General features: G+C 63.4%; 55 protein-coding genes, 1 tRNA gene and 2 pseudogenes (2 of these 58 running past the window's edge). 29 read left to right on the top strand and 29 right to left on the bottom strand.

Translation table 11 applies throughout. From position 1 onward, the window contains the following. A protein-coding gene (gene holA / locus NKJ17_RS20455) for a DNA polymerase III subunit delta (RefSeq protein ID WP_352508593.1) crosses the window boundary here: on the top strand, positions 1-391 show its 3' portion. 656 nt of this gene lie to the left of the window's left edge; the window shows 391 of its 1,047 coding nt (coding positions 657-1,047); its start codon lies beyond the left edge, outside the window; it ends in the stop codon at positions 389-391. 153 nt (positions 392-544) lie between these two features. On the opposite strand, the gene NKJ17_RS20450 is transcribed toward holA, so the two are convergent. The 5 genes from NKJ17_RS20450 to mnmE form a co-directional block, all read right to left on the bottom strand. After that, positions 545-1,426 (bottom strand): ParB/RepB/Spo0J family partition protein, encoded by an 882-nt coding sequence (locus tag NKJ17_RS20450; protein WP_352508594.1) that lies wholly within the window; start codon positions 1,424-1,426, stop codon positions 545-547. Between the two features lie 40 nt (positions 1,427-1,466). Then, on the bottom strand, positions 1,467-2,267 hold the full coding sequence (locus NKJ17_RS20445) for a ParA family protein (RefSeq protein WP_352689820.1): 801 nt from the start codon (positions 2,265-2,267) through the stop codon (positions 1,467-1,469). Positions 2,268-2,314: 47 nt separating this feature from the next. Beyond that, positions 2,315-2,956 carry a 16S rRNA (guanine(527)-N(7))-methyltransferase RsmG gene (rsmG, locus tag NKJ17_RS20440; RefSeq protein WP_352508595.1) on the bottom strand — a complete coding sequence of 214 codons (642 nt, stop codon included), beginning with the start codon at positions 2,954-2,956 and terminating at the stop codon, positions 2,315-2,317. Next, entirely contained in the window at positions 2,953-4,827 is a 1,875-nt protein-coding gene (gene mnmG / locus NKJ17_RS20435) for a tRNA uridine-5-carboxymethylaminomethyl(34) synthesis enzyme MnmG (protein WP_352508596.1), read from the bottom strand. The genes rsmG and mnmG overlap by 4 nt, the downstream gene beginning before the upstream one ends. A gap of 218 nt (positions 4,828-5,045) precedes the next feature. Next, complete coding sequence (mnmE, locus tag NKJ17_RS20430) at positions 5,046-6,374, bottom strand: tRNA uridine-5-carboxymethylaminomethyl(34) synthesis GTPase MnmE (protein WP_352689819.1); 1,329 nt, start codon at positions 6,372-6,374, stop codon at positions 5,046-5,048. Between the two features lie 59 nt (positions 6,375-6,433). Here mnmE and NKJ17_RS20425 point away from each other — a divergent pair, with 59 nt between their 5' ends. Continuing rightward, positions 6,434-8,449, top strand: a complete 2,016-nt coding sequence (locus NKJ17_RS20425; protein ID WP_352508598.1) for a thioredoxin domain-containing protein — start codon at positions 6,434-6,436, stop codon at positions 8,447-8,449. 178 nt (positions 8,450-8,627) lie between these two features. On the opposite strand, the gene rho is transcribed toward NKJ17_RS20425, so the two are convergent. The 3 genes from rho to hemE all read right to left on the bottom strand — a co-directional run bounded on the left by rho (position 8,628) and on the right by hemE (position 11,627). Next, a complete protein-coding gene (gene rho, locus NKJ17_RS20420; protein WP_023675925.1) occupies positions 8,628-9,893 on the bottom strand; it encodes a transcription termination factor Rho in 1,266 nt (421 codons plus the stop codon). A gap of 166 nt (positions 9,894-10,059) precedes the next feature. Continuing rightward, a complete protein-coding gene (gene hemJ, locus NKJ17_RS20415) occupies positions 10,060-10,596 on the bottom strand; it encodes a protoporphyrinogen oxidase HemJ (protein ID WP_352508626.1) in 537 nt (178 codons plus the stop codon). 2 nt (positions 10,597-10,598) lie between these two features. Next, on the bottom strand, positions 10,599-11,627 hold the full coding sequence (gene hemE / locus NKJ17_RS20410) for a uroporphyrinogen decarboxylase (RefSeq protein ID WP_352508599.1): 1,029 nt from the start codon (positions 11,625-11,627) through the stop codon (positions 10,599-10,601). A gap of 401 nt (positions 11,628-12,028) precedes the next feature. Between hemE and NKJ17_RS20405 the strand changes: the two genes are divergently transcribed. From NKJ17_RS20405 to dnaQ, 5 genes are all read left to right on the top strand, one after another. Further along, positions 12,029-12,847 (top strand): pyruvate, water dikinase regulatory protein, encoded by an 819-nt coding sequence (locus NKJ17_RS20405; RefSeq protein WP_254817949.1) that lies wholly within the window; start codon positions 12,029-12,031, stop codon positions 12,845-12,847. 171 nt (positions 12,848-13,018) lie between these two features. After that, on the top strand, positions 13,019-13,618 hold the full coding sequence (locus tag NKJ17_RS20400; RefSeq protein WP_352508600.1) for a Maf-like protein: 600 nt from the start codon (positions 13,019-13,021) through the stop codon (positions 13,616-13,618). Continuing rightward, positions 13,611-14,453, top strand: coding sequence for a shikimate dehydrogenase (locus NKJ17_RS20395; RefSeq protein ID WP_352689818.1), 843 nt, complete (start codon positions 13,611-13,613; stop codon positions 14,451-14,453). The genes NKJ17_RS20400 and NKJ17_RS20395 overlap by 8 nt, the downstream gene beginning before the upstream one ends. Further along, entirely contained in the window at positions 14,450-15,052 is a 603-nt protein-coding gene (coaE, locus tag NKJ17_RS20390) for a dephospho-CoA kinase (protein WP_352508602.1), read from the top strand. The genes NKJ17_RS20395 and coaE overlap by 4 nt, the downstream gene beginning before the upstream one ends. Positions 15,053-15,138: 86 nt before the next feature. Further along, entirely contained in the window at positions 15,139-15,858 is a 720-nt protein-coding gene (dnaQ, locus tag NKJ17_RS20385; RefSeq protein WP_352508603.1) for a DNA polymerase III subunit epsilon, read from the top strand. Positions 15,859-16,186: 328 nt separating this feature from the next. Here dnaQ and secB read toward each other — a convergent pair whose 3' ends face one another. Beyond that, positions 16,187-16,687 (bottom strand): protein-export chaperone SecB, encoded by a 501-nt coding sequence (gene secB, locus NKJ17_RS20380; protein WP_254817954.1) that lies wholly within the window; start codon positions 16,685-16,687, stop codon positions 16,187-16,189. Positions 16,688-16,800: 113 nt separating this feature from the next. Further along, positions 16,801-17,292: an FxsA family protein gene (locus NKJ17_RS20375; protein WP_254817955.1), complete on the bottom strand. Its 492-nt coding sequence runs from the start codon at positions 17,290-17,292 to the stop codon at positions 16,801-16,803. A gap of 198 nt (positions 17,293-17,490) precedes the next feature. Here NKJ17_RS20375 and NKJ17_RS20370 point away from each other — a divergent pair, with 198 nt between their 5' ends. From NKJ17_RS20370 to NKJ17_RS20355, 4 genes and pseudogenes are all read left to right on the top strand, one after another. Then, complete coding sequence (locus tag NKJ17_RS20370; protein WP_254817956.1) at positions 17,491-18,198, top strand: Tim44/TimA family putative adaptor protein; 708 nt, start codon at positions 17,491-17,493, stop codon at positions 18,196-18,198. A gap of 23 nt (positions 18,199-18,221) precedes the next feature. After that, positions 18,222-19,311: pseudogene (gene mltA / locus NKJ17_RS20365) on the top strand (murein transglycosylase A). 12 nt (positions 19,312-19,323) lie between these two features. After that, positions 19,324-19,860, top strand: coding sequence for a Smr/MutS family protein (locus NKJ17_RS20360; protein ID WP_352508605.1), 537 nt, complete (start codon positions 19,324-19,326; stop codon positions 19,858-19,860). Between the two features lie 53 nt (positions 19,861-19,913). Beyond that, positions 19,914-20,282: pseudogene (locus NKJ17_RS20355) on the top strand (helix-turn-helix domain-containing protein). 9 nt (positions 20,283-20,291) lie between these two features. Here the strand turns inward: NKJ17_RS20355 and NKJ17_RS20350 are convergent. The 3 genes from NKJ17_RS20350 to NKJ17_RS20340 all read right to left on the bottom strand — a co-directional run bounded on the left by NKJ17_RS20350 (position 20,292) and on the right by NKJ17_RS20340 (position 23,016). Then, a complete protein-coding gene (locus NKJ17_RS20350) occupies positions 20,292-20,909 on the bottom strand; it encodes a transglutaminase-like cysteine peptidase (protein WP_254817960.1) in 618 nt (205 codons plus the stop codon). Between the two features lie 211 nt (positions 20,910-21,120). Then, a complete protein-coding gene (locus NKJ17_RS20345; RefSeq protein ID WP_352508607.1) occupies positions 21,121-22,398 on the bottom strand; it encodes a polyhydroxyalkanoate depolymerase in 1,278 nt (425 codons plus the stop codon). A 258-nt stretch (positions 22,399-22,656) separates the two neighbouring features. Further along, entirely contained in the window at positions 22,657-23,016 is a 360-nt protein-coding gene (locus tag NKJ17_RS20340; protein WP_254817962.1) for a septal ring lytic transglycosylase RlpA family protein, read from the bottom strand. 303 nt (positions 23,017-23,319) lie between these two features. Here NKJ17_RS20340 and NKJ17_RS20335 point away from each other — a divergent pair, with 303 nt between their 5' ends. Further along, entirely contained in the window at positions 23,320-23,505 is a 186-nt protein-coding gene (locus NKJ17_RS20335) for a hypothetical protein (protein WP_352476807.1), read from the top strand. A gap of 58 nt (positions 23,506-23,563) precedes the next feature. On the opposite strand, the gene NKJ17_RS20330 is transcribed toward NKJ17_RS20335, so the two are convergent. The 4 genes from NKJ17_RS20330 to tauA form a co-directional block, all read right to left on the bottom strand. Beyond that, positions 23,564-23,746, bottom strand: coding sequence for a hypothetical protein (locus tag NKJ17_RS20330; protein WP_254817964.1), 183 nt, complete (start codon positions 23,744-23,746; stop codon positions 23,564-23,566). A 6-nt stretch (positions 23,747-23,752) separates the two neighbouring features. Next, positions 23,753-24,619, bottom strand: coding sequence for an ABC transporter permease subunit (locus NKJ17_RS20325; RefSeq protein WP_352508608.1), 867 nt, complete (start codon positions 24,617-24,619; stop codon positions 23,753-23,755). After that, positions 24,616-25,389 (bottom strand): taurine ABC transporter ATP-binding protein, encoded by a 774-nt coding sequence (locus NKJ17_RS20320; RefSeq protein ID WP_352508609.1) that lies wholly within the window; start codon positions 25,387-25,389, stop codon positions 24,616-24,618. Before NKJ17_RS20320 ends, NKJ17_RS20325 begins: the two co-directional genes overlap by 4 nt. A gap of 111 nt (positions 25,390-25,500) precedes the next feature. Beyond that, positions 25,501-26,514: a taurine ABC transporter substrate-binding protein gene (gene tauA / locus NKJ17_RS20315; protein WP_352508610.1), complete on the bottom strand. Its 1,014-nt coding sequence runs from the start codon at positions 26,512-26,514 to the stop codon at positions 25,501-25,503. Between the two features lie 312 nt (positions 26,515-26,826). On the opposite strand from tauA, the gene NKJ17_RS20310 reads away from it, so the two are divergent. From NKJ17_RS20310 to NKJ17_RS20280, 7 genes are all read left to right on the top strand, one after another. Further along, a complete protein-coding gene (locus NKJ17_RS20310; RefSeq protein ID WP_352689817.1) occupies positions 26,827-27,051 on the top strand; it encodes a hypothetical protein in 225 nt (74 codons plus the stop codon). Between the two features lie 147 nt (positions 27,052-27,198). Further along, a complete protein-coding gene (locus NKJ17_RS20305; protein WP_352476864.1) occupies positions 27,199-27,651 on the top strand; it encodes an RrF2 family transcriptional regulator in 453 nt (150 codons plus the stop codon). Between the two features lie 49 nt (positions 27,652-27,700). Next, the gene (locus tag NKJ17_RS20300; protein ID WP_352508612.1) at positions 27,701-29,047 is read left to right on the top strand and encodes an FAD/NAD(P)-binding protein; all 1,347 of its coding nucleotides are present in this window, start codon (positions 27,701-27,703) and stop codon (positions 29,045-29,047) included. A 437-nt stretch (positions 29,048-29,484) separates the two neighbouring features. After that, entirely contained in the window at positions 29,485-29,586 is a 102-nt protein-coding gene (locus tag NKJ17_RS20295) for a hypothetical protein (RefSeq protein ID WP_352689816.1), read from the top strand. A gap of 319 nt (positions 29,587-29,905) precedes the next feature. After that, positions 29,906-31,330: a pyridoxal-phosphate dependent enzyme gene (locus NKJ17_RS20290; RefSeq protein WP_352689815.1), complete on the top strand. Its 1,425-nt coding sequence runs from the start codon at positions 29,906-29,908 to the stop codon at positions 31,328-31,330. Then, on the top strand, positions 31,327-32,508 hold the full coding sequence (locus tag NKJ17_RS20285) for a cystathionine gamma-synthase (protein ID WP_352689814.1): 1,182 nt from the start codon (positions 31,327-31,329) through the stop codon (positions 32,506-32,508). Before NKJ17_RS20290 ends, NKJ17_RS20285 begins: the two co-directional genes overlap by 4 nt. A 322-nt stretch (positions 32,509-32,830) precedes the next feature. Further along, positions 32,831-33,808 (top strand): GlxA family transcriptional regulator, encoded by a 978-nt coding sequence (locus tag NKJ17_RS20280; RefSeq protein WP_352689813.1) that lies wholly within the window; start codon positions 32,831-32,833, stop codon positions 33,806-33,808. A gap of 142 nt (positions 33,809-33,950) precedes the next feature. On the opposite strand, the gene NKJ17_RS20275 is transcribed toward NKJ17_RS20280, so the two are convergent. Continuing rightward, on the bottom strand, positions 33,951-34,238 hold the full coding sequence (locus tag NKJ17_RS20275) for a GIY-YIG nuclease family protein (protein ID WP_352689812.1): 288 nt from the start codon (positions 34,236-34,238) through the stop codon (positions 33,951-33,953). Positions 34,239-34,505: 267 nt separating this feature from the next. Between NKJ17_RS20275 and NKJ17_RS20270 the strand changes: the two genes are divergently transcribed. From NKJ17_RS20270 to NKJ17_RS20255, 4 genes are all read left to right on the top strand, one after another. Continuing rightward, the gene (locus NKJ17_RS20270; protein ID WP_352689811.1) at positions 34,506-35,810 is read left to right on the top strand and encodes a M24 family metallopeptidase; all 1,305 of its coding nucleotides are present in this window, start codon (positions 34,506-34,508) and stop codon (positions 35,808-35,810) included. Positions 35,811-35,830: 20 nt separating this feature from the next. Beyond that, the gene (locus tag NKJ17_RS20265; protein ID WP_352689810.1) at positions 35,831-36,508 is read left to right on the top strand and encodes an isochorismatase family protein; all 678 of its coding nucleotides are present in this window, start codon (positions 35,831-35,833) and stop codon (positions 36,506-36,508) included. 16 nt (positions 36,509-36,524) lie between these two features. Next, positions 36,525-37,526: an alpha/beta hydrolase gene (locus NKJ17_RS20260; RefSeq protein WP_352689809.1), complete on the top strand. Its 1,002-nt coding sequence runs from the start codon at positions 36,525-36,527 to the stop codon at positions 37,524-37,526. A gap of 212 nt (positions 37,527-37,738) precedes the next feature. After that, complete coding sequence (locus NKJ17_RS20255) at positions 37,739-39,379, top strand: ABC transporter substrate-binding protein (RefSeq protein WP_352689808.1); 1,641 nt, start codon at positions 37,739-37,741, stop codon at positions 39,377-39,379. A 49-nt stretch (positions 39,380-39,428) separates the two neighbouring features. On the opposite strand, the gene NKJ17_RS20250 is transcribed toward NKJ17_RS20255, so the two are convergent. Further along, positions 39,429-40,916: a pyridoxal phosphate-dependent decarboxylase family protein gene (locus tag NKJ17_RS20250; RefSeq protein WP_352689807.1), complete on the bottom strand. Its 1,488-nt coding sequence runs from the start codon at positions 40,914-40,916 to the stop codon at positions 39,429-39,431. Between the two features lie 25 nt (positions 40,917-40,941). Then, positions 40,942-42,027, bottom strand: a complete 1,086-nt coding sequence (locus tag NKJ17_RS20245; RefSeq protein ID WP_352508625.1) for a PLP-dependent cysteine synthase family protein — start codon at positions 42,025-42,027, stop codon at positions 40,942-40,944. 247 nt (positions 42,028-42,274) lie between these two features. Here NKJ17_RS20245 and NKJ17_RS20240 point away from each other — a divergent pair, with 247 nt between their 5' ends. The 6 genes from NKJ17_RS20240 (at position 42,275) to NKJ17_RS20215 (ending at position 46,892) form a co-directional block, all read left to right on the top strand. Then, positions 42,275-44,272: a transcriptional regulator gene (locus NKJ17_RS20240; protein WP_352689823.1), complete on the top strand. Its 1,998-nt coding sequence runs from the start codon at positions 42,275-42,277 to the stop codon at positions 44,270-44,272. 786 nt (positions 44,273-45,058) lie between these two features. Then, positions 45,059-45,448 (top strand): hypothetical protein, encoded by a 390-nt coding sequence (locus NKJ17_RS20235; protein ID WP_352476851.1) that lies wholly within the window; start codon positions 45,059-45,061, stop codon positions 45,446-45,448. Between the two features lie 33 nt (positions 45,449-45,481). Next, positions 45,482-45,916: a hypothetical protein gene (locus tag NKJ17_RS20230; protein WP_352689806.1), complete on the top strand. Its 435-nt coding sequence runs from the start codon at positions 45,482-45,484 to the stop codon at positions 45,914-45,916. Continuing rightward, a complete protein-coding gene (locus NKJ17_RS20225) occupies positions 45,913-46,116 on the top strand; it encodes a hypothetical protein (protein ID WP_352689805.1) in 204 nt (67 codons plus the stop codon). The genes NKJ17_RS20230 and NKJ17_RS20225 overlap by 4 nt, the downstream gene beginning before the upstream one ends. 22 nt (positions 46,117-46,138) lie before the next feature. Continuing rightward, complete coding sequence (locus NKJ17_RS20220; RefSeq protein ID WP_352689804.1) at positions 46,139-46,546, top strand: lysozyme inhibitor LprI family protein; 408 nt, start codon at positions 46,139-46,141, stop codon at positions 46,544-46,546. A gap of 118 nt (positions 46,547-46,664) precedes the next feature. After that, complete coding sequence (locus tag NKJ17_RS20215; RefSeq protein ID WP_352689803.1) at positions 46,665-46,892, top strand: DUF4087 domain-containing protein; 228 nt, start codon at positions 46,665-46,667, stop codon at positions 46,890-46,892. Between the two features lie 82 nt (positions 46,893-46,974). Here NKJ17_RS20215 and NKJ17_RS20210 read toward each other — a convergent pair. The 9 genes from NKJ17_RS20210 to NKJ17_RS20170 form a co-directional block, all read right to left on the bottom strand. Then, positions 46,975-47,059: transfer RNA gene (locus NKJ17_RS20210), tRNA-Leu, on the bottom strand. Positions 47,060-47,132: 73 nt separating this feature from the next. Beyond that, positions 47,133-47,753, bottom strand: coding sequence for a 2,3-bisphosphoglycerate-dependent phosphoglycerate mutase (locus NKJ17_RS20205; RefSeq protein WP_254817988.1), 621 nt, complete (start codon positions 47,751-47,753; stop codon positions 47,133-47,135). Between the two features lie 74 nt (positions 47,754-47,827). Then, the gene (dapB, locus tag NKJ17_RS20200; protein ID WP_352689822.1) at positions 47,828-48,652 is read right to left on the bottom strand and encodes a 4-hydroxy-tetrahydrodipicolinate reductase; all 825 of its coding nucleotides are present in this window, start codon (positions 48,650-48,652) and stop codon (positions 47,828-47,830) included. A 20-nt stretch (positions 48,653-48,672) separates the two neighbouring features. Further along, entirely contained in the window at positions 48,673-50,532 is a 1,860-nt protein-coding gene (locus tag NKJ17_RS20195; RefSeq protein ID WP_352689802.1) for an ABC transporter ATP-binding protein, read from the bottom strand. Positions 50,533-50,651: 119 nt separating this feature from the next. Next, positions 50,652-51,677, bottom strand: a complete 1,026-nt coding sequence (locus NKJ17_RS20190) for a glucokinase (protein ID WP_352509719.1) — start codon at positions 51,675-51,677, stop codon at positions 50,652-50,654. Positions 51,678-51,798: 121 nt separating this feature from the next. Then, a complete protein-coding gene (gene mepA / locus NKJ17_RS20185; RefSeq protein WP_352509731.1) occupies positions 51,799-52,884 on the bottom strand; it encodes a penicillin-insensitive murein endopeptidase in 1,086 nt (361 codons plus the stop codon). A 65-nt stretch (positions 52,885-52,949) separates the two neighbouring features. Beyond that, on the bottom strand, positions 52,950-53,858 hold the full coding sequence (locus tag NKJ17_RS20180; protein WP_352509718.1) for an SDR family oxidoreductase: 909 nt from the start codon (positions 53,856-53,858) through the stop codon (positions 52,950-52,952). After that, a complete protein-coding gene (queG, locus tag NKJ17_RS20175; RefSeq protein WP_352689801.1) occupies positions 53,855-55,015 on the bottom strand; it encodes a tRNA epoxyqueuosine(34) reductase QueG in 1,161 nt (386 codons plus the stop codon). The genes NKJ17_RS20180 and queG overlap by 4 nt, the downstream gene beginning before the upstream one ends. After that, on the bottom strand, positions 54,996-55,425 hold the 3' portion of the coding sequence (locus NKJ17_RS20170) for a glutathione S-transferase family protein (RefSeq protein ID WP_254817994.1). 263 nt of this gene lie beyond the right edge of the window; the window shows 430 of its 693 coding nt (coding positions 264-693); the start codon falls outside the window, past its right edge; the stop codon is at positions 54,996-54,998. Before NKJ17_RS20170 ends, queG begins: the two co-directional genes overlap by 20 nt.

Below are 55,425 nucleotides of genomic sequence, written 5' to 3'. Positions count from 1 at the left end.
GGCGGTCGACGCCCTGCTCGAAGGCAGGATCGCCGACTTCGACACCGCCTTTACCCGCCATTGCCAGTCCGGCGGCCAGCCCTTCCTGGTGCTTTCATCGGCGATGCGGCAGCTGCAGACGATCCAGGCCATGCGCGGCCAGATGGACGCCGGCGGCCGCAATGCCGCTTCGGTCGTTGCCGCGGCGCGCCCGCCGGTTTTTTTCTCCCGGCGCAAGCTGGTGGAGAAAGCCCTCGAACGGTGGAGCAGCGAAGCGCTCGGCCGCGCACTCAACCGCCTGCAGACGGCGGTCCTGCAGACACGCCGGCGGCCGGATCTGTCGATCGCGCTGGCACGACAGGCCCTGCTCGGCATTGCCGTGGAGAGCGCAAGGCTGGCGCAGCGAGCCTGATCTCCCTCCTCGAGGGGGAGATTGACGGCTTCAGCGATTTCGCCAACCGCCAATGTCTCAAAGAGAAAACGGCCGACGCAATGGCTGGCCTTTATTGACTCACTTAGTCTACTTCATTTGCCGGCTAAATATCGCGATCTTTCAGCAGCCTACCTACTCCCGCTTCAGCCTTCGGCAAAGCTCGTCAAGCTGCTCCAGCGTCCGGTAAGCGACGCTGATCACGCCGCCGCGCTGGTTGTGCTCGATCGTGACGATCATGCCGATCGTATTGGTCATCAATTTTTCCAGCGCTAGCGTGTCGGCATCCTTTTGCGGCGGCGCTGCGGGCTGGCGCTTTGCCGCCGGCGCGCCGACCGGCATCTGCGCCAGCGCCTCGGCCTGGCGCACCGAAAGCCCCTCGTCGATGATCCGCTTGGCAAGCCCGGCCGGGTCCTCGGCGGTCACCAGGGTGCGGGCGTGGCCGGCCGAGAGCGCGCCGTCGACCAGCATGTCGCGAATGACGTCGGGCAGCTTGAGCAGCCTCAGCGTATTGGCGACATGGCTGCGGCTCTTGCCGATCACCTGGCCGAGATCGGCTTGTGTATAGCCGTGGTCGTCGATCAGCTGCTGGTAGCCCAGCGCCTCTTCGACCGGGTTGAGGTCGGTGCGCTGGACGTTTTCGATGATCGCCAGTTCGAGCGCCGTGCGATCGTTGACGTCGCGTACGATGATCGGGATTTCGGTCAGCCCGGCGCGTTGCGCCGCGCGCCAACGACGCTCGCCTGCGATGATCTCGTAACGGCCCGTTTGGGTTTTCGACGGCCGCGCCACCACCGGCTGCACCACGCCATGTTCGCGGATCGACTGGGCGAGGTCGGTCAGGTCGGCGTCGCCAAAATGCCGGCGCGGGTTTTTGGGATTGGGGCTGAGGAACTCGATCGGCACCTTGCCGTCGGCCGCCAGGCCCGGCTTTTCCGGTGCCGCCGGACGATCGATTTCGCCGATCAGGGCCGCCAGTCCCCGTCCCAGTCTTTTCCTCGAAGGGTCTTCGTTCATCATCCGTCCAGATCGTTTCGGTGTCGAATCGGCTTATTGTTTAGGCAGCACGCAATTTGCGCTCGCGGCGGATGACTTCCGAAGCAAGCTGCAGATAGGCCTGGCTGCCCGAGCATTTGAGGTCGTAGAGAATCGCCGGCTTGCCATAGGACGGCGCCTCGGAAACGCGGACATTGCGCGGGATGACGGTTTCATAGACCTTGTCGCCCATATGCGCCCGCACATCCTGCACCACCTGGTTGGCGAGATTGTTGCGCCCGTCGAACATGGTCAGCACGATGCCCTGGATCGTCAGGTCGGGGTTGATCGAGCGGCGCACCTGCTCGACCGTCTCCAAAAGCTGGCTCAGGCCCTCCAGCGCGAAAAACTCGCACTGCAGCGGCACCAGCACCGAATCGGCTGCAGCCATCGAATTCAGTGTCAGCAGGTTGAGCGACGGCGGGCAGTCGATCAGCACATAGCCGAAGTTGGCCGCGCGCTCGGCCGAAGCCCGTAGCGCGTTGCGCAGCCGCAGCACCCGATCCGGCGCCGAGGCGATTTCCATCTCGATGCCGAGCAGGTCGAGCGTCGACGGGACGATCGACAGGCCAGGCACCGCCGTCGGGATCGCCGCCGCTTCGAGATCGAGTTCGCCGGTCAGCACGTCATAGGACGAGACGGTGCGGTCGCGCCGGTCGATGCCAAGCCCGGTGCTGGCATTGCCCTGCGGGTCGAGATCGACGATCAGCACCTGTTCGCCTATGGCCGCCAGCGCGGTGGCCAGATTGATGGCAGTCGTCGTCTTGCCGACGCCGCCCTTCTGGTTGGCGACGGTGATGATTCGGGGGCCGTTCTTCATCATGGGTCTATGCCAGAAATTCATGCCAGAAATTCATTTGGGGTCGCCGGTCACAAGCCAGGATGCGGTCGCAAGTCGGATACTTCAAGAATGACGCCCTGCGCGTCGGTTGCACTGGCATGTTCTACCAGATCGAAAGACCATCGTTGAGCGCTTTCTGCCACTTCGGCGCGGTAATCCCGGCCTTTGTGAAACAGGCCATGCGACCCCTTGGTCAGCCACGGCGCCGTCAGGTCGAGCAAGTCGGGCAGCGAGGCGAGCGCCCTGGCTGTGACGATTTGCGGTGCAGGAACAAGAGGATAGCTATCGTCGATGCGGCGCGCGATGACCTTGGCGGGCAGATTGAACTGTCCGACGACCGTTTGCAGGAACGATGCTTTCTTCCGGTTGCTTTCAACAAGATCGATGCTGGCGCCTTCCCGCTCGGCGAGCAAAAATGCCAGCACGAGGCCGGGAAACCCGCCGCCCGAGCCGAGATCGACCCAGCGCTTCGCCTCTGGTTTGATTCGCGCCAGCTGCGCGCTGTCGAGGATGTGGCGGCGCCAGACATCGTCCTGCGTCGATTGCGCGGCGAGATTGATCCGGCGGTTCCATTTCTGGAAGACGGCCTCGAACGCGACCAGACGATCGAATGTTTCACGTGAAACCGGGCCTGCTGCCTCTTGCAGGTTTGCCCAGGACGCAGTGCTCACGCGACCTGCTTTCGCGCAGCCGCCTCGGCATTGCGCACATGCGCGACGATGATTGCCAGCGCCGCCGGCGTCATGCCCTCCATACGCTGCGCATCGGCAATGGAGCGCGGCTGGCGTGCCAGCATCTTCTGCTTCAACTCATTGGACAGGCCGGGAACAGAGGCAAAGTCGAGCGATTCGGGAATCAGCCTGCTCTCCTCATGCCTGATCTGCGAGACGTCAGCCTGCTGGCGGTCGAGATAGACAGAATATCTGGCTTCCGTTTCAAGACGTTCGGCCGTTTTGCTGTCGATCACCGCGAAAGCCGGCTCGATCCGCGCCAGCCAGGCGATGTCGACGCCAGGATAGGCCAGCAACTCATAGGCTGAGCGGCGGACGCCGTCCCGGTTGATTTCGAGCCCATGGCGCGCCGCCTCATTGGGGGTCATGGTGGTGCCGAGGGCGAGCTGTCGCGCTTTCTCAAGGTCTTGCACGACATTGTTGAACCGCTGCATCCGCTCCGGCGAGGCGATCCCCAGTCTCATAGCCAGCGGCGTCAGCCGCTCATCGGCGTTGTCGGCTCGCAAAGACAGCCGGAACTCGGCCCGCGAGGTGAACATGCGGTACGGTTCGGTGATGCCGCGGCTGGTCAAATCGTCGACCATCACCCCGATATAGGCTTCGGTGCGGCTGAGCACGATTTCATCGCTCGCCGAGGCCTTGCGCGCCGCGTTGAGGCCGGCGAGCAGTCCTTGCGCGCCGGCCTCCTCGTAGCCGGTGGTGCCGTTGATCTGGCCGGCGAGGAAAAGCCCGCCGATCCGCTTTGTCTCCAGCGTTGGCTTGAGCTCGCGCGGGTCGACATGGTCATACTCGATGGCATAGCCCGGCTGCAGCATGGTTGCCCGCTCCAGCCCCGGAATGGTCTTCAGCATGTCGAGCTGCACGTCCTCGGGCAGCGAGGTCGAAATGCCGTTCGGATACACCGTGTCGTCGTCCAGCCCTTCCGGCTCCAGAAAGATCTGGTGGCCTTCGCGGTCGCCGAACTTGACGATCTTGTCTTCGATCGACGGGCAATAACGCGGCCCGACGCCTTCGATTGACCCCGAATACATGGCCGACCGGCCGAGATTGGCGCGAATCAGCTCATGCGTGGCGTGGGTCGTTCGGGTGATGCCGCAGTGGATCTGCGGGTTTTCGATGCGCTCGGTGAGCAGCGAGAACGGCACGGGATCTTCGTCCGCCGCCTGGCTCTCCAGCGACGCCCAATCGATCGTCCTGCCGTCCAGCCGCGGCGGCGTGCCGGTCTTCAGCCGCCCGAGCTTGAAGCCGGCGCGGCTCATCGTCGCCGAGAGGCCGACGCTCGCCTGCTCGTTCATGCGGCCGGCGACAATCTTCTTCTCGCCAATATGGATCAGCCCGCGCAAGAAAGTGCCGGTCGTCAGCACCACGGCGCCGCAGGCGAGCCGGCGTCCATCCGCCAGCAGCACCGCCGCGATGCGCCCATTGTCGATTTCAAAATCGAGAACCTCGCCCTCGACCACATCGAGACCGGCCTGCTCGCGAATCGCCGCTTGCATGGCGAGGCGATAGAGCTTTCTGTCGGCTTGCGTTCGCGGACCACGCACCGCCGGCCCTTTGCGGCGGTTGAGCAGCCGGAACTGGATGCCGGCCGCATCGGCAACGCGCCCCATCAGCCCGTCCATGGCGTCGATCTCGCGAACCAGATGGCCCTTGCCGAGGCCGCCGATCGCCGGATTGCAGGACATCACGCCGATCGTGTCGAAGCGCAGCGTCACCAGCGCCGTTCTGGCGCCAGCCCGCGCAGCGGCGCTTGCAGCCTCGCACCCAGCATGGCCGCCGCCCACCACAACCACATCGTAGCGATTGGTCATTTGTATATTCCGATTCAAATCTGCCGACACATGTGCCCACAGCCACATGCTGTCAAGAACACTGCTCGTTTCACGTGAAACAATGTAGCGGTATCAGCGCCTGGTGTTTCACGTGAGTCACGGCGTTGGTGCCTTCGGTGGCGCAGAACATCGGCGGGACGGGGAAGGAGCGCCGTCGCTCGCCTTCCGTCACGGATGCTTGCAATGTTTCACGTGAGTCATTTGCCGATACAGAACTGCGAAAAGATAACGTCCAGCATATCCTCGACATCGACCGCCCCGACGATCCGTCCAAGCCGATCCGCTGCCAGGCGCAGTTCCTCGGCCCGTAGCTCCTGCCCGCGATGACAACTGACCACTGCTGCGACCAGGAAGCGTTTCGTCTCGTTGAGCAACTCGACGTGCCGCAGCCGCGACGGCAGGATATCGCCGGCCTTGCCGATCTGCGCTGCGGCACGACGCCCGATCTCGTCCAGCAATTCGGCCAGACCCGTGCCGTCCCGCGTCGAGATGGCGAAATCATAGTGCGCCGTGGGCGAGGGTGACTTGCCCCCCAACAGGTCAATTTTTGTTCCGACCCTCAGCGCCGGCATGTCGCCCGGCCGCATACCGATCGCGACTGGCTCCGCCAGATCCTCCAGCAGCAGCAGCAGATCAGCGCTGTGCGCCTTGGTCCTGGCCTTCTCTATGCCAATCGCCTCGATCTTGCCGGGCGCCTCGCGCAGACCGGCGGTGTCGGTTACCCTGACCCGCACCCCTTCCAGGTCCAGCACCACTTCTAGCAGGTCGCGGGTCGTGCCGGGCTCGTCGGTGACGATGGCCGCTTCGCGCCGCGCCAAAGCGTTGAACAGGCTGGACTTGCCGGCATTCGGCGCGCCAAGGATCACGACTTCGAATCCGTCGCGGATGATTTCGGCGGCACGAAAGCCGGCGACATGGCGCTCGATTTCGTCGATCATGGCCTGAACATCGGACCAGACCGTATCGGCGACCGAACCCGGCACGTCGTCCTCGTCGGCAAAATCGATCTCGGCCTCGATCATCGCCCGAGCGTGGATCAGCCGTCGGCGCCAGCCCAGATAGAGTTCGCTCTGCACGCCCTGAGCGTTGTGAACGGCAAAGCGCCGCTGCGCTTCGGTCTCGGCGTTGATGAGATCGGCCAGCGCCTCGGTCTCGACCAGATCGAGCTTGCCGCTGAGAAAGGCACGGCGGGTGAATTCACCAGGCTCGGCGTGCCTGACGCCGTCGAAGGAGGCGATGGTTTCCAGCATCCTCGCCACGACGGCGCGTCCGCCATGCACATGGAACTCGGCGACGTCCTCGCCGGTGAAACTGTCGGGCCCGGCAAAGAAGACGACCAGGCCGCTGTCCAGCACCGATCCGTCGGGCGCCCGGAGCTTGCGATAGGCGGCCACGCGGTTCGGCACGGTCGATCCGGAAATCGTTTCGACAACGAATCGACTCTGCGGCCCGGAAATCCGAATCACCGCAATGCCGGCCGGCAGGCGCCCGCTCGACAGCGCTACAATGGAGTCTTTCAAAATCATTTGCCCGCTCTGCCGAAGCGCCCTAGCTATGCCTGTTCAATCCGCCTTCGAGTAGCGCCGTGACCTTGCCTGCACAAAACTTGCTTGCCGAAGAGGCCAGCCCCTATCTGCAGCAGCACAGCGGCAATCCGGTGCACTGGCGGCCATGGTCGCCCGCCGCTCTGGCCGAAGCAAAGGCGCTGCAGCGCCCGATCCTGCTCTCTGTCGGCTACGCCGCGTGCCATTGGTGCCACGTCATGGCGCATGAGAGCTTCGAGAACGACGACGTCGCCGCCGTCATGAACCGTCTCTTCGTCAATATCAAGGTCGACCGCGAGGAGCGCCCCGACATCGACCAGATCTATATGGCGGCATTGTCCTCGATGGGCGAGCAAGGCGGCTGGCCGCTGACCATGTTCCTGACCCCGGATGGCAAGCCGTTCTGGGGCGGCACTTACTTTCCGCGCGAGGCCCGCTACGGCCGGCCGGGCTTTGTCCAGGTGCTGGAGGCGGTTGACAAGGCTTGGCGGGAGAAGAAAGAAAGCGTTAACCAAAGTGCCGACGGCTTGAGCACGCATGTCGAGACGCGGCTGGCGGGCAGCCATGCCAAGGCCGTGCTCGACCGCGGCATGCTGGCAAAGTTCGCCAACGGCATTGACGGCATGATCGACCGCGAGCTGGGCGGCCTGCGCGGCGCGCCGAAATTCCCCAACGCGCCGTTCATGCAGAGCCTCTGGTTGTGCTGGCTGCGCGACGGCACCGCATCCCACCGCGACGCCGTTCTCCTCAGCCTCGAAAAGATGCTGGCCGGCGGCATCTACGACCATATTGGCGGCGGCCTCAGCCGCTACTCGACCGACGCCGAATGGCTGGTGCCGCATTTCGAAAAGATGCTCTACGACAATGCCCAGCTCATCCGCTTGTGCAACTGGGCCTATGCGTCAACCGGCAAGGAATTATTCCGGCTGCGAATCGAAGAGACGATTGCCTGGCTGTTGCGCGAAATGCGGGTCGAGGACGGTGCCTTTGCCGCCAGCCTCGATGCCGATAGCGAGGGCGAGGAGGGGTTGTTCTACACCTGGAGCAGGGATGAAATCGAGACCGTCCTTGGCTACGAATCAGCCTTGTTTTTCAAATACTTCACACTTGCCGATCCGCATGGCTGGGAAGGCAAGCCGATCATCCACCAAACCGAAGCCCAGCAAATACAAAGCGTCGTCGATCGTGACCTCCTGGTTCCGCTCAAGCAAAGGCTGCTGGCAGCGAGGGAACAGCGCGTTCGGCCCGGGCGTGACGGCAAGGCCCTGACCGACTGGAACGGCTTGACGATCGCAGCCCTTGCCGAGGCCGGACGATCGCTTGGCCGATCCGACTGGATCGAAGCGGCGGAAGCGGCCTTTGCCGCCATTGCGGGCGCCGCCCGCGACGCCCGTCTGCCGCATTCCATGCTCGGGGAGAAGAAATTGTTTCCCGCGCTGTCGAGCGACTATGCCGCCATGGCCAATGCCGCCATCTCACTGCTCGAGGCGACCGGCAATCCCGACTATATCGATCGCGCCGGGAACTTCATTGAGCAACTCGATCTCTGGCACCGGGACAGCGACAAGACCGGCTACTATCTGACCGCGTCGGACAGCGCGGATGTGCCGATCCGCATCCGCGGCGATGTCGACGAAGCCATTCCTTCCGCTACCGGCCAGATCATAGAAGCCCTGGTCCGATTGTCGTCGCTTTTGGGCGATCTCGATCTCTGGGAAAAAGCCTGGACGGTCGCCGAGCATGCGGCCGGGCGGGCTGAGCACCAGGGCTATGGCCAAGCGGGTACAGTCAATGCCTGTACCTTGGCGTTCGAGCCGTTGAAGTTGGTGATCGTGGAGAGATCTGAGAATCCAAGGCTTGTTCCGGTTGCGAATCGAAATCCGGACCCGCGCCGGGTGGACATCGTGGTGCCTGTCGGCTCGGCGACAAACCTGCCGACGCTGCCAGGCGGCGTCCTGCCACCAACCGAAAAGCCCGGCGCCTGGCTGTGCACCGGGCAGGTCTGCCTGCCGGTGATAACGGAAGCTGAGGAGCTGGAACGGATGCTGCGGCGGTGATGGACCTGGCGCTCCGTCCCTTCTCCCTTGTGGGAGAAGGTGGATTGGCGCGCAGCGCCGAGACGGATGAGGGGTGTTGGACGGAGTGCCGTCGTTGCCAAGCTGGAGCACCCGTCATCCGACCGAGCTTCGCTCGCCACCTGCTGCTCCCACACGGGAGAAGGGAAGGCCCGCAACCCTACGTATTCATCGAATCGAAGAAATCCGCATTGGTCTTGGTCTGCTTGAGCTTGTCGATCAGGAACTCGATAGCGTCGGTTGTTCCCATCGGCGCCAGGATGCGGCGCAGCACGAAGATCTTCTGCAGGTCCTGGCGCGGAACCAGAAGGTCCTCCTTGCGGGTGCCGGACTTGAGGATGTCCATGGCCGGGTAGATACGCTTGTCCGCGACCTTGCGGTCGAGCACGATTTCCGAATTGCCGGTGCCCTTGAACTCTTCGAAGATGACTTCGTCCATGCGGCTGCCGGTGTCTATCAGCGCGGTGGCGATGATGGTCAGCGAACCGCCTTCCTCGATATTGCGGGCAGCACCGAAGAAGCGCTTCGGCCGCTGCAGCGCGTTGGCGTCGACACCGCCGGTCAGCACCTTGCCGGATGACGGCACGACGGTGTTGTAGGCGCGGCCGAGGCGGGTGATCGAATCCAGCAGGATGACGACGTCGCGGCCGTGCTCGACGAGGCGCTTGGCCTTCTCGATGACCATTTCGGCAACCTGGACGTGGCGAACCGCCGGCTCGTCGAAGGTCGAGGAGACGACCTCGCCCTTCACCGAGCGCTGCATGTCGGTGACTTCCTCCGGCCGCTCGTCGATCAGAAGCACGATCAGGTAGCATTCCGGGTGGTTGGTAGTGATCGAATGGGCGATGTTCTGCAACAGCACCGTCTTGCCGGTGCGCGGCTGCGCCACGATCAGGGCGCGCTGGCCCTTGCCGAGCGGCGCCACCAGGTCGATGACGCGCGCCGAAATATCCTTGGAGGTCGGAACCTCCATCTCCATCTTCAGCCGCGAGGTCGGATAAAGCGGCGTCAGATTGTCGAAATGGATCTTGTGGCGGATTTTTTCAGGGTCGTCGAAATTGATCGTGTTGACCTTGAGCAGCGCAAAATAGCGCTCGCCCTCTTTCGGGCTGCGGATCGGCCCTTCGACCGTATCGCCGGTCTTCAGTGAGAATCGCCGGATCTGCGAGGGTGAAATATAGATGTCGTCGGGACCTGGCAAATAGTTGGCGTTGGCGGAGCGCAGGAAGCCAAAACCGTCCTGCAGCACTTCGACGACGCCGTCGCCGATGATCTCGATATCCTGGGTCGCCAGTCTCTTCAGGATCGCGAACATCAGCTCCTGCTTGCGCATGACGCTGGCGTTCTCGACCTCGAGCGATTCCGCATAAGCGATCAGCTCTGGTGGTTTCTTGTTCTTGAACTCTGTGAGCTTCATTTCTTGCATCATTAGACGGACTCTGAGTAAGCTTTGGGAAAAATATCGGCGGGATGCGACAAATGCCGGGCGCGGCCGAAGCGATAAATGGGCGGCGCATGACGGGAAGGAAGACCCGTCTTTTATCGTCGGTCGGTTGAAAGAGCAAGCCGCCTTTTGCGGGCAACCGAGGACGTCAGAACGGTTTTACGATAACCAGGACGACGATGACGATCATCAGCAATGTAGGGATCTCATTGACGATCCGCCAGTGCCTTGCCGATTTTTCATTGCGGTCTTCGGCAAATTTGCGGACGGCGCCGGCGAGATAGCCATGCGCGGCCGACAGACCAACCACCGCAGCGATCTTGGCATGCAGCCAGCCGCCCTGAAAACCAAAGCCTTTCCAGGCGAGCCACAGGCCGAATGCCCAGGTAATCACCATTGCCGGATTGATGATGCCGCGCAGCAGGCGGCGCTCCATCACCTTGAAGGTCTCCGACTGGACGGAGCCTTTTTCGGCATCGGCATGATAGACCAGCAAGCGCGGCAGATAGAGGATGCCCGCCATCCAGGAGATGACGGCAATCACATGGATCGCCTTCGCCCACGGATAGAAATCATCGGGCCCGAAGAAAAACAGCAGCCCGGCCAGCACCAGGAAGATGGCGATCGCAATTGCCGCGCGGTGCATCGCCCCTCGACCGCTGTTCGCGTTGTCTGCGCCCATCATCGTCACGATGCGCTCCGCACCAGTTTCACCATCTGCTCGACATGCGCCAGCGGCGTCTCCGGCGTGATGCCGTGGCCGAGGTTGAAGATCAGTGGTCCGTCGCCCAGCGCCTTCAGGATCGCCGCTACGCCGTCGGCAAGCGCCTTGCCGCCGGCTACAAGCCTCAGCGGATCGAGATTGCCCTGCACGGCGCCGTCGCGCTGCAATTCCTTCGCCGTCGACAAGGGCACAGTCCAGTCGAGGCCCAACCCGGTCACGCCGGTCTGCTGGCGATAGCTTCGATAGTGGTCTCCCGCGCCCTTGGGAAAGCCGATGATCGGAACGTTGGGATGGACAGCATTCACTTGCCGGACGATCTCGGCCACCGGCTCGACGCAGAACAATCCGAAAGACGCTTCGTCGAGCACGCCTGACCACGAATCGAAGATCTGCACGACATCGGCGCCGGCTTCGATCTGGCGGATCAGATAGGCAGCCGAATGATCGGCGAGCACCTTCAGCAACCGAAGAAAGGCCGCCGGCTCGCGATAGGCGAACAGCCTGGCCGGCGCCTGGTCGGGCGTTCCGTGGCCGGCAATCATGTAGGTCGCCACTGTCCAGGGCGCACCGCAGAAGCCGATCAGCGTCGTTTCATCGGGCAGTCTGGCGCGCAATCGCCGCACCGTCTCGTAGACCGGCTCGAGATTCACGTGAAACGTTTCGCCGTCGAGAGCCTCGATCTCCACAGCCGTGATCGGCGTCAGCAGCGGGCCGCGTCCTTCCTCGAAGCGCACGTCGCGGCCGAGCGCATGCGGAACGACAAGGATGTCGGAAAACAGGATCGATGCATCGAAGCCGAAGCGTTCGATCGGCTGCAGCGTCACTTCAACGGCGAGATCCGGGTCGTAGCAAAGATCGAGGAAGGATCCGGCCCGCCTCCTCGTCTCCCGGTATTCCGGCAGATAGCGGCCGGCCTGGCGCATCATCCAGACCGGTGGCGGAAACGCCGTCTTGCCTCTCAACACGTCCAGCACGATCCGGTCTTGAGGCATTGAGCGCTAGCCTTTCCAGGCTTCCCTATAATTAAATATTCTATGTTTAGGAATCTTATGATTCTAAGAGTCTGTTGGTTGTGGTGGTTGTCTCCTGTCCCGCTTTGCCCTGGAAAAGACCAGCCAGCATATTGTCGCGCGCATCTCCAGCGGGATTGCAGGACTTTGTGGAAAACCGCGAATTTACGACTGGAGTCAATGCGTTGCCGCCACGCCAGGGAAATTGCCCCTGTGGATGAAGCGAAGGCAAAAAGCTCCGTCCCCGGACTTGTCCCCAACCGCGCGGAGAAGCCGACAGCAGATCGAATTGTGGACAAACCGGCATCTGATACAGTCGCTTTGCGGTGGCCGAGTTTTCCGCCCGGCTTATCCACATCGGCCCACAGCCTGGAATGTATCCTGTGAACAAACCGCAAAGCTTCTTTCATCTTCACCTGATTTCCGACGCGACCGGCGAAACGCTGCTGGCTGCCGGCCGCGCGGCTTCTGCGCAATACAAGGATGCGCGCGCCATCGAACATATCTATCCGCTCATTCGCACCGAAAAGCAGGTGACGAAGGTGTTCGAGGACATCGAAGAGGAGCCAGGCATCATCCTCTACACGGTGGTCGACCAGAAGCTTGCCCGCGGCATTGACGAACGCTGCGCGGCGATGGGCCTGCCTTGCGTCTCGGTGCTGGAACCGGTGCTGACGGTGTTCCAGTCCTATCTCGGCACGCCTGCCGGCCGACGCGTCGGTGCCCAGCATGTGCTGGACGCCGAATATTTCCGCCGCATCGACGCGCTCAACTTCACCATGGAGCATGACGATGGCCAGCTGCCGGCCAATATGGATGATGCCGACATCGTGCTCGTCGGCATCTCCCGCACCTCGAAGACGCCGACCAGCATCTATCTCGCCAATCGCGGCATCAAGACCGCCAACATCCCGATCGTGCTCGGCGTGCCGGTGCCCGAAAGCCTGGTCAATGCCACGCGGCCGCTGATCGTCGGCCTGGTCGCCACCGCCGAACGGATCTCGCAGGTCCGGCAGAACCGCATTCTCGGCACCAGCGCCTACGAACCGACCGACTATGTCGACCGTGCCGCGATCGCCGAAGAGCTCGCCTATGCCCGCCAGATATGCACGCGGCATGGCTGGCCGATGATCGACGTCAGCCGCCGTTCAATCGAGGAGACGGCGGCGGCCATCGTTGCCCTGCGCGGCAAGACGCGGTAGGGCATGTCGATATTCAGGTGATGCCGGCCTGTGAACGGCGGTTTCCTGCGCTTCCGGTACTCACGGACCCAAATGTCCGCTCCGTTCCGGTTCTCGGAACCCACCATTCTCGACGCGGCCTGGCCTGAATCTCGACACACCCTAGTGAGCGCCAGGAAACGGGCGAAAAAAATGGCGGAAAAAATCATCCTTGCCTCGGGCAGCCCGTTCCGCAAGGCGCTGCTCGTCAATGCCGGCATCACTGTCGAAGCGGTTCCGGCTTCTGTCGATGAGCGCGCGCTGGAGGCGCCGCTGCAGAATAGTGGCGTGTCGCCGGAGGACGTCGCCCTGGTGCTCGCCGAAGCCAAGGCCACCGAAGTCAGCGAGCGCAGGCCCGGCGCCCTGGTGCTCGGCTGCGACCAGACGCTGTCGCTCGGCGACGAGCTGTTCCACAAGCCCGCCGACATGGAAGGGGCGCGCCGTCATCTGCTGGCGCTGTCGGGCAAGACGCATCATCTCAACAGCGCCGTCGTGCTCGCCCGTGACGGCCAGGTTCTGTGGCGGCATGTCGGCATCGCCAGTCTGACCATGCGCAAACTCGATCCGGCCTTCATCGGCCGCCATCTGGCGCGAGTCGGCGCCAAGGCGTTGTCCAGCGTCGGCGCCTACCAGATCGAAGGCGAAGGCATCCAGCTATTCGAAAAAATCGAAGGCGACTATTTTACCATTGTCGGTCTGCCACTTTTGCCGGTGCTGGCCCAGCTGCGTGAGTTCGGGGCGATCGATGGCTGAAGCCTCGAAAAAAGCCTTCGTCACCGGCCACCCGATCGCCCATTCCAGGTCTCCGAAGATCCACGGCCACTGGCTGGCGAAATACGGCATAGACGGCGTCTACGAGGCCATTGACGTTGCACCGGAGGCCTTTGCCAAATTCCTGCAGACGCTGCGGGCACAAGGCTATCGCGGCGGCAACGTCACCATCCCGCACAAGGAAGCCGCCTTCGCTTTGGCCAAGCGGCGTGACGCCGACGCCGAACAGATCGGTGCGGTCAATACGCTGTGGTTCGAGAATGGCGAATTGTGGGGCGGCAACACCGATGCCCATGGCTTTGCCGCCAATCTGGACGAATATGCACCGGGCTGGGCGGCCAACGGCCCCGCCGTGGTGCTCGGTGCCGGCGGCGCCGCTCGCGCGGTCATCCATGCGCTGAAGCAGCGCGGCATCAACGATATCCGCATCGTCAACCGGACGCTTGCAAGGGCGCAGGAACTGCGCGACCGCTTCGGTGCCGGCGTCTCGGCCTATGGCATGGTGGCGACCGGCGAATTCCTCGAAGATGCCGGCCTGCTGGTCAACACGACAGCGCTCGGCATGCATGGCAATGAAGGCCTGTCCGCGGATCCGGGCAGACTGCCGGACCGCGCCATCGTCACCGACATCGTCTACGTGCCGCTGGAGACGCCGCTGCTTGCCACCGCCAAAGCGCGCGGCCTGAGAACCGTCGATGGGCTCGGCATGCTGCTGCACCAGGCGGTGCCCGGCTTCGAACGCTGGTTCGGCATCAGGCCACAAGTCACCGCCGAACTGCGGCAAATGATTATTGCCGATATCGGCGCGATAAAATGATCGTGCTCGGCCTCACCGGATCGATCGGCATGGGCAAATCGACGACGGCCAAGATGTTTGCCGAAGCCGGCGTGCCGGTCCATGATTCCGACGAGGCTGTGCATCGCCTCTATGCCGGCAAGGCCGCGCCCTTGGTCGAGGCAGCCTTTCCCGGCACCACCAGATCCGGTGCGGTCGACCGCGCGGCACTGGCGGAGCGGGTGCTCGGCGACGCCCCCGCGCTGAAACGGCTGGAAGCGATCATCCATCCGCTGGTCCGTGCCGATGCCGATACGTTCCTGGCTGAAAATCGTGCCGCCGGCGCGCCGCTTGCCGTGCTCGATATACCGCTGCTGTTCGAGACCGGCGGCGGGAACCGCGTCGACAAGGTCGTGGTCGTCACCGCGCCGCCTGAAGTTCAGCGCGCCCGCGTGCTGGCGCGGCCGGGCATGAACGAGGAGAAACTGGCGTCGATCCTGGCCAGGCAGGTTCCCGACACCGAAAAGCGCCGGCGCGCCGACTTTGTCATCGACACTGGTCAGGGCTTTGACGCCGCTCGCGCGGCCGTCAAGGCCATCATCGCCGAACTAGTCGTGGATAAGGCAGCCAGGCCTGGTTAAGAGGCTTGCAGACCCACATTACTTGTTGCCATTTTGTTCCTGGTGTGATTCGGCTAGAATGATGCCGGCACCAGTGGACTGATTCGATGCGTGAGATCATCTTCGATACGGAAACCACCGGCCTCGACACGCGCGAGGACCGCGTCATCGAGCTTGGCGGCGTCGAGTTGGTCAACCGTTTCCCGACCGGCCGAACCTTCCACAAATATATCAACCCGCAAGGCCGCCAGATCCATCACGAGGCGCAGGCCGTGCACGGCATCAGCGCCGCCGATCTCGTCGGCAAGCCGACTTTCATGGAGATCGCCGAGGAGTTTCTGGCCTTCATCGACGGCGCCAAACTGGTCGCGCACAATGCCGGCTTCGACATCGGCTTCCTCAATCTCGAATTCGGCCGGCTTGGTCATCCGGCCATCGATCCGGGACGGATCGTCGACACGCTGGCGCTGGCGCGCCGCAAGCATCCGATGGGCCCCAATTCGCTCGACGCGCTCTGCCGCCGCTACGGCATCGACAACGGCCGCCGCACCAAGCACGGCGCGCTGCTCGATTCGGAATTGCTGGCCGAGGTCTATATCGAGCTCATCGGCGGCAAGCAGGCAAGCCTTATCCTCGACAGCATCCTGACTCCGGCGGGCGGCAGGCAGAATGTCGAAGACATCGATATTTCGATCGGCGTCAGGCCGATCGCCTTGCCGTCGCGCCTGACCGACGCCGAGCGCACCGCGCACGCGGGCATGGTTGGCACATTGGGCGAAAAGGCGCTCTGGCTGCGCGTCGCCCAGGAAGCGAGTTCCGCGGCATAGTTGGGGCCGATCGGCAGCGAACGTCGATAGTTCTGTTCAGTGGCAAATCGCAAAGTTTCGAGATTAGCTGAAACACCCTCCTTCGTGATCCCAGGGCGGAGCAAGGAGCGCAGCGACGCGGCGCAGACCCTAGGATGACGAAGGCATAGTGGCTAAGGCCAATCGCAGATGTCGCAGATTGGCAGTTGTCTTCCAGACATAGCGGATTGTGGCTGATGGGAACCATCGACGCTTGCGTCCGATCGGCCTTCAGCCTGTCGGGCGGGACATCGTTATAAAAAACCCGGCGCAAGGCCGGGTTTGTCAAACACTGGCGAGACAGCCGCGCTCAGCTCACCTTGACCTTGGCGGCAGCCTGGTCCTCTGCCAGCTTCTGCTGGAACATCTGCGCGAAATCGATCGGGTCCAGCATCAGCGGCGGGAAGCCGCCGTTGCGTGTTGCCTCGGCAATGATCTGCCGCGCGAACGGGAACAGCAGCCGCGGGCATTCGATGAACAGGATCGGCAGCATGTGCTCCTGCGGGAAGCCGCTGATGGCGAAGACGCCGCCATAGACCAGTTCGACATTGAACAGCACTTCCTGGTCGAACGACGCTTTGGCGTTCAGCGTCAAATTGACGTCGAACTGCTTGTCCGAAAGCGGATTGGCGTTGACGTTGACGTTGATGGCGATGCCGGGTGCCTTGTCGCGACCGCGCAGCGAGTTCGGTGCACCGGGGCTTTCGAAGGACAGGTCCTTCACATATTGCGCAAGCACGTTGAGCGAAGGCTGCGCCGCATTTCCATTACCGTTGGCTGCGCCGGTCGGCGCGTCGTCGTTGCTGGCCATAAGCTGTGGTCCTTTTGCCTGGGCAGCGTTGCTGACCGGATTGAAATTCGGGCGTTCGCTATCATGGCCGGCCCGACAAGACAAGTTTGCAAAAGACGCTGGTTGCTTTGCGGCTACTCGTCCTTGAGGCGGCGCCAGGGAGAATCCGGTCCGCGCGTATGGTCGTCGGCACGCGAATAGTCGCCGTCGTCGAGATCGATGATCTTGCCGCGTTGCCTTGCCCGCAAACCACTGCTGAAATCGGTGGCCAGCACGATGCGGCCTTTCAGCATCCGCCAGGCAAGATCGCGCACTGGCGGCAGGAACAGCAGAATGCCGAAAATATCCGAGATGAAGCCGGGGATAATCAAAAGGATCGCGGCCAGCACGATCATGGCGCCATGCGCAAGCTGGCCGCTCGGATCACGCCCGGCGTCCATTTCGGCACGTACCCTGGCCATGACGCCAAAACCCTGGTGTCGAAGGAGCAAGGCGCCGGCGACGCTCGAGGCCAGCACCAGCCCGACCGTCGCCAGCGCGCCGATCTGGCGGCCGACAATGACGAAACCGGCTATCTCCAGCAGCGGAAGCGCGAGAATGAACAGGGGAAACAGCGAGATACGCAAATCTTGACCGATCGTTTCGATGTTTTGCCGGCCGGCGAGCAATCGCCGCTGGCACCAGAGCTGTTAGATAGGTATGGCTGCCTTTGATTTGAATGATTGCGCCATGCGTTCTATATGCTTTGGATACCGAACGCTATGTGATCGCGGCCCCTGCTTGGCCGCTGGTCCGGCCAAAGCAGGGATTGATTGGCGCAAGATATGGGCTTCTTCGACTTCGGCACGATTTTCTTTCTGATTGCGGCGGTGGTGATCTTCTTCCAGCTGCGCAACGTGCTTGGCCGACGCACGGGCAACGAGCGCCCGCCCTTCGATCCATATACGGCAGCGCGCAAAAACGACAAGGATGCCGCCCAGAAACCCGAGAACGTGGTTTCGCTGCCGCGCAAGCGCCTGACAGGAGAGCCGGCGGCCGACACCTATGCGGCGATCGATGCCTTTGCCAAGCCCGACACCGATCTCAACCGGGGCCTGCGGGCGATCAAGGACAATGATCCGACGTTCGACCCGAAGACCTTCGTCGACGGCGCAAAGATGGCTTATGAGATGATCGTCATGGCCTACGCGGATGGCGACCGCAAAACCTTGAAGAACCTTTTGTCGCGCGAGGTCTATGACGGCTTCGTCGCGGCCATCGGCGACCGTGAGGCGAAAGCCGAAAAGATCCAGTCCTCCTTCGTCGGCATCGACAAGGCCGACATCGTTTCGGCCGAGATGAAGGGCAGCGAGGCGCACATCACGCTGCGCATTGTCAGCGAGCTGATTTCGGCGACCCGCGACAAGGCCGGCGCTGTCATCGACGGCGATCCCGAGACCGTCGCCGAGGTCAAGGATGTCTGGACCTTCGCCCGCGACACGCGCTCGCGCGATCCGAACTGGAAGCTCGTCGCCACCGAAGAAGAAGACTGAACTGGACGGCGGCGGAGGCTGTCGTGTCGCTTTCTCGAGCCTTCAGCGAAAAATCCTTTGGCCAATTGCCGGGCTGGGGCGAGGACGACCATCTCCCTGCCTTTGACGCCTTTCGCCGCTCGGCCTTTCATATCCTGACCAAACCCTACCGCTCCGGCGCTCGGCGTCGACTACAATGGCTTTGCCGATGCCTATGCCGAAGCGCGTACCGTTTCGTCGGCGAATCGGTTGCAGGCCCGAAGCTTTTTCGAGCGCCATTTCGTTCCGACCCGTATCGATGCCGAAGATGGTGGTCCCGGCCTGGTAACCGGCTTTTATGAGCCGGAGGTCGAAGCCTCGCCGGTGCGCACGGAACGATTTTCGGTACCGTTGCTGGCGCGCCCTGCCGACCTGGTCGACATCGACGACGGCAATCGTCCTTCCGGCTTGGATCCTTATCTCGCCTTCGCTCGTGCGGCGCCGAACGGCCCGGTCGAATATTTCGACCGCGGCGAGATCGAACGCGGCGCGCTTGCCGGAAAAGGGCTGGAAATCGCCTGGCTCGCCGACAAGGTCGACGCCTTCTTCATTCACGTGCAGGGCGCGGCACGGCTCAACATGACCGATGGCAGGCTTCGCCGCATCACCTATGCCGCCAAATCCGGCCAGCGCTTTACCGGACCGGGCAAGATCCTGAGCGAGCAAGGCGAGATCCCGCTGGAGAAGGTGACGATGCAGTCGATCCGTGCCTGGTTCAAGGCGCATCCGGAGCGCGTCGACGAGACCCTGTGGCGCAACCGCTCCTATATCTTCTTCCGCGAGATGGGCGTCGACGACCGGGAGCTCGGCCCGATTGCTGCCGCCAAGGTGCCGCTGACACCCGGCCGCTCGATCGCCGTCGACCGGCTGCTGCACACGTTCGGCACGCCCTTCCATATCGACGCGCCGTCCCTGACCGCCTTCGACGGAAAACCGTTCCGGCGGTTGATGATCGCGCAGGACACCGGTTCGGCGATCACCGGCCCGGCCCGCGGTGATTTGTTTGCCGGGTCGGGCGAAGCGGCCGGCGAGATCGCCGGCGTTATCCGCAACGCCGCCGATTTTTATGCGCTGATCCCCCGGTCGCTGGTTTAGAGGAGCAGGCCGATGACCCGGCGCATCGACAGGCTGAGCGAGGACGACCGGGTGCTGTGGAACCTGGTGGCGCGCACGGCAAAACCGCTGAAGGGCAGAACCGCCGTCGAAATTCCACACGTTGGGCCGGAGATCGACGAGACCAGGCAGGCGCCGCCCCCGGAACAGGTCGCGGGCAATCCTGCCGCGGCCGCAAAGCCGAAGGCGCAGCATGTCTCCCATGCACTCGACGAACCGACGCTGGACAAGCTGTCGAACGGCCGGCTGCCGATCGAGGGCCGCGTCGACCTGCATGGCCTGACCCAGGACCAAGCCTATTCACTGCTGTTTTCCTTCCTGTGCCGGGCGCATGCCGGCGGCATCCGCTACGTCCTGGTGATCACCGGCAAGGGCTCTTCGTCGGGCGGTGATGGCGTCTTGCGGCGCGCCGTGCCGTCATGGCTGTCGACACCCGCCTTCCGGCCCCTCGTCTCCAGCCACGACCATGCCGCCCGCAAACATGGCGGCTCGGGTGCGCTCTATGTCCGCTTGCGGCGGGCACGCTCATGAGGGCATGCCGATGAGGGACGCACCTATGAGGATGCATCCATGAAGGTGCGCTTGTGACCCCGTTCGGCGAAAAGCTTCGCGTGCTGCGAAACGAGCGCGGCGTCAGCCAGAAGGACATGGCCAAGGCGATCGGCGTCAGCGCAGCCTATCTCTCGGCGCTGGAACACGGCCGCCGCGGTGCGCCGAGCTGGACGCTGATCTAGAAGATCATCGGCTATTTCAACATCATTTGGGACGACGCCGAGGAACTGGCGCGGCTGGCCGAAACCTCGCATCCGCGCGTCAAGCTCGACACGTCGGGCCTTAGCCCGGCGGCGACCGAACTTGCCAATCTCCTGGCCGGCAATATTGAAAAGCTCGACGAAGCCGAGCTTCGCCGCATCACGGCGTCGATCCGCGCCGCGCTGGCACGGCCGAAATGAGTTGCCTTGTTACTGGACCGAGCCGACCAGAACCTGCTGGCCGCCGCGGATGGAGACCCACCGGCCGGTATTGTCGATCGCCTGCCGCTTGAGGAAACGATAGCCGGTCTGGTCCCAGGAACGGACCTGGTCGGTCAGATTGTCAAGGATGTAGTCGCCCTTGTCGGTGCGCACCGTCAGCACCGCGTGGCCTTCGCCATCCGGCTTGCGCACGACGGTCATCAGCAGATCGGCAAACGAGACGCCCAGCCGGTTCAGCTCACGGCGCTTTTCCAGGACATAGTCCTCGCAATCGCCAACGCCCTTGTCGGGATAGGCCCAGACCTCATCCTTGCCGTAGATGTCGAAGTCGCTCTCCGGCTTGACGGCGGCGTTGACCTTTGCCGTGACGCTGAGCAGCTTGCGCCACAGCGAGCCGGTCAGGCTGGCGGGCGACAGATCCTTCGGGCGGATCGAGCATTCGGAGGCGTAGCTCTTGCAGAAATCATAATGGCCGATCGGCTGTGAGGTCGGGCCACCTGTTATCATCGGGCCGGCCGCCGAGGCCGAACTGGCCCAACCTGCCGCCACAGTAAGTCCGGCCAGCGCGCACAGGCGCAGCGTTCTCGCCATTGGTGAGGAAATCATTGTCCCCGCTTGTCCCTTGTTATTAACGAAACGTTAAGGGGTATTTACAGTCCGTGTCAATTATGAGGATGGATTGATTTTGCGGCATGGTTACCCGCGTGGCGCCAACGCGACTATTGTGCAACAGGTCGACCCGCCGCACGGCCGCGCCAACCGATGATTTTGGCATAGACCGACCTGATGCGGATTGACGGGCATCATCACTGGTCGCCTATTTCTTGCCGGTCCTGACCAGCTTGGGCTTCACCGCAACACGGTTCTGACGGCCGTAGCTGGTGATGAAGTCGACGATGCGCGGCACGATTTCGGAACGGAAGCGCGAGCCGTTGAACACACCATAATGGCCGACCGCAGGCTGCATGTAATGGGCGTGCCTGTCGGCCGGGATGTTGATGCACAGGTCGTGCGCGGCCTTGGTCTGGCCGAGTCCGGAGATGTCGTCGTTCTCGCCCTCGACCGTGAACAGGGCGACATTGCGGATCGCCGAAGGGTCGACCGCGATACCGCGATGCGTCATTTTGCCCTTGGGCAGGGCCTGGCGGACAAACACGGTGTCGACGGTCTGCAGGTAGAATTCCGCCGTCAGATCCATCACCGCCAGATATTCGTCGTAGAACTCGCGGTGCTTCTCGGCATTGTCACCGTCATGCTTCACCAGATGCATGAAGAAGTCCTTGTGGGCGGTGATGTGGCGGTCGAGGTTCATGCTCATGAAACCCGAAAGCTGCAGGAAGCCGGGATAGACCTCGCGGCCGAAGCCCGGCACAGGCCAGGGCGCGCGCATGATGACATTGTCGCGGAACCAGTCGATCCCCTTTTCCTGCGCCAGCAGATTGACCGCTGTCGGATTGCGGCGCGTGTCGATCGGCCCGCCCATCAGCGTCATCGTCGAGGGCACGAACGGATCACCCTTGGCTTCCATCAGTGCCGCCGCCGCCAGCACCGGCACCGAAGGCTGGCACACCGCCATCACATGGGTGTCGGGGCCTAGCGCATGCAGCATGTCGACGATGTAGTCGATATAGTCGTCAAGATCGAAGCTGCCGTCGGCCAGCGGCACCATGCGGGCGTCGACCCAGTCGGTGATATGCACGTCGGCATAGGGCAGCATCGCCTCCACCGTGCCGCGCAGCAGCGTCGCGTAGTGGCCCGACATCGGCGCGACGATCAACAGCTTCGGATCCGGCCGGCGCCCTGCAGGAACCGCCCGCTCGAAACGAACCAGGTTGCAGAACGGCCGCGACCAGACGGTGCGTTCGCTGACCTCGACGTTTTTCCAGTCGACCACGGTCTTGGTCAGGCCGAATTGCGGCTTGCCGTAGCGGCGCGTCGTGCGCTCGAACAGTTCGGCCGTTGCCGCAACCGAGCGGCCCCAGGACGTGTGTGAGACCGGATTGAGCGGATTGGAGTAGAACAGGCGCACCGCATCGGCATAGAGGCGCGCCGGCTGCAAGGCGGCGTGGTTCAGTTCGTAGAGCTGGTAGAACATCGAGAACCCCGCTGCCGACTGCGATTGAAGGGCCGACGAGCAGCGCCGAGCCTTGAATGCTTTGCGGGGAAGTTAGCAACAATCTGCTGCGATGCAATACGTCAATCTGCGTGATTTATGCTCGTTCTTTCGTCCAAGGCATTGAGAATCCGCCTGGAAGGGCAACAGCCGGCTCAATGTGCACCTGCGAAGGCCAGGCAAGGGCACGGCTATTGGGACAATCGTTGGAGGCGGCGTCCGGCCGTGGCGGCCGGACCGTTAGACCCGTGCCATGCAGACAGCGGTATGGCCCGAACTGATGAAGCCGAGCTGACTGGCTGCGCCCTTCGACAGATCGAGCATCCGGCCCCTGATAAAGGGGCCGCGGTCGTTGATGCGCACGACGACGCTGCGGCCATTGTTGCGATTGGTCACCTTCAGCTTGGTGCCGAACGGCAGGCTGCGATGCGCGGCGGTCAGCGCCGACGGGTTCATGCGCTCGCCGGAAGCGGTTCTGGAATGCAGTGAGTACCAGGAGGCACGACCGCACTGAGCGGCGGCGTTGGTGGCGGATGCGCCGACCGTCAGGCCGGCCGCGATCGTGGCCGCGACGAGCGCGGCCTGATAGCTTTTCTTCATGCTTGGGGTTAGCTCCGTTGACAGACCCAAGCCGTTAGGTGCCGAACAAGGCAGCAAATGCGGCAATGATCTGTCGGTTCCATGGCAATGTTACACGTTTGGAGTCGGCGCGAAACAATTTGTCAGAGACTTTCTGCAGCGAGGCGCAGCTTCTTTGATGATGTCTGCGCCGATCTCCGGGCGTCTTGCACAAGATCAGAGATTAGCATCCAAGTAGAAGTTGGTGTAATCGAGCAGCGTCTTCTCGCTGTTTCATTCCGGCCGGAACGCGGTTTATGATCGACTTGGAACGGAGTTCTAGCGATGAGATTGATCAAAAATCTGCTGGCCTTGATTGTGCTCGCCATCGGCGTGCTGTGGACGTTGCAAGGCATCGGCGTTATCGGCGGCAGCTTCATGACCGGCCAGTCGCAATGGCTCTATGTCGGCATCGTCACCGCGCTGGTCGGCCTGGCCGGCCTGGCCTGGGCGAACCGTTCGCGCGTTTGAACGGGCGTCCATGCTCAAGCTCCCTTGAGAGCAGCGCACAGCGGACCCTGGCGGCCGGTCACCGCGACCAGTACTGCCAGCCCCAGTAGAAACTTTCGTCGCGCGGCGGTAAGCGGTTGCGCTCCGCGTCCAGATGCACCGGCGTTTTGCGTTCGCCGTCAGGCGGCTGTTTGTCCCCGGCCTTGATCAGGCGGAGCCAATGGCCGAAATGCGCGAACAATACAGCGATGGAATGGGGCATTGTCGGTCATTCCCGCCCTGCCCACGGGACGAGCACCCGCTCGATCCTGCGGATGATGAATTCGAGCACGAAGGCAATGGCCGCGATCACCAGTATGCCCATCACCACCACGTCGGTGACGAGGAACTGGGCAGCGGACTGGATCATGAAACCGAGCCCGCGCGTCGCGGCCACCAGCTCGGCGGCGACCAGCGTCGACCAACCGGCGCCAAGCGCGATGCGCAGACCGGTCAGGATCGAGGGCAGCGCGCTGGGCAGGGTGACGTGCCTGATCACTTGGCGCTGCGTGGCGCCAAGCGAGCGCGCTGCATTGATGCGTTCCTGCGAGACGCCGCGAACACCCGATGCCGTCGACAGCGCAACCGGAGCCAGCATGGCAATGGCAATCACCAGGATCTTGGACGGCTCGCCAATGCCGAACCAGATAATGATCAGCGGCAGATAGGCCAGCGGCGGGATCGGCCGCAGGAATTCGAGCAGCGGATCGAAGATGCCGCGCCCGATCGTGCTGATGCCGATAGCCAGCCCGATGGGAACGCCGATGACAAGGGCCACGATCAGCGCTGCAAACACCCGCCACAGACTGGCGGCGATATGCTGGAGCAGCGTCGCGTCGACAAAGCCGTCACCGGCGACGACGACAAATTTGTTCCAGACTGCCACAGGCGACGGCAGGAAAACCGGCGACACCAATTGCAGGCGGGCCGATGCCGTCCACACCGCCACCACCATCAGAATGGTGATCGCGCTGACCACGCGGGCCGAAACGCGGCTGCGTCTCGGCCGCGGCCGCGACCATGGCACCGACAGCGCGTCGGCTCCGTCGTCGACTTTGGAGCGCTGCGGCCGCGCGGTATAGGAGGTAACGGTCATGCTGCCTCCCCTTCGAAGATCGCGTCGGTCAGCTCGCCGCGCGCCGCGGCGAAGGCGGGATCGGCCTTGATGCTACGAATGGCCTCGCCGGCTGCATAGCGCCGGCTGAAACCGGCCTCGAAACTCCGCACCACCCGGCCAGGGCCGGGAGCGAGCACAATGATGCGAGTGGCGAGCACCAGCGCTTCGTCGATGCCGTGCGTGACCATCAGCACGCCGACCTGGCTTGCCGTCCACAGATGGAGCAGCGTTGTCTGCATGCGTTCCCGTGTCAGCGCATCGAGTGCGCCCAGCGGTTCGTCGAGCAGCAGGAATTGCGGCTCGGCTGCCAGCGCCCTGGCCAGGCCGACGCGCTGGCGCATGCCGCCGGAAAGCTCCCAGATGCGCTTGTCGCCGTCGCCGTCGAGCTTCACCAGCGCCAGAAGGTCGTCGGCAGTCCGCGCCCGTTCGGCGGCCCTGACACCGCGCAGCCTGAGAGCAAAGGCGACATTTTCCCGCGCGGTCAGCCACGGAAACAATGCGTCGTTCTGGAACACGACGGCGCGGTCCGAGCCTGGCGCCGTGATCGGCCTGCCGCCAATCGTGGCGCGTCCGCGCACAGGCTCGACCAGGCCCGCGGCGACGTTGAGCAACGAGGTCTTGCCGCAGCCGGAACGGCCGACCAGGACAACGAAGTCGTCCTTAGCGATGTCAATCGACACGCGTTCGACGGCCGGCGCCGGCTGGCCGTCATAGTGAACCGAGACTTGGTCGAGCACGAGATGCGTCATGTGGGGTCGCCGATATTCTGAACCTGCCTGCCCCGAAGCCGTTCCTCGTCAGCGGCTCCGGGGCAGGCAACGCGCGTCAGGGAAGGGAGGACGCGCGGTATTGAGCCGCCGCTAATTCGAGGCCAGCGCCTCGCCGACATATTTCGACGACACGTATTTCGAATAATCCGGCAACACGGCGTCGATCTTGCCCTGCTCCTTGAGGAAGGCCGATGTCGCCTCGACCGCCTTGACAGTGCCGCCACCGAGGAACTTTTCCGAGGCTTGCTCCTCGAGCGTCGGGAAGACATAGCCCCTCAGCAGTTGCGGCACGTCTTCGAGCTTGGCCCCGGTGATCCTGGCGATCTTGGCCGCTTGCGGCGAGGACACCGACCATTGATCCGGCTTGGCCAGGAAGTCGGCATAGGCAGCGCCCGTTACTTTGACGAAGTCGCGCACCGCTTCCGGGTTCCTTTCGGCGAAGTCGGTGCGCACGATCCAGGCGTCGAAGGTTGGCGCGCCCCAGGCGGCGACCTGCGAGGAATCCAGCACGACCTTGCCCGTCGTCTTGATCTGGCCGAGTGCCGGATCCCAGACATAGGCGGCGTCGATGTCGCCGCGCGCCCATGCCGCCGCGATCTCCGGTGGCCGCAGATTGAGAATATCGACCGACTTCGGGTCGATACCCTCATGCTTCAGCGCGGCAAGCAGGCTGTAATGCGTCGTCGAAACGAAGGGCACCGCCACCTTCTTGCCGGCAAGGTCGGCGGCCTTCTCGATGCCGGCGCCGTTGCGGGCGACAAGGGCCTCGGATTCGCCGATCAGCCCGACAATGAAGATTGTCTGGATGGGAAGCTCGCGGCTCGCCGCCGCCGCCAGCGGGCTCGAGCCGACATAACCGATGTCGACCGAACCGGAAGCGATGGCGGCGATCACGTCGGCGCCGGAATCGAATTTCCGCCAGTCGATTGCCGCCTTGGTCGCGCTCTCATAGGCGCCGTCGGCCTGCGGCACCTTCGAGGGTTCGACGACTGTCTGGTAGCCGATAGTGATCTTGAGGTCCTGCGCATCGGCTGGGCCGAGAAAGACGGCACCTGCCAGAGCCGCCGAGGACAAGAGAACGATACGTCGCGAAATGGTGGACATGAAAGGCTCCTTGGAAACGAGAAAAACCCGGATTGCGTTTCATAGTCATCTAACTCTATCGTTCTTGTAGAGTTAAATCCTTCCAATCGGCTCGGCCTTGTTAGAAAAAGTCGTCTGGCTAGGGCAGTTGCCCATTCGCACGCTTCTGGGTGATGGCCCGGGTGAAAACCATCGTCCTTGCCCGGGAACCCCTTCCACGCCGTCCATGCCCACAACAAGGATTTTCCCGTTTTCGCCCTGCATCGGCAAACCCGTGCTGTGAATAGGCAAGAAATTGGAAACAAGTTCCCTGTGTTCGCGGTTAAGTCTAGTATGCTTATCGACATTGAAGGATTGGAGAGGACGATGATTGACGCTACCCTCCTTATTGCCGTGCGCGGCATGCTTTGGCCTTCAAATTCAGGGGCAGAAGCTGCCGTCGGTATTCTCGCCGATCGGGACATTCCTGCCACCGGCCAGTTTGCCGGTGTGCCATTCGCGGCGGCTCCTGTGCTCGCAAGGGCACAAGCCCCGGCCAAAATGGCCATTGCGGCTTGAAAACGAAGCAAAATCAACGTTTCTGAGCTTGTATATCATGTCGCTAGAATTTATCTGTAGTGACAGCTTGGACGCGGCGGGGAGGCACGCCAGGCGTTTCGCAACCGGTGGCCTTGCGCCATCGCATGACAGAGAAACGTTCGGGTTATGCTCACGAAAAAAGGTAAATATGGCCTCAAGGCGCTCGTCCATCTGGCGCGCCTGCCGGTTGGACAGCTCGCCTTCGTCAACGACATCGCCACAGGAAACAATATTCCGAAGAAGTTCCTTGATGCCATTCTTGGCGAATTGCGCAATGCCGGGTTCGTCCAGAGCCGCAAGGGCAAGGACGGCGGCTATCGGCTGGCGCGCCCGGCGGACGAGATCAAGGTCGGCCACGTCGTGCGCGTGCTCGACGGACCGCTTGCCCCCATTCCTTGCGCCAGCCGCACCCAGTATCAGCGCTGCGAAGACTGCAACGAGGCGACATGCCAAGTCCGACACCTGATGCTGGAGGTCCGGCAAGCCATCGCCGAGGTGCTGGATCAGCGCAGCCTCGCCGAAATGCGCGACATCGTCGGCGACGAAGACTTTTCGGCGGCGTTGAAAATCCAGGCCTGAACCAATCTCTCCTGAGCCGGCGACGATCGCCAGCACAGCTGGTGTGCGTATGACCGGGCGCGCTACGCCAAATTCGATCATCATTGTCGGTGGCGGCGCCAGCGGCGTCGTGCTTGCGGCGCATCTGCTGAAGTCGCCCAATCCCGATCTCCGCGTCAGCCTGATCGAAAAACGCCCGCATTTTGGGCAAGGCATGGCCTATTCAACGCTGCTGTCGGCGCATGTGCTGAATGTCAGCGCGTCGGGCATGAGCGCCTATGCCGACGATCCCGGCAATTTCTCGCGCTGGCTGCTTGAACGCGGCATAGCGACGCCGGAACAGGCGCCAGTCTATGCGCCGCGCAGCGTCTACGCCCGCTATCTCAAGGAGCTGCTCGACGAGCTCGAGGCGCGTGAGCAGCAGACGGGCCGGCTGCGCCTGATCCGCGAGGAGAGCCTGTCGATCTCGCCGACCGCCTCCGGCGTTGAGGTGGCGCTGGCCAACGGCACCAGCGTGGTCGCGCATCTTGCCGTGCTCGCCACCGGGCATGACGAAGAGCCGGGGGCGGGGCAGGGGCATGCGATCAGGATGGGATCCGAGGCGGACACTGCGCTCGACCCCGAAGCCCAAATCCTGGTGCTGGGCACCGGCTTGAGCATGGTCGATGCCTTCCTGTCGCTCGAGCAGCGCGGCCACCGCGGCGCGATCGTAGCGGTGTCGCGGCGCGGCCTGCTGCCTTCGCCGCATCGCAAGGGCAATCCGATCAAGCTCGACGTCGCCGACATTCCGCTCGGCACCCAGCTTTCCTATTTCGTCGGCTGGTTCCGCGACCTGATCCGGGAAAACCAGAAGGCCGGTATCGACTGGCGCGACGTCGTCGACGGTCTGAGACCCTTCAACCAGAAGATCTGGCAGAACTGGCCGTCCTCGGCCAAGCGCCGCTTCGTCGAGCACACCAAGGCCTGGTGGGATATCCACCGCCATCGCATGGCGCCGGAAGTCTACACCCGCGTTGCCGAGGCGGTGCAAGCGGGCCGCATCCGCCTTGTCGCCGGGCGCGTCGTCGAGATCGCCGCCGGCGACGGCTTCAGCGTACAGGTCCAGTCGCGCCATACGCAGCAGCTCGAAAGGTTCGACGTCACCCGCATCTATGATTGCACCGGCATCGCCAGGGACATCTCGACCACCTCGAACAGCGTGGTGCGGTCACTGGTCGAGCGTGGACTGGCACGGCCGGATCCGCTGCGCCTCGGCCTCGACGTGACCGCGAACTGCGAGGTCATCGCCGGCGACGGCACGGTATCCGCCAAGATCCTCGCCGTCGGGCCACTGACGCGCGGCACCTTCTTCGAAATCGACGCCATTCCCGATATTCGTGTGCAGTGCGCGCGGCTGAGCAAGCGCTTACTCGGATGAGGCTCCCTTCGTCTTGACGCAATTCGGATGCAAGACCGCCGCCGTCGGGTGAAAAGACCTCGACGGCATAGCCGCGTTCGCTGAAGGCGAACCAGGGGTGCGGGAGCTCGCTCCACCAGAGCCGACCAGCCAGCCCGTCGTGGTCGATACAGCCAGGCGATGACGATCGCCACAGGTTTCGGCCGTCTCGCATTGACCGGATTGGTGTCGCGCAGGCTCGTCTTCGTTCTCCTCCATGGATTTGTAGTCGGCGAGGCCGTAAGCCCCGACCCTCGCCAGATGGCCGGGCAAATTCTGCTTTCGTCGTCACCGTGCCTTGCCTACCATGGCGCATGACCCAACACTGAAGACTCTACGGCTGTCCGGTCGAGTTCGCGCTCGACGCGCTCGGCGGCAAATGGAAGACGGTGATCCTGGCGCGCATCAAGGAACAGCCGATGCGCTATTCCGAACTGCGCCGGCTGATCCCTTCGCTTTCCGACAAGATGCTGAAGACCTCGTCAGCCTCTCGGTCTATATCGCCGGCGACCTGGATATAGGGCCGGCCTTCGGCGCCTGGATGGCCTTCTGGGCAAACCGTGGCGCGCCGCCGATCATCAAGGTGCTGCGCGTCGCCGGCCTCGGCAATCCGGATTTTCTGATCGAGATCGAAGCCCAGGCCGCGATCGCCTGAACCCTAAGCAGGTTCTGCAAATCTTTTGCCCTGCCTGGAGCCGGCGAAGCTTTCGCGAAATTCCATTCCCCTGCTGGCGGCCGGATTGGCACGATCTATCTTCTTTCCAACTGCAAACGGCTGGAAAAGACGATAGGTTGCCGTCTTCCAGGGCGGTTGCTCATTCTGGCAACGGAGCATCTGATATGAGCAAGCACAAGATCGTGGCACAGGACGATGCGTCGTCCCGCCTGCGCCCGCCCTATGCCTCGGTTCTCGACCTGATCGGGCAGACGCCGGTCGTCGAGCTGACCAAATTCGACATCGGCAAGTGCCGGCTGTTCATCAAGCTCGAAAGCCAGAATCCCGGCGGCTCGATCAAGGACCGCATCGCGCTGTCGATGATTGCCGCCGCCGAAAAACAGGGCAAACTGAAACGCGGCGGGACGATCGTCGAGGCGACCGCCGGCAACACCGGTCTTGGTCTCGCCCAGGTCGGCATCCCCAAGGGCTACCACATCATCCTTGTCGTGCCTGACAAGATGTCGCGCGAAAAGATCCAGCATTTGCGGGCGCTCGGCGCGGAAGTGCGCATGACGCGTTCCGATGTCGGCAAGGGCCATGCCGAATACTATCAGGACATGGCCGAAAAGATCGCCGCCGAGTTGCCCGGCGCCTTCTACGCCAACCAGTTTGCCAACCCGGCCAATCCGCATGCCCACGAGACCACGACCGGGCCGGAAATCTTTCAGCAGCTCGAAGGCGATGTCGATGCGGTTGTCGTCGGCGTCGGCTCCGGCGGCACGCTGACCGGGCTCGGCCGCTACTTTGCGAAAGTCTCGCCGAAGACCGAGATGGTGCTCGCCGATCCGGTTGGCTCGGTGCTGGCGCCGTTGATCAAGACCGGCAAGATGGTAGAGGCCGGAAGCTGGACCGTCGAAGGCATCGGCGAGGATTTCGTGCCGCCCAATGCCGATCTGTCGCTGGTCAGGAAGGCCTATTCCATCCCCGACAAGCAGAGCATGCTTGCGGTGCGCGACCTGCTTTCGAAGGAAGGCATTCTCGCCGGCTCGTCGTCGGGCACGCTGCTTTCGGCAGCACTCCGCTATTGTCGCGAGCAGACCGTGCCGAAGCGCGTCGTCACGTTCGTCTGCGACAGCGGCAACAAGTACCTGTCGAAAGTCTTCGACGATTTCTGGCTGGCCGAGCAGGGCCTTGCCGAGCACGAGCAGCATGGCGACCTGCGCGACCTGGTGATGCGCACGCTCCGCACCGGCGATGTCGTGTCCGTCGGCCCCGACGAAAGCCTGCTCAACGCCTATGGCCGCATGCGCCGCTCGGATGTCTCGCAACTGCCGGTGCTGGACGAGGGCAAGCTCGTCGGCATCATCGACGAAAGCGATATCCTGGCCAAGGTCGAAGGCCCCTATGACAGCCGCTGGGACCGCTTCAAGGCCCCGGTTCGTACGGCGATGACCTCCAATCTGCATACGCTGCAGGCCAGCCAGACGCTGGACGCGCTGTTGCCGGTGTTCGACCGCAACGAGGTCGCCATCGTCTTCGACGGCGACGAATTTATTGGCCTGATAACCCGCATCGACCTGATCAACCATCTGAGGCGCGCCCGATGACCATAAAAGCCACTGTATCGGGCAAAAACCGCCTCGCCTTCTCGACACGCACCATCCATGGCGGTCAGAGCCACGATCCGACGACCGGCGCGGTGATGGTACCGATCTACGCCACCTCGACCTATGGCCAGCAGAGCCCGGGCGTGCACAAGGGCTTTGAATATGCCCGCAGCCAGAACCCGACGCGCTTTGCCTTCGAGCGCGCCGTAGCCGATCTCGAAAGCGGCACCGCTGCCTTCGCCTTCGCTTCCGGTCTGGCGGCGATCGCCACGGTGTTTGAATTGCTTGATTCAGGCGCGCATATCGTCGCCACCGACGACATTTATGGCGGCACGTTCCGATTGCTCGAGCGGGTGCGCAAGCGCTCGGCCAATTTGCAGGTCGACTTCGTCGACTTCACCGATCTTGCCGCCGTCGAGGCGGCGATCCGCCCTGAGACCAAGCTGCTCTGGGTCGAGACGCCGACCAATCCGCTCCTGCGTGTCGTCGATTTGGAGGCGGTCGCGGCACTGGCCAGGCGCAAAGGCGTGCTTTCGGTCGCCGACAACACCTTCTGCAGCCCCTATCTGCAGCGGCCGCTGGAGCTCGGCATCGACATATCAGTCCATTCGACGACCAAATACCTCAATGGCCATTCCGACATGGTCGGCGGCGTCGCCGTGGTCGGCGACAACAAGGATCTCACTGAGCGGCTGAAATTCCTGCAGAACGCCATCGGTGCCATTTCCGGGCCGTTCGACAGTTTCCTGGCGCTGCGCGGCTTGAAGACGCTGGCGCTCAGGATGGAGCGCCATTCGTCCAACGGCCAGAAGATCGCGCACTGGCTGGAAAGCCGCCCCGACATCCGTCGTGTCATCTATCCCGGCCTGCCCAGCCATCCGCAGCACGCCATCGCCAGGCGGCAGATGCACGCCTTCGGCGGCATGATCACGGTCGAGCTCGACCGCGACCTTGCGGGGACAAAGCGCTTCCTCGAACACACGCAACTGTTCACGCTGGCCGAAAGCCTCGGCGGCGTCGAAAGCCTGATCGAGCACCCGGCGCTGATGACGCACGGCTCGATCCCGGCGAAAAACCGCGCCGAGATCGGGATTTCCGATTCGTTGGTGCGCTTATCGGCCGGCATCGAGGATGGCGACGATCTGATCGCGGATCTGGATCAGGCGCTGGCGAGTTGAGCCCGGCAACAAGAACCTTGCGAGACGTCGGCGGACAGTGCCCCTCTGCCCTACCGGGCATCTCGGCCACGAGGGGTGAGATTGGCCGTCATCTTGCGCTTTCGCCAACCTCCAACGCTGAAACACGGACGGGACGGCGAAGCTGCCGATCTCCCCGCTTGTGGGGAGATGTCCGGCAGGACAGAGGGGGCGTGAAGGATCGCCAACGAGCGGCGCCTGTTCTGCATCCATCCATGTGTCTTACATTCTATTCCGTTGACCTTGGCGCCATCTGGCAGAATTGTAGCTTCCTGATCCACCTTGCTGCCTGGCTCCGGAAGCTATGAACAACCGACAACGCAACCAACCGACGGCAAGCGATACCCCGCTCACTTTCGCCATCCTGGTCTTCCCCGGCTTTCCGATGATGGCGTTCAGCTCGGTCATCGAGCCGCTCCGCGCCGCCAACGTGCTGGCCAAGCGGGACTGCTACCGCTGGATCATCGTCGGCGCCGCCGAAGGCCCGGTGGAGGCCTCGAACGGCGTCGTCATCCAGCCCGGCTTTTCCGCCCATGACGCGCCGAAGGTCGATCGCATCGTCGTCTGCTCAGGCGGAGATGCCGATCATCTCGTCGCGTACGATGCCGTGAGCTGGATCCGCAAGAGCATGCGCGGTGGCGCCCATATCGGTGCTGTGGCGGATGCGGCGTTCTTCCTTGCCCGCGCAGGCCTGCTCGACGGCCACGCCTGCACCTTGCACTGGACCAGCCAGGCGGCCTTCACCGAGGCCTTTCCCGACATCGAGCTGAGGCGCGATCTCTATGTCATCGACCGCAAGCGCTTCACCTCGGCCGGCGGTGTCGGCAGCCTCGACATGATGCTGGAGATCATCACCCGCGATTATGGCGCCGAGCTGTCGGCCGGCGTCGCCGAATGGTTCGTGCACAGCCCGCTGCGCTCCAGCGTCGACCGCAAGCTGATGCCGCTGCGCTTACGCACCGGCGTGCAGAACGAACTGGTGCTGTCGGCCATCGCCATCATGGAGGATGCAGTGGAGGAACGGCTCGGCATGGCGGAGTTGGCGAATAGGCTTGGCGTCTCCTCCGACAAGCTCGAACGCAATTTTCGCTCCGAGCTCAGCATTTCGCCCAACGGCTACTACCGCCGGCTGCGGCTGAAGCGTGCCGCCGACCTGCTGGCGCATTCCACGCTGATGGTGCGCGACGTGGCGCTCGCCTGCGGCTTCGCCTCGATGTCGAGCTTTGCGCGGGCGTTTCGGGAAGAGCATGGGCATGCGCCGAAGGTGATGCGCAGGCATTAGGGGCCTCTGCAAGCCGCAAACGTCGGAGATTAGCCCTCCGTTCGTCATCCCAGGGCGGAGCAAGGAGCGAAGCGACGCGGCGCAGACCCTGGGATCCATGCCGTTACCTCGCGGCAGTGCTCCTGCGGACCAGAACCGAATGCTACCACCCCGTCCCGCGAAAAAGCTCGAACCATTCCGGATTGGTCTTCTCGATCAGCTCGATCTTCCATTGGCGTGGCCAGCGCTTCAGCGACTTCTCCCGCTGGATGGCGTCGACAATGTCGAAATGTTCCTCATACCAGACCAGACGCTGCACACCGTAGCGGCTGGTGAACCGCGAGCCCTCGCCGGATTTGTGCTCCGGCATGCGGCGGCCGAGATCATTCGTAACCCCGATATAGATCGTGCCGCGCTTCTGGCTTGCGGTCATGTAAACGTAGCCGGTCATGGTTTCAGGGTAGCGAGCATCGATGCGCGCACAAGCGCCATTCCGCCGCATTCTACGACCAATGTCACGGCATGGATCCTAGGGTCTGCGCTGCGTCGCTTCGCTCCTTGCTCCGCCCTAGGATGACGAAAACGTTCGGGCTCACAGTCAATCGCCGAGGTAATTGAAGGGGGCTGCCGCCTAGCGGCATACGGCACAACACCTGCGGGATTTCGCACAGACTTTGCGCCACCCTTGGCCCATCCTCGCCGCTTCCAGGAGGCACCCATGAGCATTGTCGTTTTTGACCCCGACAGCACCGAGGACGTCGACTTCAAGGACCGCATGCGCCATCCGGCGGCGGCCGATCCGGCCGGCGGCATGTGGCTGTCCGATACCGAGCCGTCCTTCATCGACGCCGACGCGCTGCGCAAGGGGCGCCTTGCCAGGCTGCGAGCCTGGATGCGCGAGGCCGGCTATGGCGGCGTCGTCCTGTTCGACCCCTACAACCAGCGTTACGCCACCGGTTCGCGCAACATGTTCGGCTATTTCCTGCGCAACTCGACGCGCTATTTTTTCATACCGACCGAAGGGCCGATCGTGCTGTTCGAATATCCGCAGAGCTACCATGTCTCGATGGTGCTCGACACGATCGACGAGGCGCGTCCGTCCAAGCTCGTATGGTCTTCGGTGTCGGGCCGCGACGACGAAACCGCGGGTCCCTTCGCCGACGAGATCGCCGATTTGCTCAAGGCGCATGGCGGCGGCTCGATGAAGCTCGGCCTCGACCGCTGCAGCCATCTGCAGGCGCTGGCGCTCGAGAAGCGCGGCTGCGACGTCCGCGATTGCCAGGGCGAGATTTTGGCGGTGCGCGCGGTCAAGACGCCCGAGGAAGTAAAATGCCTGCAGGTGTCGATGGCCGGCGCCGAGGCCGCCGTCTATGCCGTGCGCGAGGCGATCAAGCCCGGCGTTTCCGAAAACGAGCTGTTCGCCACCATGTATGGCGAAGTGATCCGCCAAGGCGGCGAGTTCATCGAAACCCGTTTGCTGACCTCGGGCCAGCGCACCAATCCTTGGTTCAACGAAGCGAGCGGCCGCAAGATCAGGCCGGGCGAACTCTTGGCGCTCGATACCGACACGATCGGCTGCTACGGCTATTATTCGGATTTCTCGCGCACCTTCCGCTGCGGCCCGGGCAGGCCGACGGATTACCAGAAGTCGCTCTACAAGATGGCGCACGACCAGGTTCAGCACAATATCGGGGTCGTCAAGCCCGGCATGGCGTTTCGCGAGATTGCCGAAAAGTCCTGGAAGATCCCGGACCGCTTCGTCGACGAGCGCTATACCTCGGTCATGCACGGCGTCGGCATGCATGGCGAGACGCCGTTCATCGCGCACGCCATGGACTACGAGACCTATGGCCGCGACGGAGTCATCGTGCCCGGCATGGTGGTCAGCGTCGAGAGCTATATCGGCGAGAAGGGCGGCCGCGAGGGCGTCAAGCTGGAGGACGAGATCCTGATCACCGAGACCGGCACCGAGCTTCTGTCGCGGTTCCCTTATGAGGACGAGTTCCTTGACAGGCAAGTTTGAGTGCTGACAGGCAGTTTTGCATGAAAAGCCCGATCTCGATCAGGCGCGGCACAGTGGCGGCGGTGTTCATCGATCTCCAGGAGGAGCATCGGCGGGACAAGCGCTATCTGGTCGAAGGCTATGGCGACATCCTCGCCAACGTCCAGCGCCTGCAGGCAGCAGCACGGGCCAATCATGTGCCTTTGTATCACTGGGCCTATGTCGTCGATCTCGCCACGGCACGGCCGTTCCATCCGGTCGAGGCCAACGGCAAGTCGGCTTTCTCCGACAAGGACGGTCCGCTGACGGCGATCTGTCCGGAAGTGGCGCCTGCAGCCGGCGAGACGATGCTGGTCAAGACGCAGGCCAGCGCCTTTGGTGGAGGGCCTACCGCCGGGCGGCTCAAGGCCGACGGCATCGAATGGCTGGTCGTTGCGGGCGTCTGGACCGAGGCCTGCATCGATGCCACCGTCAAGGATGCGGTGGCGCTCGGGTTTCGCGTGCTGCTGGTCAAGGATGCCTGCGGCAGCGGCAGCACGGCGATGCACCAGACGGCCATCCTCAACCTCGCCAACCGGCTCTATGGCGGTGCCGTCACCACCACCAAGGCCGCCTGCCGGCTGCTGGCAGGCGAGACGGTCGACGCCTGGCAGGTCGAGGGCTCGGTGCCGCTGCGTTTCAGCTATGAAAACGCCGCCCGCCTCTATGCCGAGCTCTGAACGGAATCGCGCCGCGATGGTCACCGAAGCCGATCGACCCGAAACGACAGACCGCGGAAAATACCTGACGCTGCTCGATCCGGAGCTGTGGGCCTATATCGATCGGGTCAACGAGTGGTATCCGCCCGAAATCGTCTACATGCCGATCGACAGGCAGCGGGCGGTCTATGACGCCATGTGCCGGGCCTTTCGTGAGCCCTATCCGGCCGGCGTCAAGGCCAGCGACAGCAGCGTCGGCGACCGTGCAATCCCGGTCCGGCGTTACCATATGGCGGGAACGGCGCCGCAGGCGATGGTCGTCTATTATCACGGCGGCGGCTTCGTGCTTGGCGGGCTCGACAGCCATGACGACATCTGCGCCGAGATCTGCGCCGGCACCGGCTTTGCGGTTCTGTCCGCCGACTACCGGCTGGCGCCGGAACATCTGCATCCGGCGGCCTTCGAGGATGCGCTGGCCGTATTCGAATGGGCTGCGGCGACGACCGAACTGCCCATCGTGCTCTGTGGCGAAAGCGCCGGCGGCAACCTGGCCGCAGCAGTGGCGCAGGCGACGCGCCGCCATCCTCGCCGCGCGATCGGCCAGGTGCTGATCTATCCCGAATTGGGCGGTGACGAGCTAGACGGCCCAGAGCTGGACGGCAAAGCGCGCACCGGCTCCTATATCGAGCACGCCGAGGCACCGCTGCTGACATTGCGCGACGTCGAATTCTACCGCCATATCCGATCAGCGAAGGGGCAGTCGCCGGACGACCCGACATTTTCGCCACTTAGCGATAGCGACTTCTCCGGCCTGCCGCCGACGGTCATCGTCACCGCGCGATGCGATCCGCTGTCATCGGACGGCCAGACCTATCGCGACCGAATCCTTGCCGCCGGGGGTAAGGCATGGTGGCGCGAGGAGCCGCGCCTCGTGCACAGTTTCCTGCGCGCCCGCAAGACCGTGCCGCGCGCCAGCGAGGCCTTTGATCGCATCGTCGCGGCTATAGCCGCGCTGGGCGGGGGCAAGTGGCCGGAGTGACGGCGGAGTGCGGCTCTCATGCCGGCCAGGCAAGCGCAGAAATCCTCTCTCCTCAAGCTCCCCACTGCGGAACAGCGCACAACAACTGCGGAAACCTGAACACTTGCCCGCTCAGGCCAGCATTATCATCACCTCACGTAAGGCGCCCCTGCGAAACGCATCCACCCCCGCGGCGCGGTCGGTCGGAGGCGCCCAACAAAGAGGGAACGACGATGAAGTTCATGCTGACCGATCGGAAATTGCATCCGCAGGCCGCGCCCGTCGCCGACGGCTTCAAGAAGGGCCAGATGAACCGGCGCGAATATCTCGCCACCATGGCCGCGTTTGGTGTCAGCGCTGCCGGCGCGCTGGCGCTTGGCGGGCTTGCTCCGTCACCGGCCAGGGCCGAGGAGGCGAAGCGCGGTGGCGTCTTGCGCGTTGCCATGAACGTCAAGGGCTGGAAGGATCCGCGCACCTTCGACGGCGTCGAGATGTCCAACGTCGCCCGCCAGTGTAATGAATATCTGGTGCGCTGGAACCGCGACTTCACCTTCGAGCCATGGCTGCTCGAGAGCTGGGAGACCAGCGACGATGCCCGCGTGCTGACGCTGCATGTCCGCAAAGGCGTCAACTGGTCGAATGGCGACACCTTCAACGCCGACGATGTCATTCACAATCTGACGCGCTGGTGCGATGCGTCCGTCGCCGGCAATTCTGTCGCCGCGCGGATGGGCGCGCTGGTCAACGCGGACACCAAGAAAGCCGTCGACGGCGGCATCGAACGCGTCGACGACTTCACCGTGCGGCTCAATTTGCCCAAGCCCGACATTTCACTGATTGCCGGCATGGCCGACTATCCGGCACTGATCATGCACCGCAGCTATGAAGGCGACGGCGACCCGCTGAAGGCATTGGCGATCACCACCGGGCCGTGCGAACTCGTGGCATGGGACGCCGAGGTCGGCGCCGAAGTCCGCCGCAAAGACAAGCCATGGTGGAAGGGCGAGTTCTACCTCGACGGCATCAAATGGGTCGACTACGGCTCCGACCCCAACGCCATGCTGTCGGCCTTCGAATCGGGCGAGATCGACACCGACCACGAAACCGCCTCCGACACGGTTGCGCAGACCGACTCGATGGGCCTGAGCAATTCCGAGATCGCCACCGGCTCGACGATCGTCGCGCGTTTCAATGTCGCCAATCCGCCCTATGACGACATCAAGGTGCGCCGCGCCGCCCAGCTCGCCGTCGACAACGCCGCTGTGCTGAAGATCGGCATGGACAACCGCGGCAAGCCGGCCGAGAACCATCATGTCGGGCCGATGCATCCCGAATATGCCGATATCGGCCCAGCCGTGCGCAACATCGATCAAGCCAAGGCCCTGCTCGCCGAGGCCGGCAAGGCCGATCACGAATACGAGCTCATTTCGGTCGACGTCGACTGGCAAAAGACCACCGGCGACGCCATCGCAGCGCAGATGCGCGAGGCTGGGCTGAAGATCAAGCGCACGGTGCTGCCGGCCGCCACCTTCTGGAACGACTGGAGCAAATATCCGTTCTCCTGCACCGAATGGCTCGGCCGGCCGCTGGGCATCCAGGTGCTGGCGCTGGCCTACAAATCGGGCGCCGCCTGGAACGAGAGCGCTTACGCCAATCCGGAATTCGACAGCCTACTCGACAAGGCGCTGGCGATGCCCGATGCCGGCGACCGCAAGGAGATCATGGCGAAGATCGAGCAGAATCTCCGCGATTCCGGCATTATCATCCAGCCCTACTGGCGCTCGGTCTACCGCACCTACCGCAAGGGCGTCCATGGCTGCGAGCAGCACCAGTCGCTCGAGCAGCATTTCGAGAAGGTTTGGCTCGAGGCGTGACTCGTGCCGCCCGACGGAAAGCCGGCGCCCAAGGCAGCGGAAGCCGGCGTCAGCCGGCGGTGCCCGCCCTTGAAATCTCCCGCCCGAGGCGCACCGTTTCCCGCACCAGCAGGTCCAGATCGTCACGCCGGGTACGGTGGTTGTTGATGGCGACCCTGAGGCAATGCTGGCCATGCACCGTCGTGTCGGAAATGGCGGCGATGCCTTCTTCCTGCAGCCTCAGCATGATCTCGGTATTGAGCGCTTTCAGGCGCTCAGCGTCCAACCCATCGGCGCGATAGCGAAAGCAGACGATGTTGATGTTCACCGGCGCCACCAGCTCGAGCGCCGGTTCGGCCTCGATCAGCTCACCGAGATAATGCCCTTGCGCGATGTTCTGGTCGATCAGCCGGCCGAACTTTTCGATGCCGTGTTCTCGCAGCGCCATCCACACCTTCAGCGCCCGGAAGCCGCGTGAGGTCTGCAAGCCGTAGTCGTGCAGCCATTGGCCGGAGGCCAGGCCGCGCGGCGTCGATTCCAGATATTCCGGCGTCACCGCGAACGTGCGGCGATGCGCGGAGGCATCCCGGATCAGCGCGCAGCCGACCTCGAAGGGCGCGTGCAGCCATTTATGCGGATCGAGCGCGATTGAGTGGGCGTGCTCGATGCCGGCAACGCGATGCGAATTGTCCGGCGCAATCGCAAGCAAGGCGCCGATGCAGCCATCGACGTGAAACCACAGATCCTCTTTTGCCGCCAGGTCGGCCAGCGCTTGCAGATCGTCGATTGCGCCGGTGTTCACCGTGCCGGCCGTACCGATCACGCAGGCCGGCTTGAAACCGGCGTCACGGTCCTCGGCGATCGCCGCCCGTAACGCAGCGATGTCGATCCGCAGCCCGGCATCGCTCGGGATGCGGCGCAGCGCCCGGTTGCCGAGGCCGAGCGCCTCCATCGCCTTGCGATGACAGGAGTGAAGCTGGTCGGAGCCGTAGAAACGCAGTGGCTTGTCGATGCCAGCAACGCCGTGCTCGCGTATGTCGATGCCGGCCTTGGCGTTGCGCGCCACGGTCAGACCGATGATGTTGGCCATCGAGCCGCCGCTGACCAGTGTGCCGCTGGCCGATTGCGGAAAGCCCATCATGTCCTTGCACCAGTCGACGACCTGGTTGTCCATCAGCGCGGCGGAATGGTTGCCGCCGCCGAGGTTGGAGCCCTGGATCGCCGCCAGGAAATCGCCGAGCGCGCCGGTGAAATTGCTCGAGCCCATATACCAGGACCAGAAGCGCGGATGGATGTTGCCCATCGGATAGGGCATCAAGCTCCTGGTGACGTCGCCATAGATTTCTGCCAGCGGCGCCGGCGAACGCGGCAGCGGCGATGTGAAGAAGGTCCTCACATCGACCGGCATCTCCTGCCACACCGGACGCTCTCTGACATCGCGCAGGTAAGCGACGGCATCGTCGACGATCCGATGCGACAGGACCTGCACATCGGCCCAGTTCGAGGGGTCAAGCGTTTCCTCGCTGGCCGTGACGGCCAATCCAGGTTTCGTGTCCATGCAGGCCGCTCCCGATGTGCCGCCGTCACGCCGGAAACTGGCAGCCGGGCGTCGACTGCGAAAGCGCGGTCTCCTCGGCGTCCATCTCCGCTTCGATGCCGTCGAACAGCGGCGTGGTCATGTAACGCTCGCCGGTGTCGGGAAGCATGCACAGGATCACCGAGCCGGGTAGCGCCTTTTCCGCGATCTGCCGCGCCACCGCGAAGGTCGCCCCGCCGGAGATGCCGGTGAAAATCCCTTCCTTCTGCGCCAGCGCCTTGGCCCATTTCATGCCCTCGGGCCCGGCAATCGGCACCACGTCGTCGTAGAGGCTTGTATCGATCGCCTCCTGCAGCACGTCCGGAATGAAGTCGGGCGTCCAGCCCTGGATCGGATGCGGCTCGAACGCTGGATGGCTGGCGGCAGGCGCGCCGCCGGCGCCGCGCTGCTGCGGCTTGCCGCTGCCGATAAGCTGCGCATTGGCCGGTTCGGCGAGCACGATCCGGGTCTCCGGCCGCTCGCGGCGCAGCACGCGTCCGACGCCGGCGACGGTGCCGCCCGTGCCATAGCCGGTGACGAAACAGTCGAGCCGCGAGCCGGCGAAATCGTTGATGATCTCGCGCGCCGTGGTCGCTTCGTGAATGGCGGCATTGGCCTTGGTCTCGAACTGGCGGGCAAGGAACCAGCCATTGGCCTCGGCGAGCTCCACCGCCTTCGTGTACATGCCAAAACCCTTCTGGGCGCGCGGCGTCAGCACCACCTTGGCGCCCAGCATGCGCATCAGCTTGCGGCGTTCGATGGAAAAACTGTCGGCCATCGTCACCACCAGCGGATAGCCCTTCTGGGCGCAAACCATGGCAAGGCCGATGCCGGTGTTGCCGCTGGTCGCCTCGACCACGGTCTGGCCCGGCTTCAAGGCGCCGCTGCGCTCGCCCTCCTCGATGATGTTGAGTGCCAGCCTGTCCTTTACCGAGGCGGCGGGATTGAAGAACTCGGCCTTCACATAGATCGTGGCATGGTCCGGTCCGAGATTATTGATGCGGATCACCGGCGTATCGCCGACCGTGTCGAGAATGCTGTCGAACAGACGGCCGCGCCCGGCGGTGGTTCTGATTTTCTGTTGATGCAACATGTCGATCTCCTCGCGTTGTCGTTGTCTCTTGTCGTCACGGGCCGGTTACAGACCGGTGGCTTGGGCGGCGAGGTTTCGAGACCTTGCCACGCTACATCTGCCTCCCGGCAATGCCAGCATCCGGCGCGGGAATTCGCTGCCGGATGCACCGTGTCACGTTTGGTGATAAAACAAAGGCCGACTGGCCAGCGTGGGAGCAGGCGTGGAAACTTACGTGGAATCCGCCCGATCGAGCCTCGGCGGCGAGATGGCCGGTCTTTCCGTGCGTCTGCTCGGACCGCTGACGATCGCACGCAACGGCATCATCATCCAGCTCCCAAAATCGCGCAAGCTGCGTGCGCTGCTCGCCTATCTGGCGCTGGCGCCGCATCCGGTCGGCCGCAGCCGCCTCTGCGAGCTTTTGTGGGATGTGCCGAACGACCCGCGCGGCGAGCTTCGCTGGTGCTTGAGCAAGCTTAGAGGCATCCTCGATGAACCGCACCATCGCAGGGTCGAGACACCAGGCGACACGATCGCGCTTGATCTGAGAGGTGCTTCCGTCGACGCTGTCGACATAGCTTCGGCCGCCGCCAAGGGCGTTGAGACGCTCGGTCTGGAGCGGCTGCAGGCTCTTTCCGGAATGTTCGCCGGCGATTTTCTCGATGGGCTGGAGATCGACCGCAGCCCGCATTTTAACGGTTGGCTGATCGCTCAGCGCCGCCGCTTCAGCTCCTGGCACGCCGCAATCCTGGAACACCTCGTCAACAAGCTTCCGGCGGATGCCGACGAAATGTCCTCGCATCTGGACAAATGGCTGGAACTCGCTCCGTTCGACGGGCGCGCGCATGTGGCTCTTCTGAAAAGGCTGGCGCAGCGCGGCCAGTTTGGCGCGGGCGAGGAACATCTCGCTTCCGCGGCGCGGCTGTTTGCTTCAGAGGATCTGGATTTCGGAGCCGTTCGTGAGGCATGGCGGACGATCCGCGGCGAACGACCTGCAGCAGCGCTCTGGGCGCGACCTTCACTCGTACCCGCGGCCCCCCACGCGTCAATTGTGCCTCCCCGTTCCGATACTGCTGCATCGCAGAAGGCTTCGCTCGCCGTGATGCCGTTTGCCGAAGAGGCGGCTGTCGGCGGCCCGCGCGGTGGATTGGCCGACGGCCTCACCCACGACATCATCACCCGCCTGGCCAAGCTCAGGGACTTTTTCGTCATCGCACGCGGCTCGGTGTTTGCGCTCGCCGAAAAAAACATTGCGCCGGAGGACGCCGGCCGCCGGCTCAACGTCGACTATGTCGCCACCGGCACGGTACGCTGCCAGGCAGCCCGCGTCGTGGTCAGCGTGGAACTTGTCGAGGTGCGCACGGCCAGGATCGTCTGGGCCGAGACGTTCGAGCGCAGACCGGACGACATCTTTACCGTGCTCGACGACATCGGCAACAGCATCGTCTCGTCGATCTCGGCCGAGATCGAAACCGTCGAGCGCAACCGCGCCATGCTGAAGGCGCCCAATTCGCTGAACGCCTGGGAAGCCTACCATCGCGGGCTCTGGCACATGTATCGCTTCACCCGCACGGAAAACGAGCAGGCCCGGCATTTCTTCGACACGGCCTTGAAGCTCGATCCGACCTTCGCCCGCGCCTATGCCGGCCTCTCCTTCACCCATTGGCAAAATGCCTTCCAGCGTTGGGGCGACCGCGACCAGGAAAGCGCCTTGGCCTTCGAGGCAGCCGGCCAGAGCCTGCTCGTCGACGATCACAATCCAGCCGCTCACTGGGCCATGGGGCGGGCGCTGTGGCTGCGCGGCGAACAGGACGGCTCCCTCACCGAGCTCGAACGCGCCGTAGACCTCAGCCCGAATTTCGCGCTCGGCCACTATGCGCTGTCATTCGTCCATTCGCAGTCCGGCGACCCGCAGGCCGCGATCGGCTCGTCCGACCATTCCAGGCATCTAAGTCCCTTCGATCCGCTGCTGTTCGGCATGTTGGGCGCCAGGGCGATGTCGCATGTCCGGCTTGGCCAGTTCGACGAGGCCGCCGAATGGGCGCTGAAAGCAGCCGCCCGTCCCAACGCCCATGCCATCATCCTGGCGATTGCCGCGCATTGCCTTGCGCTGGCGGGGCGGCTGAGCGAGGCACGAAGTTTCGCCGCTGCGCTGCGCAAGATGCTGCCGAACTACTGCGCCGACGATTTCATCGGCACCTTTCGCTTCGAGCCGGACGCCGAGGCGCTGTTCCGGCAAGGCGCCAAGCGGATCGGGCTGGGGTGAGACAAGGCGTGGTTCGTCCGGCTCTCTAAACCGCTCATCGCGGCTGGCGCCACGAAACATCGTCATGTCCGCAGCCAAGGCGCATCGTCAGGCTGACCTTGAGGATGTTTGCCGTCGCTTGGCCCGACGGCCAGTACGAAAAGTCGGCAAAGGGGCGGCGTTTCTTTCGGCCCCCGCAACGGGTTGGGCTGGGTTCGAAAAAAAATACCACAATAGATCGCGATTAGGGCGATCTTATAAGAAGTGGTCTCGTCGCGTCTTTTCGTAGAGCTGGCGCAAAAGTCACAACGATATGGAGCATTACTTGTATCAACGAGAAGCAAAGCTAATGGAACGTTCCGTAATCGTGCTGGAGACGAATGTTTCAGTGTCTGCTAAGATAACCGGTGCTGATTCCGAAATATTAAGCATCTGCCAAATTCAATCCTGCGATATTGGGATTTGTCCTTGTCACAGGCGGACTCGGATGCAATTTCTTGGAGGCACAGCCGCGTCAGCGGATTGTTGAAACATGCTTGGGCGGACGGGGCACTAAGCATGGAGAGGCATATTGACATTCGCTAATGCGGCGGCCCCCGCCGGGAGCGTTCCCTCCGACGTTAGAGATTACGACAACCATCGGCTAAGTCGTCGAATGCGTCGCCCACAGCCTGGCTCTCGTTTGATAGCCGGCGAAGCTTTGCCCTCCTCCGATTGGCGCCAGACTCCGCGGCAAAGGCGGGGATCGCCGCCTGCAACGGCCTTCCGATATGGACGATGTCCGCCAGCCAGTCGGAGGAATGAACCATGAAATTCGTAATCTGTGCGGCCTTGGCCACTGCTGTGATGGCGATCGCCGGTTGTACCACCGACGATTACGATGATTGTCGCGGAAAGGGCTGCCTGGTTGATCCGCCCCACAAAGCCGGCCGAAAGATTGATGACCGGCCGCAGTTCGACAGGAACGGCAATCCCAACTTCGATACCAGCGGCCGTTACATCGGCTGCCATGGGCTCGGATGTAAAGTCGACGATCCTGATGACGGGGATCAAACCATCGACGACAGACCGCAGTACGACAAAGAAGGCAATCCCAACTTCGATACGCAAGGCAACTACCAAGGCTGCCGCGGCATCGGCTGCGAGGTCGATACACCGGACGATGACAGTTCATCGGACGATGACGATTCCGAATAAGGGACTCCGGGGCGAAAAAGGAGGAAGCCAATTATGCCTGAATTCAGCGGCCTGGTCCGGCGATATGCCAAAATCGTTATGGCCGGCCTCACGGGGCTGGGAATGACGCTGACATCCGCTTTCGCTGCGGGTAGCGCCTGCGACGGCATAAAGGTCGAAGCGACGAAGGCGCGCAAGCAGGAATATGCCACGCTCGTCGCCGCGGCGTTGAACAACAAGGTCAAGCCGGCTCGGGTGAAGTTCATCACGATCATGGAGAACGGCAACTGGAGCGCCGCTTACGTCTCCACGCCCGTGAGCGACGACGGTGTGATGTTCTTCCAGACAGTCGATGGAAAAAAGCAGTTCCGCGACGTCTGGGGCGGCTATGCCGAGCCGTCGGAAAAACCTGAACTGGTATCCTGGGCGAAGAAGCTCGGAGCGCCGCAAGACCTGGCAAAGTGTTTTGCCGAGCAAGTTACGGAATGATGGTGATCGGTGGAGATTTGCCGCCGACGCCGTTGGCGCATGAGGAGAACAACTATTCCGGCGTGACGGAAGTCGCGTCACGGTCCCCGAAGGTGACAAAGCTGATCCAACGAAAACCAGATAATCAGACCATGGGCACGGCTAACCGTGGCAATGACGGACAGCAACATGGGGCGGGGCTGAGCAACTTAAGAGCTTGACTGCAACCGGAAAGGGAAATCGATGAAAACCGCAATACTGATTGCTGCCATGGTTCCGGCCATGCCGACTTTCGCCTTCGCCGAGGACAAGTGCGCCGATGCCAAGGATCAGGCCACCATGAACCAGTGCTTCGGTGCCGAGTTTCAGAAATCCGACAAGAAGCTCAACGAGCTTTACAAGCAGATCGAAGCCCGCCTGAAGAACGACGCGGATACCAAAAAGCTGCTTGTCCAGGCACAGCGCGATTGGGGCAAGTTTCGCGACGCGGAGTGCAGTTTCCAGACCGCGGGAGCGGCCGGAGGAAGCATGATGCCAATGCTCATCGCGCAGTGCATGGACGGCCTTACGCAATCCCGTGCCAAAGACTTCGAAGGCTATCTGAAATGCCAGGAGGGCGACATGAGCTGCCCTGTTCCGGCCGCGAACTGACACACGCCGGCGGCGAGCGTGGCGTCGCCGCCGGACATGAAAGGATGCGAGGGGTTGCGTCGGCGCGCAAGGGCAGTGCGGACAATTTGCTCAACGGCGATTTCATCGACGGTCCACTGTGCGATGTCCAAAGGGAGCCTGTGGCGGCATCGACAATGTGCCGGCCTTTGACAAGCGGCAATTCGTCGAGACCAATGTGCCCGGTTCGGGCCATGGCTACGGATGTGCGTGCATGAGCGTCGTGACCAACGCCAAACAGCAAAAGATCACCAGAGTAATCTCGGGCGAAATCCTTCCGCTGGTGCGCTGTCGCAACGACAGATCGCTGCCTAGCCCGGGCCGATAATTATTGGATACAAAAAAGCCCGGCAAAACCGGGCTTTTTCTTGGAGTCTCCGAACCATATCAAACGGTCCGAAACGGGAATTTGGTGCCCAGAAGAGGACTCGAACCTCCACTCCTTGCGGAACACGGACCTGAACCGTGCGCGTCTACCAATTCCGCCATCTGGGCTGGTGCGCGCTCATTAAGCGGGCGAGGGATGAGTGTCAACGCGCTTTTTTGAATGCCGCGTTCCTTCTCCGCCTCAGCCCTCCAGCACTTCCTTCGATGCCACCGTCGAATCGGCGTTGAGCGTATAGATGACCGGCACGCCGGTGCCGAGTTCGAGCTTGACGATCTCCTCGCCCGATTTGCCGTCCAGCGCCATGATCAGCGCGCGCAGCGAATTGCCGTGTGCTGCCACCAGCACGGTACCGCCGCGCAGCACATGCGGCTGCAGATCGTGCAGGTAATAGGGCCAGACGCGCGCGCCGGTGTCTTTCAGGCTTTCACCGCCGGGCGGCGCCACGTCGTAGGAGCGGCGCCATATATGCACCTGCTCCTCGCCCCATTTCTTGCGCGCATCATCCTTGTTGAGGCCGGAGAGATCGCCATAGTCGCGCTCGTTCAGCGCCTGGTCGCGGATGGTCTCGAGCTCGCTCTGGCCAACGGCGTCGAGAATATGCTGGCAGGTCTTCTGCGCCCGGATCAGCGACGACGTGAAGGCGATGTCGAATTTCATGCCGCGCGCCCTGAGCTTGGCGCCGGCCGCCTTGGCTTCGGCATGACCCAGTTCGGTCAGGTCGACGTCGCGCCAGCCCGTAAACAGGTTCTTCAGGTTCCATTCGCTCTGGCCGTGGCGCACGAGCACGAGAGTTCTCGACATATTTGCTCCTTCAAATTTTGTGAATCAGCCAAATCTTGTGGATCAGCCAAGTCTGTGGATCAGCCAAGTCTGTATCAGCTTGTCAGGCCGAGTACGTCCCGCATCGAATAGAGGCCCGGCTTGCGGCCGCGCGCCCACAGGGCTGCCTTGACCGCGCCGCGGGCAAAGATCGCCCGGTCTTCGGCGTGGTGGGCAAGCGTGATGCGCTCGCCGGTACCGGCCAGCACCACACTGTGGTCGCCGACCACCGAGCCGCCGCGCAAGCTGGCGAAACCGATCGAGCCGCTCTTGCGCACGCCGGTATGGCCGTCGCGCACGCGAACATCGTTGCCGGCAAGTGCTACGCCGCGCCCGGCAGCGGCGGCTTCGCCGAGCAGCAGCGCCGTGCCCGATGGCGCATCGACCTTGTGCCGGTGGTGCATTTCCAGGATCTCGATGTCGAAATCGTCGGCATCGAGCGCGCGCGCCGCCTGCTCAACCAGCACCGCCAGCAGATTGACGCCGAGGCTCATATTGCCTGACTTGACGATCGTCGCGTGGCGCGCCGCCGCCGCGATCCTGGCATTGTCTTCGGCCGAGCAGCCAGTGGTGCCGATGACATGGACGATGCGCGCCTGCGCGGCGTAGCCGGCGAATTCGACGGTCGCCGCCGGCGTGGTGAAATCGAGCACGCCGTCGGCCTTGGCGAAGGCCGGCAGCGGATCGTCGCCGATTGCCACCTCGAGCCTGCCGACGCCGGCGAGCTCGCCGGCATCCTTGCCGATATGGGGCGAGCCGGCCCGCTCGATGGCGGCGGCGACGCGGGCACCCGGTATCGTGTGGATGGCGCGGATCAGCGCCTGGCCCATGCGGCCGGCCGCGCCCACCACCACCAGGCCCATTTCCCCCGTTTCATTGATGTTGACGGTCGGTGTGTCGCTCATGAATGTCTCCCGGCCGCCTGTTTCGCGTGACCATTTTGCGCAGCAGTCTGGATTGGCTTGGCATCATCGACAAGCCCCAGCCCTTTCCTGCCCTGCACCCGGTGGAACCGCGCATAGACGCTGTGCGGGTCGGCCATCAACGAGGCATGCGTGCCCTGTTCGACCAGCCGGCCCTGCTCGAGCACGATGATATGGTCGGCATTGACCACTGTCGACAGCCGGTGCGCGATGACGATCGTGGTGCGCCCTTCCATGACATGGGTCAGCGCTTCCTGGACGCGGGCCTCGGCCTCGTTGTCGAGCGCCGAGGTGGCTTCATCGAGCAGCAGGATCGGCGCCTGCCGAACGATGGCGCGTGCAATTGATACACGCTGGCGCTGGCCGCCCGACAGCGTCACGCCGTTCTCGCCGACCGGTGTGTCGTAGCCTTGCGGCTGCTGGCGGATGAAATCGTCGGCCGCGGCCTGTTGCGCGGCGCGTTCAATCTCGGCGTCGGTGGCGCTCAGACGTCCGTAGCGGATGTTGTCGCGGATGGTGCCTTCGAACAGATAGGGCTGCTGCGAAACATAAGCGATCGAGCCGCGCAGCGAATGCTTGGTGACCTTTGAAATGTCCTGACCGTCGATTTCGATGCTGCCCGACTCGACGTCGTAGAAGCGCTGCAGCAGCGCAACTAGCGTCGTCTTGCCGGCGCCCGAGGCGCCGACGATGGCGGTCACCTTGCCGGCGGCGGCGACAAAGCTCAAATTCTGCAGGACCGGCGCTTCTTCGACATAGCGAAAGGACACGTTGTTGAAGCGCACTTCGCCAGAGGTGAATTTCGCCTCGGCGGCTCCCGGCACGTCACCCTGCTGCGGCTCGAGGTCGAGAAGCTCGTAGATCATGCGCGCATTGACCAGCGACTTTTCCATGCCGACCTGCATGCGCGCCAGCCGCCTGGCGGGGTCATAGGCAAGCAGCAGGGCGGTGATGAAGGCAAACACCGCGCCCGGCGGCTGGCCGCCGACGGTCGCCCGGTAGCCGGAATAGGCGATGACGCCGGCTACGGCGAAGCCGGCCAGCATTTCGGAGATCGGCGTCAGCCGTTCCGAGACGCGGGCGATCTTGTTTGCCCGCTGCTCGGCGCCGGCGACGAGGCCGCCGATGCGGCGCGACAGCTCTTCTTCCAGGGTGAAGGCCTTGACGATGGCGATGCCTTGCGTTGCTTCCTGCATGGCGCCGATCAGCCGCGAGTTGATCTGCACCGATTCACGGGTGATGCGACGCACCCGGCGCATCAGATAGGTGACACTGTAGATCAAAGGCGGGCCGATCAGCAGCGACATCGCGGAGAGCATCGGGTCCTGCCAGATCATGACGCCGACCAGCGCGACAAGCGATACCGCATCGCGCGCCAGCGATGTCAGCGTCATCGACAGGAGATCGCGGATGCCGTTGACGTTCTCGTTGATCTGCGCGGCGAGCCGGCCCGAGCGGGTGTCGTTGAAGAAGCCGACGCCGAGCTTCATCAGGTGGTCGAAGATGCGGCGTTGATAGCGCGCTACCAGATTGTTGCCGATTTTGGCCAGCGTCACTGCCTGGCCGTAGCTGGCCAGCCCGCGCAGCATGAAGGCGGCCAGGATCGACACGCTGATCAGCGCGATAAGATCGCCGCGCCGTTGGTAGAAGATCTGATCGATGACATCCTTCATGATCCACGCTGTGAAGGCGGTCGTCGCCGCGATCGTCACCAGGCACAGCACGGCAAGAGCATAGTACCAGCGATAATCGCGGCTGTTCTCGGCGATGATGCGGCGGATAACAGCCACGATCTCGCTGGGACGGACTTTCCCTTTGGTTGGTGCTGGAAGTGTCACGTTTGAGCGCTTTGTGGTTTCGGTTCGGCCGGGCTGCAATTCGGCAACCTCTTAACGCCCCAATGGCGGCTTGCCTATGGCCGGGGACGGCGAAACTTCGTCGCGGCGCAGCTTGTGTCCTAAATCCGCCAGCGTCGCCCCGCCGTCTGCACGCCGAACAGCGACGGATTTCTGGCATAGGCGGCCAGCCCTAAAAGCGCCGCCAGCGGATGGGTGATGACGTAGACCGGCATGCTGCGCATCAGGGCGCTATGCGGCGCCTTGTCCTCGAAGGCAGCGCGGAAACTGCCGGTCCGCAGCGCCGGCAGGATTTTTTGCGCGATGCCGCCGGTGAGGAAAACACCGCCGCGGCTCATGAACACCAGAGCGAGGTCGCCGGCGGTGCGCCCCAGGCAGGTGACGAAGATCGACAGCGCCTCTTCGGCCACCGGATCGTTCCTTGCCAGCGCCGCGGCGGTGATCTCGGCAGGCGTGGTGAAGGGCGACGGCTTGCCGTCCGCTTTGGCCACCGCCCGGTAGGCGTTTACCAGGCCGCGTCCTGACAGGATCTGTTCGCCGGAGATGCGACCTTCGAGCTTCTCGATATGCGGAAACACCTCGAAATCACGCGGCGAGCGCGGCCCGATATCCATATGGCCGCCCTCGCCGGGCACCGGTATCCAGTGATGCAGCGCATAAACCAGCCCGGCGACGCCGAGCCCGGTTCCCGGGCCGAGCACCACCCGCCCGGAATTCGGTTCCGGCTCGTCGCCGCCGATCTTTTCCATGTGCTCTTCGCCGAGCGCGACGACAGCCAACGCCTGCGCCTCGAAGTCGTTGAGCACCACGACGTCGCCGAGACCGAGACTGGCGAACATCTGTCTCGGCTTGACGATCCATGGGCAATTGGTGAGGGGGATCTCGTCGCTCTCGACAGGGCCGGCCACCGCCAGCACAGCTGAATTCGGCCGGACCGACGAGCGGTCGAGCACGGCCGACTGGATCGCCTCGTCGATCGTATTGAAGTTGGCGGTTTGGACGATGGTCGGCTCGCCGGCCTCGGAATTCGCGTCAAGTACGATCGAGAAGCGCGCATTGGTGCCGCCTATGTCGCCGATCAGGATCGGAAATCGCAACAGAGTGTCGTCGTCGCTTACGCCTGGCATGCTCTCGTCCGTTCCCGACGCGTATCGCCGTTCTCTCGTTGACTAGCGCATGACCGCAAAAAGGGAAATCGGTTTTCGAAGTGGAGATGCACGGATGCAGACAGCGAACACACTGCCCGCATCAGTGCCCCGGTCGTGGCCGCGGCAGCGGAATGCCGAACTCGGGCGTCGCCATAAAGGCGTTCGCCGAGGCCGGAAGCGCTGCCGCGCCGGCTGCGAGCGTCGGCGGCAGCGAAGGCTCTGCCGCAGGAGCAGGTGCGGCCGCAACCGGCACGCCGTCGCCATAGTAGGTGACTGCTTCCGCCGAGGGCGGAGCCGGCGCGTCGAGCACGAACTGGCATTGCCTGGGCAGGTTCGCCATCGTCATCACGTCGCGTGCCTTCGGCTTGTCCGGGTTCTTGTTGGGGCGCCACGGCTCCTCGGTGAACCACCAGGCCAGTGCCTGGTCGCAGCCATCGCCCGGCGCCGTCGCTTCCTGCGCCTTGCAGTCGGGTGACCCAGGCTGGCAGCTGATGCGAATGTGGAAGTGGTAGTCGTGGCCCCAGAACGGCCTGACCTTGCGCAACCAGCTACGGTCGCCTTTGACCGTGTCGCAGAGCTTCTTCTTGATCCCGGGATTGACCAGGATGCGCTCGACTTCGGGATAGCTCGCGGCGCGCCTCAACAGCCGCGTATGCATCGGCGTCCACAGCCCGTCCTTCACCAGATGGGTCTTTTCGTCGACCATCAAGGTAGCGCTGATGTTTTCGCGCTCTTCGGCCGAGAGCTTGCGGTCGGGCATCGGCGTCAGCCAGATGTCGGCGTCGAGGCCGATCTGGTGCGAGGCATGGCCGGTCAGCATCGGACCGCCGCGCGGTTGCGAGATGTCGCCGATCAACAGGCCCGGCCAGCCGTCGGCAGCGGCATCGCGCGACAGCTTCTCGACCAGCGCGATCATTGCCGGATGGCCCCAGCGGCGGTTGCGCGACGGTCGCATCACCTCCCAGTGCCGGCCGTCCAGGGGCAGGGCGACGCCGCCGGAAAAACAGCCTTTGGAATAGAAGCCGATCGATTGCGCTGCTGCGAGTGCCGGCAGTTTTTTGGCGCCGAACAGGTCCTTTGCCCGTTGCTCGGCGCTCCCTGGCTGCGTTGCAAGCGCCGCCAAGCTGGCGACGGCCAGTGCTGCCGTCAGCGGCAGCGTTTTGCCGGGCAAGGCTCGCTTCAACATTTTCCCCAAGCTGGACCCCTCCGCGATTTGAACCGCATCATACCATAGCCCGCGCAACGTATCGATCAGGACCGTTTCATCGGGCTGCGCGCCTCACCGTCGCGCCAGTCGCCGCTCGCCCACATGGCATCGAGCGCCGAGCGATAGTCGGGAAAGCGAAAGCCATAACCGGCCGCCTTGATCGCCGCGTTGGCGACACGCTTGTTCTCGCCATAGAAAGACCGCGCCATGGGCGAAAGTTGGGCGGTCTCGAACGGAATTTCGGGCGGCGGCTCGATGCCCATCAATTGGGCGGCATAGGCGACGACGTCCTGCGGCGGCGCCGGCAGGTCGTCGGTGATGTTGAAGATGCCGCCGCGATTGCCTTCAGCTAGATGCCAGAGCGTGCCGGCAATGTCGTCGCAATGGATGCGGTTGAACACCTGGCCCGGCTTGACCAACCGCCGGGCGGTGCCGTTTTCCAGATTGACCAAGGCGTTGCGGCCTGGCCCATAAATGCCGGAAAGTCGCAGGATCGCCACCGGTCGGCCGACGTCGTGGCCCAGTTTCACCCAATCCTGCTCGGCGGCAACCCTCATCGCTGATCGCTTCGATACTGGCCGGCATTCGGCGGCCTCGTCCACCCAATTGCCGCCATGGTCGCCATAGACGCCGACGGTGGAGAGATAGGCGATCCATTCGAGCTCCGGCATGTTGGCCGCGATCTCCTCGCGGGCCGCGCCCAGCACCGGGTCGCCGGCCTCGTCCGGCGCGACCGAGACGACGAGATGGGTTGTCTTCCCAAGGGCATCGCCGATTTCGGAGGTCAGCCTGCCATCGAATCGCAGCGGCACGATACCGGCTTGCCGCAGCGCCGGGAATTTTTCCAGCGACCGTGTTGTACCGAAGATCGTTGTGTCGGCATCCCTGTTGGCGCGGGCGAAGGCCTTGCCTGAATAACCGGCGCCGAAGACGAAAATCTGCTTTTTTGTCATGTATGCGCCTCGATCGGCTTTGGCAGGGGCAGAAGCCATTCGCCTCTCACCGCCTCGTTATCTTCTGCCTGCAACGCGGCTGCGGCACGTTCGGCAAACTCCCGACCCGGCACCAGCCGCGACAGCGCCCATACCGCGGCTCCGCGAACCAGGGGCGAGGCGTCGTCGAGCAGCGCGCGAACGGCGCCGGCCAGCGACGAGTCCTGGGAATTGCCGGCCGCTATCAGCACGTTGCGGATAAAACGGTCGCGGCCGATGCGCTTGATCGGCGAGCCCGAAAAGAGCGTTCGGAAGGCAGTGTCGTCGAGACGCAGCAGCTCGGCGATCGGCGGTTCGCGCAAGTCCGCGCGGGCGGCAAGCTTTGCCTCCGAAGCGGCTTGGGCGAACTTGTTCCACGGGCAGGCGGCCAGGCAGTCGTCGCAGCCATAGATGCGATTGCCGATCTTTTCCCGGAACTCATGCGGGATCGGTCCTTTGTTCTCGATGGTGAGGTATGAAATGCAGCGCCGCGCATCGAGCCGGTAAGGCGCCGGAAAGGCATCGGTCGGGCAGGCGTCGAGGCAGGCCCGGCAGGAGCCGCAATGATCGTCCTCAGGCGCGTCCGGCACCAGCTCGGCCGTCGTGAAGATGGTGCCGAGGAACAGCCAGGAGCCATGCGCGCGGCTAACCAGGTTGGTGTGCTTGCCTTGCCAGCCGAGGCCGGCCGCCTCGGCCAGCGGCTTTTCCATCACCGGTGCGGTGTCGACAAACACTTTCACGTCACCGCCGGCGCGCGCCACGATCTTGCCGGCGATCTCCTTCAGCCGGCCTTTCATCACGTCATGATAGTCGCGGTTCTGCGCATAGGCCGAGATCGCGCCGCGGTCGCGCTTCGCCAGCACCTCGCGTGGGTCGTGGTCGGGGCCGTAATTCATCGCCAGCACGACGATCGAGCGGACCTCTGGCCAAAGCGTCGTCGGTTTGCCTCGCCGCTCGAGCGTTTCGGCAATCCAGCCCATCGAGCCGTGAAAGCCGTCAGTAACGAATTCGGCCAGCCGCTCCGGCGCCTGCGGGATCGCATCGGGCGTGGTGACGGCAACGGCGTCGAAGCCGGCGTTCCGCGCCTCGCGGTCGATGAGCGCGCGCAGCTTTGCCGTATCAGAAATCGAGATCCGCATAATGTGACACCGGCGACAGGCCGCGCACCCGGTCGGACAGAAGCGGCCGGAACGAAGGCCGTGATTTCACCCTTGTATACCATTCGCGCGCGGCGCTGTGTTCGCGCCAGTCGATCTCGCCGAGATAGTCGAGCACCGACAGTGCCGCCGCCGCCGCGAGATCGGCATAGGTGACCTTGTTGCCGGCCAGCCAGTGACGAGTGCCGGCCAGCCAGTTGGTGTATTTCATGTGCTGGCGGATATTGGCACGGGCGGCTCGGATCGCCGCCGAATCGGGCGAGCCGCCGCCTGCCGTTTCCGGCATGACCGGCTTCAGGACGCGCTCGCGCACCAGATGCCGGGTAACCTCGCTTTCCGCCTTGTTGAGGTACCAGTCGGTCAGCCGGCGGATTTCGGCGCGCTCCATCGGA

The sequence above is a fragment of the Mesorhizobium sp. M0208 genome (genome assembly GCF_040322015.1).
Classification (GTDB): Bacteria; Pseudomonadota; Alphaproteobacteria; order Rhizobiales; family Rhizobiaceae; genus Mesorhizobium.
Note: the sequence above shows the minus strand (reverse complement) of the source record. Positions and strands in the feature narration are given on the sequence as shown.

Bases quoted from the DNA above. Each gene is read 5' to 3' on its own strand.
- NKJ17_RS20280 (WP_352689813.1), top strand. From the start codon at position 32,831: ATGAACAACCGACAACGCAACCAACCGACGGCAAGCGATACCCCGCTC.
- mnmE (WP_352689819.1), bottom strand. From the start codon at position 6,374: ATGATTTTGAAAGACTCCATTGTAGCGCTGTCGAGCGGGCGCCTGCCG.
- NKJ17_RS20320 (WP_352508609.1), bottom strand. From the start codon at position 25,389: ATGACGCATCTCGTGCTCGACCAAGTCTCGGTTCACTATGACGGCCAG.
- NKJ17_RS20255 (WP_352689808.1), top strand. From the start codon at position 37,739: ATGAAGTTCATGCTGACCGATCGGAAATTGCATCCGCAGGCCGCGCCC.
- NKJ17_RS20180 (WP_352509718.1), bottom strand. From the start codon at position 53,858: ATGACAAAAAAGCAGATTTTCGTCTTCGGCGCCGGTTATTCAGGCAAG.
- mepA (WP_352509731.1), bottom strand. From the start codon at position 52,884: ATGTTGAAGCGAGCCTTGCCCGGCAAAACGCTGCCGCTGACGGCAGCA.
- NKJ17_RS20290 (WP_352689815.1), top strand. From the start codon at position 29,906: ATGAGCAAGCACAAGATCGTGGCACAGGACGATGCGTCGTCCCGCCTG.
- NKJ17_RS20325 (WP_352508608.1), bottom strand. From the start codon at position 24,619: ATGACCGTTACCTCCTATACCGCGCGGCCGCAGCGCTCCAAAGTCGAC.
- NKJ17_RS20275 (WP_352689812.1), bottom strand. From the start codon at position 34,238: ATGACCGGCTACGTTTACATGACCGCAAGCCAGAAGCGCGGCACGATC.
- NKJ17_RS20245 (WP_352508625.1), bottom strand. From the start codon at position 42,027: ATGTTGCATCAACAGAAAATCAGAACCACCGCCGGGCGCGGCCGTCTG.
- NKJ17_RS20335 (WP_352476807.1), top strand. From the start codon at position 23,320: ATGAGATTGATCAAAAATCTGCTGGCCTTGATTGTGCTCGCCATCGGC.
- tauA (WP_352508610.1), bottom strand. From the start codon at position 26,514: ATGTCCACCATTTCGCGACGTATCGTTCTCTTGTCCTCGGCGGCTCTG.
- NKJ17_RS20340 (WP_254817962.1), bottom strand. From the start codon at position 23,016: ATGAAGAAAAGCTATCAGGCCGCGCTCGTCGCGGCCACGATCGCGGCC.
- secB (WP_254817954.1), bottom strand. From the start codon at position 16,687: ATGGCCAGCAACGACGACGCGCCGACCGGCGCAGCCAACGGTAATGGA.
- NKJ17_RS20345 (WP_352508607.1), bottom strand. From the start codon at position 22,398: ATGTTCTACCAGCTCTACGAACTGAACCACGCCGCCTTGCAGCCGGCG.
- NKJ17_RS20240 (WP_352689823.1), top strand. From the start codon at position 42,275: ATGGCCGGTCTTTCCGTGCGTCTGCTCGGACCGCTGACGATCGCACGC.
- NKJ17_RS20230 (WP_352689806.1), top strand. From the start codon at position 45,482: ATGCCTGAATTCAGCGGCCTGGTCCGGCGATATGCCAAAATCGTTATG.
- NKJ17_RS20190 (WP_352509719.1), bottom strand. From the start codon at position 51,677: ATGCCAGGCGTAAGCGACGACGACACTCTGTTGCGATTTCCGATCCTG.
- NKJ17_RS20205 (WP_254817988.1), bottom strand. From the start codon at position 47,753: ATGTCGAGAACTCTCGTGCTCGTGCGCCACGGCCAGAGCGAATGGAAC.
- NKJ17_RS20220 (WP_352689804.1), top strand. From the start codon at position 46,139: ATGAAAACCGCAATACTGATTGCTGCCATGGTTCCGGCCATGCCGACT.
- NKJ17_RS20260 (WP_352689809.1), top strand. From the start codon at position 36,525: ATGGTCACCGAAGCCGATCGACCCGAAACGACAGACCGCGGAAAATAC.
- hemJ (WP_352508626.1), bottom strand. From the start codon at position 10,596: ATGATGGGCGCAGACAACGCGAACAGCGGTCGAGGGGCGATGCACCGC.
- NKJ17_RS20360 (WP_352508605.1), top strand. From the start codon at position 19,324: ATGACCCGGCGCATCGACAGGCTGAGCGAGGACGACCGGGTGCTGTGG.
- NKJ17_RS20450 (WP_352508594.1), bottom strand. From the start codon at position 1,426: ATGAACGAAGACCCTTCGAGGAAAAGACTGGGACGGGGACTGGCGGCC.
- NKJ17_RS20395 (WP_352689818.1), top strand. From the start codon at position 13,611: ATGGCTGAAGCCTCGAAAAAAGCCTTCGTCACCGGCCACCCGATCGCC.
- NKJ17_RS20310 (WP_352689817.1), top strand. From the start codon at position 26,827: ATGCTTATCGACATTGAAGGATTGGAGAGGACGATGATTGACGCTACC.
- NKJ17_RS20330 (WP_254817964.1), bottom strand. From the start codon at position 23,746: ATGCCCCATTCCATCGCTGTATTGTTCGCGCATTTCGGCCATTGGCTC.
- hemE (WP_352508599.1), bottom strand. From the start codon at position 11,627: ATGCCTCAAGACCGGATCGTGCTGGACGTGTTGAGAGGCAAGACGGCG.
- NKJ17_RS20265 (WP_352689810.1), top strand. From the start codon at position 35,831: ATGAAAAGCCCGATCTCGATCAGGCGCGGCACAGTGGCGGCGGTGTTC.
- NKJ17_RS20350 (WP_254817960.1), bottom strand. From the start codon at position 20,909: ATGATTTCCTCACCAATGGCGAGAACGCTGCGCCTGTGCGCGCTGGCC.
- coaE (WP_352508602.1), top strand. From the start codon at position 14,450: ATGATCGTGCTCGGCCTCACCGGATCGATCGGCATGGGCAAATCGACG.
- NKJ17_RS20295 (WP_352689816.1), top strand. From the start codon at position 29,485: ATGCGCTATTCCGAACTGCGCCGGCTGATCCCTTCGCTTTCCGACAAG.
- mnmG (WP_352508596.1), bottom strand. From the start codon at position 4,827: ATGACCAATCGCTACGATGTGGTTGTGGTGGGCGGCGGCCATGCTGGG.
- NKJ17_RS20235 (WP_352476851.1), top strand. From the start codon at position 45,059: ATGAAATTCGTAATCTGTGCGGCCTTGGCCACTGCTGTGATGGCGATC.
- NKJ17_RS20370 (WP_254817956.1), top strand. From the start codon at position 17,491: ATGGGCTTCTTCGACTTCGGCACGATTTTCTTTCTGATTGCGGCGGTG.
- NKJ17_RS20400 (WP_352508600.1), top strand. From the start codon at position 13,019: ATGGCGGAAAAAATCATCCTTGCCTCGGGCAGCCCGTTCCGCAAGGCG.
- NKJ17_RS20445 (WP_352689820.1), bottom strand. From the start codon at position 2,267: ATGATGAAGAACGGCCCCCGAATCATCACCGTCGCCAACCAGAAGGGC.
- NKJ17_RS20285 (WP_352689814.1), top strand. From the start codon at position 31,327: ATGACCATAAAAGCCACTGTATCGGGCAAAAACCGCCTCGCCTTCTCG.
- NKJ17_RS20225 (WP_352689805.1), top strand. From the start codon at position 45,913: ATGATGGTGATCGGTGGAGATTTGCCGCCGACGCCGTTGGCGCATGAG.
- rho (WP_023675925.1), bottom strand. From the start codon at position 9,893: ATGCAAGAAATGAAGCTCACAGAGTTCAAGAACAAGAAACCACCAGAG.
- dnaQ (WP_352508603.1), top strand. From the start codon at position 15,139: ATGCGTGAGATCATCTTCGATACGGAAACCACCGGCCTCGACACGCGC.
- queG (WP_352689801.1), bottom strand. From the start codon at position 55,015: ATGCGGATCTCGATTTCTGATACGGCAAAGCTGCGCGCGCTCATCGAC.
- NKJ17_RS20270 (WP_352689811.1), top strand. From the start codon at position 34,506: ATGAGCATTGTCGTTTTTGACCCCGACAGCACCGAGGACGTCGACTTC.
- NKJ17_RS20305 (WP_352476864.1), top strand. From the start codon at position 27,199: ATGCTCACGAAAAAAGGTAAATATGGCCTCAAGGCGCTCGTCCATCTG.
- NKJ17_RS20250 (WP_352689807.1), bottom strand. From the start codon at position 40,916: ATGGACACGAAACCTGGATTGGCCGTCACGGCCAGCGAGGAAACGCTT.
- NKJ17_RS20300 (WP_352508612.1), top strand. From the start codon at position 27,701: ATGACCGGGCGCGCTACGCCAAATTCGATCATCATTGTCGGTGGCGGC.